Annotated in this window: 50 protein-coding genes and 1 pseudogene (1 of these 51 only partly in view); 28 read left to right on the top strand and 23 right to left on the bottom strand. The window is 60.0% G+C overall.

Translation table 11 applies throughout. The annotated features are described in order from the left end of the window. The 6 genes from G505_RS0101625 to G505_RS0101600 all read left to right on the top strand — a co-directional run. Positions 1-2,137: the 3' portion of a formate dehydrogenase subunit alpha gene (locus G505_RS0101625; RefSeq protein ID WP_028107997.1), read on the top strand. Its footprint begins 734 nt before the window's first position; the window shows 2,137 of its 2,871 coding nt (coding positions 735-2,871); its start codon lies beyond the left edge, outside the window; it ends in the stop codon at positions 2,135-2,137. Between the two features lie 23 nt (positions 2,138-2,160). Continuing rightward, positions 2,161-2,754: a formate dehydrogenase FDH3 subunit beta gene (fdh3B, locus tag G505_RS0101620; protein ID WP_028107996.1), complete on the top strand. Its 594-nt coding sequence runs from the start codon at positions 2,161-2,163 to the stop codon at positions 2,752-2,754. 67 nt (positions 2,755-2,821) lie between these two features. Further along, positions 2,822-3,811, top strand: a complete 990-nt coding sequence (locus G505_RS0101615; RefSeq protein WP_028107995.1) for a formate dehydrogenase subunit gamma — start codon at positions 2,822-2,824, stop codon at positions 3,809-3,811. Positions 3,812-3,980: 169 nt separating this feature from the next. Next, entirely contained in the window at positions 3,981-4,541 is a 561-nt protein-coding gene (locus G505_RS0101610; protein WP_028107994.1) for an ABC transporter ATP-binding protein, read from the top strand. A gap of 260 nt (positions 4,542-4,801) precedes the next feature. Further along, on the top strand, positions 4,802-5,602 hold the full coding sequence (locus G505_RS0101605) for a hypothetical protein (RefSeq protein ID WP_028107993.1): 801 nt from the start codon (positions 4,802-4,804) through the stop codon (positions 5,600-5,602). Positions 5,603-5,652: 50 nt separating this feature from the next. Continuing rightward, positions 5,653-6,126 (top strand): cupin domain-containing protein, encoded by a 474-nt coding sequence (locus tag G505_RS0101600; protein ID WP_035384980.1) that lies wholly within the window; start codon positions 5,653-5,655, stop codon positions 6,124-6,126. On the opposite strand, the gene G505_RS0101595 is transcribed toward G505_RS0101600, so the two are convergent. The 7 genes from G505_RS0101595 to G505_RS0101565 form a co-directional block, all read right to left on the bottom strand. Then, positions 6,127-6,762 (bottom strand): GntR family transcriptional regulator, encoded by a 636-nt coding sequence (locus G505_RS0101595; protein ID WP_157508961.1) that lies wholly within the window; start codon positions 6,760-6,762, stop codon positions 6,127-6,129. A gap of 168 nt (positions 6,763-6,930) precedes the next feature. After that, positions 6,931-9,258: an alkaline phosphatase D family protein gene (locus tag G505_RS20235; protein WP_051215788.1), complete on the bottom strand. Its 2,328-nt coding sequence runs from the start codon at positions 9,256-9,258 to the stop codon at positions 6,931-6,933. Positions 9,259-9,440: 182 nt separating this feature from the next. After that, positions 9,441-10,523 (bottom strand): hypothetical protein, encoded by a 1,083-nt coding sequence (locus tag G505_RS0101585; protein WP_035384949.1) that lies wholly within the window; start codon positions 10,521-10,523, stop codon positions 9,441-9,443. Positions 10,524-10,554: 31 nt separating this feature from the next. Beyond that, positions 10,555-11,025, bottom strand: coding sequence for a DUF3299 domain-containing protein (locus tag G505_RS0101580; protein ID WP_028107989.1), 471 nt, complete (start codon positions 11,023-11,025; stop codon positions 10,555-10,557). Positions 11,026-11,096: 71 nt separating this feature from the next. Continuing rightward, on the bottom strand, positions 11,097-11,834 hold the full coding sequence (locus tag G505_RS0101575; RefSeq protein ID WP_157508958.1) for a cupin domain-containing protein: 738 nt from the start codon (positions 11,832-11,834) through the stop codon (positions 11,097-11,099). 24 nt (positions 11,835-11,858) lie between these two features. After that, on the bottom strand, positions 11,859-12,209 hold the full coding sequence (locus G505_RS0101570) for a cytochrome c3 family protein (RefSeq protein ID WP_028107987.1): 351 nt from the start codon (positions 12,207-12,209) through the stop codon (positions 11,859-11,861). Positions 12,210-12,214: 5 nt separating this feature from the next. Further along, positions 12,215-13,720 (bottom strand): flavocytochrome c, encoded by a 1,506-nt coding sequence (locus tag G505_RS0101565; RefSeq protein WP_028107986.1) that lies wholly within the window; start codon positions 13,718-13,720, stop codon positions 12,215-12,217. Positions 13,721-13,948: 228 nt separating this feature from the next. Here G505_RS0101565 and G505_RS0101560 point away from each other — a divergent pair, with 228 nt between their 5' ends. Both G505_RS0101560 and G505_RS0101555 read left to right on the top strand, forming a co-directional pair. Beyond that, positions 13,949-14,719: a TetR/AcrR family transcriptional regulator gene (locus tag G505_RS0101560; protein WP_028107985.1), complete on the top strand. Its 771-nt coding sequence runs from the start codon at positions 13,949-13,951 to the stop codon at positions 14,717-14,719. A 208-nt stretch (positions 14,720-14,927) separates the two neighbouring features. Further along, on the top strand, positions 14,928-15,782 hold the full coding sequence (locus G505_RS0101555) for a 2OG-Fe(II) oxygenase family protein (protein WP_028107984.1): 855 nt from the start codon (positions 14,928-14,930) through the stop codon (positions 15,780-15,782). A 125-nt stretch (positions 15,783-15,907) separates the two neighbouring features. Here G505_RS0101555 and G505_RS23280 read toward each other — a convergent pair. Together G505_RS23280 and G505_RS0101540 are read right to left on the bottom strand one after the other, a co-directional pair. Then, positions 15,908-16,488 (bottom strand): annotated as a pseudogene (locus G505_RS23280) (SDR family NAD(P)-dependent oxidoreductase). Further along, complete coding sequence (locus G505_RS0101540) at positions 16,440-17,468, bottom strand: MBL fold metallo-hydrolase (protein WP_084643713.1); 1,029 nt, start codon at positions 17,466-17,468, stop codon at positions 16,440-16,442. The pseudogene G505_RS23280 and the gene G505_RS0101540 overlap by 49 nt, the downstream one beginning before the upstream one ends. A gap of 149 nt (positions 17,469-17,617) precedes the next feature. Here G505_RS0101540 and G505_RS0101535 point away from each other — a divergent pair, with 149 nt between their 5' ends. Both G505_RS0101535 and G505_RS20225 read left to right on the top strand, forming a co-directional pair. After that, a complete protein-coding gene (locus G505_RS0101535; RefSeq protein ID WP_028107980.1) occupies positions 17,618-18,229 on the top strand; it encodes a TetR/AcrR family transcriptional regulator in 612 nt (203 codons plus the stop codon). 212 nt (positions 18,230-18,441) lie between these two features. Then, positions 18,442-19,605 (top strand): glycerate kinase, encoded by a 1,164-nt coding sequence (locus tag G505_RS20225; protein ID WP_051215787.1) that lies wholly within the window; start codon positions 18,442-18,444, stop codon positions 19,603-19,605. Between the two features lie 56 nt (positions 19,606-19,661). On the opposite strand, the gene G505_RS0101525 is transcribed toward G505_RS20225, so the two are convergent. Then, positions 19,662-20,351, bottom strand: coding sequence for a pseudouridine synthase (locus G505_RS0101525; protein ID WP_051215786.1), 690 nt, complete (start codon positions 20,349-20,351; stop codon positions 19,662-19,664). Between the two features lie 122 nt (positions 20,352-20,473). On the opposite strand from G505_RS0101525, the gene G505_RS0101520 reads away from it, so the two are divergent. After that, complete coding sequence (locus tag G505_RS0101520) at positions 20,474-21,376, top strand: AraC family transcriptional regulator (protein ID WP_028107978.1); 903 nt, start codon at positions 20,474-20,476, stop codon at positions 21,374-21,376. Here G505_RS0101520 and G505_RS0101515 read toward each other — a convergent pair whose 3' ends face one another. After that, positions 21,377-22,354, bottom strand: coding sequence for a LysR family transcriptional regulator (locus tag G505_RS0101515; protein WP_028107977.1), 978 nt, complete (start codon positions 22,352-22,354; stop codon positions 21,377-21,379). It lies immediately after the preceding gene. Between the two features lie 471 nt (positions 22,355-22,825). On the opposite strand from G505_RS0101515, the gene G505_RS0101510 reads away from it, so the two are divergent. From G505_RS0101510 to G505_RS22230, 7 genes are all read left to right on the top strand, one after another. Further along, the gene (locus tag G505_RS0101510) at positions 22,826-23,788 is read left to right on the top strand and encodes a LysR family transcriptional regulator (protein WP_028107976.1); all 963 of its coding nucleotides are present in this window, start codon (positions 22,826-22,828) and stop codon (positions 23,786-23,788) included. Between the two features lie 656 nt (positions 23,789-24,444). Further along, positions 24,445-26,649 (top strand): molybdopterin-containing oxidoreductase family protein, encoded by a 2,205-nt coding sequence (locus tag G505_RS0101505; protein ID WP_028107975.1) that lies wholly within the window; start codon positions 24,445-24,447, stop codon positions 26,647-26,649. 10 nt (positions 26,650-26,659) lie between these two features. Further along, positions 26,660-27,208 (top strand): 4Fe-4S dicluster domain-containing protein, encoded by a 549-nt coding sequence (locus tag G505_RS0101500; RefSeq protein WP_028107974.1) that lies wholly within the window; start codon positions 26,660-26,662, stop codon positions 27,206-27,208. Beyond that, on the top strand, positions 27,205-27,798 hold the full coding sequence (locus tag G505_RS0101495) for a TorD/DmsD family molecular chaperone (protein ID WP_051215785.1): 594 nt from the start codon (positions 27,205-27,207) through the stop codon (positions 27,796-27,798). The genes G505_RS0101500 and G505_RS0101495 overlap by 4 nt, the downstream gene beginning before the upstream one ends. 58 nt (positions 27,799-27,856) lie before the next feature. Next, positions 27,857-28,819, top strand: a complete 963-nt coding sequence (locus G505_RS0101490; protein ID WP_028107972.1) for a formate dehydrogenase subunit gamma — start codon at positions 27,857-27,859, stop codon at positions 28,817-28,819. Positions 28,820-28,953: 134 nt separating this feature from the next. Continuing rightward, positions 28,954-30,012, top strand: a complete 1,059-nt coding sequence (locus G505_RS0101485; protein ID WP_028107971.1) for a porin — start codon at positions 28,954-28,956, stop codon at positions 30,010-30,012. A gap of 154 nt (positions 30,013-30,166) precedes the next feature. Next, positions 30,167-30,787: a cupin domain-containing protein gene (locus G505_RS22230; RefSeq protein ID WP_051215784.1), complete on the top strand. Its 621-nt coding sequence runs from the start codon at positions 30,167-30,169 to the stop codon at positions 30,785-30,787. Between the two features lie 182 nt (positions 30,788-30,969). On the opposite strand, the gene G505_RS22955 is transcribed toward G505_RS22230, so the two are convergent. From G505_RS22955 to G505_RS0101420, 10 genes are all read right to left on the bottom strand, one after another. Next, positions 30,970-31,239 (bottom strand): hypothetical protein, encoded by a 270-nt coding sequence (locus G505_RS22955; protein ID WP_157508955.1) that lies wholly within the window; start codon positions 31,237-31,239, stop codon positions 30,970-30,972. A gap of 60 nt (positions 31,240-31,299) precedes the next feature. Next, positions 31,300-31,992: a hypothetical protein gene (locus G505_RS0101460; RefSeq protein ID WP_028107970.1), complete on the bottom strand. Its 693-nt coding sequence runs from the start codon at positions 31,990-31,992 to the stop codon at positions 31,300-31,302. A gap of 55 nt (positions 31,993-32,047) precedes the next feature. Continuing rightward, positions 32,048-33,238 (bottom strand): 2-methylaconitate cis-trans isomerase PrpF, encoded by a 1,191-nt coding sequence (gene prpF / locus G505_RS0101455; RefSeq protein ID WP_028107969.1) that lies wholly within the window; start codon positions 33,236-33,238, stop codon positions 32,048-32,050. A 59-nt stretch (positions 33,239-33,297) separates the two neighbouring features. Next, complete coding sequence (gene acnD, locus G505_RS0101450; RefSeq protein ID WP_035384947.1) at positions 33,298-35,910, bottom strand: Fe/S-dependent 2-methylisocitrate dehydratase AcnD; 2,613 nt, start codon at positions 35,908-35,910, stop codon at positions 33,298-33,300. Between the two features lie 67 nt (positions 35,911-35,977). Then, a complete protein-coding gene (prpC, locus tag G505_RS0101445) occupies positions 35,978-37,102 on the bottom strand; it encodes a bifunctional 2-methylcitrate synthase/citrate synthase (protein ID WP_028107967.1) in 1,125 nt (374 codons plus the stop codon). 44 nt (positions 37,103-37,146) lie between these two features. Further along, entirely contained in the window at positions 37,147-38,031 is an 885-nt protein-coding gene (prpB, locus tag G505_RS0101440) for a methylisocitrate lyase (RefSeq protein ID WP_028107966.1), read from the bottom strand. Continuing rightward, positions 38,028-38,702: a GntR family transcriptional regulator gene (locus G505_RS0101435; protein WP_035384974.1), complete on the bottom strand. Its 675-nt coding sequence runs from the start codon at positions 38,700-38,702 to the stop codon at positions 38,028-38,030. Before G505_RS0101435 ends, prpB begins: the two co-directional genes overlap by 4 nt. A 284-nt stretch (positions 38,703-38,986) precedes the next feature. Beyond that, the gene (locus G505_RS0101430) at positions 38,987-39,925 is read right to left on the bottom strand and encodes an acyltransferase (RefSeq protein ID WP_028107964.1); all 939 of its coding nucleotides are present in this window, start codon (positions 39,923-39,925) and stop codon (positions 38,987-38,989) included. A 3-nt stretch (positions 39,926-39,928) separates the two neighbouring features. Next, positions 39,929-40,816: an acyltransferase gene (locus G505_RS0101425; protein ID WP_035384946.1), complete on the bottom strand. Its 888-nt coding sequence runs from the start codon at positions 40,814-40,816 to the stop codon at positions 39,929-39,931. 79 nt (positions 40,817-40,895) lie between these two features. After that, positions 40,896-42,416: a YifB family Mg chelatase-like AAA ATPase gene (locus G505_RS0101420; RefSeq protein ID WP_028107962.1), complete on the bottom strand. Its 1,521-nt coding sequence runs from the start codon at positions 42,414-42,416 to the stop codon at positions 40,896-40,898. Between the two features lie 407 nt (positions 42,417-42,823). Between G505_RS0101420 and ilvC the strand changes: the two genes are divergently transcribed. The 10 genes from ilvC (at position 42,824) to G505_RS0101360 (ending at position 56,259) form a co-directional block, all read left to right on the top strand. Next, entirely contained in the window at positions 42,824-43,822 is a 999-nt protein-coding gene (ilvC, locus tag G505_RS0101410; RefSeq protein WP_028107961.1) for a ketol-acid reductoisomerase, read from the top strand. 4 nt (positions 43,823-43,826) lie between these two features. Beyond that, positions 43,827-45,479: an acetolactate synthase 2 catalytic subunit gene (ilvG, locus tag G505_RS0101405; protein ID WP_028107960.1), complete on the top strand. Its 1,653-nt coding sequence runs from the start codon at positions 43,827-43,829 to the stop codon at positions 45,477-45,479. After that, a complete protein-coding gene (gene ilvM, locus G505_RS0101400; protein WP_028107959.1) occupies positions 45,476-45,727 on the top strand; it encodes an acetolactate synthase 2 small subunit in 252 nt (83 codons plus the stop codon). Before ilvG ends, ilvM begins: the two co-directional genes overlap by 4 nt. Before the next feature lie 11 nt (positions 45,728-45,738). Continuing rightward, positions 45,739-46,716, top strand: coding sequence for a branched-chain amino acid transaminase (locus tag G505_RS0101395; RefSeq protein WP_211219919.1), 978 nt, complete (start codon positions 45,739-45,741; stop codon positions 46,714-46,716). 15 nt (positions 46,717-46,731) lie between these two features. After that, entirely contained in the window at positions 46,732-48,567 is a 1,836-nt protein-coding gene (ilvD, locus tag G505_RS0101390; protein WP_028107957.1) for a dihydroxy-acid dehydratase, read from the top strand. Further along, the gene (gene ilvA, locus G505_RS0101385) at positions 48,567-50,105 is read left to right on the top strand and encodes a threonine ammonia-lyase, biosynthetic (RefSeq protein WP_028107956.1); all 1,539 of its coding nucleotides are present in this window, start codon (positions 48,567-48,569) and stop codon (positions 50,103-50,105) included. Before ilvD ends, ilvA begins: the two co-directional genes overlap by 1 nt. A gap of 239 nt (positions 50,106-50,344) precedes the next feature. Further along, positions 50,345-51,427, top strand: coding sequence for an efflux RND transporter periplasmic adaptor subunit (locus tag G505_RS0101380; RefSeq protein WP_028107955.1), 1,083 nt, complete (start codon positions 50,345-50,347; stop codon positions 51,425-51,427). Between the two features lie 9 nt (positions 51,428-51,436). Continuing rightward, positions 51,437-54,508, top strand: a complete 3,072-nt coding sequence (locus G505_RS0101375) for an efflux RND transporter permease subunit (RefSeq protein ID WP_028107954.1) — start codon at positions 51,437-51,439, stop codon at positions 54,506-54,508. Between the two features lie 171 nt (positions 54,509-54,679). Beyond that, positions 54,680-54,838 carry a hypothetical protein gene (locus G505_RS22950; RefSeq protein ID WP_157508953.1) on the top strand — a complete coding sequence of 53 codons (159 nt, stop codon included), beginning with the start codon at positions 54,680-54,682 and terminating at the stop codon, positions 54,836-54,838. 302 nt (positions 54,839-55,140) lie between these two features. Beyond that, entirely contained in the window at positions 55,141-56,259 is a 1,119-nt protein-coding gene (locus G505_RS0101360) for a pyridoxal-phosphate-dependent aminotransferase family protein (RefSeq protein ID WP_028107953.1), read from the top strand. 45 nt (positions 56,260-56,304) lie between these two features. On the opposite strand, the gene G505_RS0101355 is transcribed toward G505_RS0101360, so the two are convergent. Both G505_RS0101355 and G505_RS0101350 read right to left on the bottom strand, forming a co-directional pair. Next, positions 56,305-57,234 (bottom strand): alpha/beta fold hydrolase, encoded by a 930-nt coding sequence (locus tag G505_RS0101355; protein ID WP_028107952.1) that lies wholly within the window; start codon positions 57,232-57,234, stop codon positions 56,305-56,307. A 50-nt stretch (positions 57,235-57,284) separates the two neighbouring features. Next, the gene (locus G505_RS0101350; RefSeq protein WP_028107951.1) at positions 57,285-57,590 is read right to left on the bottom strand and encodes a DUF1244 domain-containing protein; all 306 of its coding nucleotides are present in this window, start codon (positions 57,588-57,590) and stop codon (positions 57,285-57,287) included. Positions 57,591-57,671: the final 81 nt, after the last annotated feature.

The following is a 57,671-nucleotide window of genomic DNA, read 5'->3' as shown; positions in this document are numbered from 1 at the left end:
TAAAGAGCGCGGCGCCAAGATGATCGTTGTCGACCCAAGATTCACCCGTACTGCGGCCCACGCCGACGAGTACGTGCACATCCGTCCTGGTACCGACATCCCCTTCATCTACGGCCTGCTGTGGCACATCTTCGAGAACGGTTGGGAAGATCCTGATTTCATCCGTCGCCGCGTATACGGCATGGAGATGATCCGTGACGAGGTGAAGAACTACCACCCTGCCGAAGTCGAGAACATCACCGGCGTAACCGGTGAGCAGATGAAGCGCGTAGCCAAGACTCTGGCTGAGCACCGTCCCGGCACCATCGTATGGTGTATGGGTGGTACCCAGCACACCGTAGGTAACGCTAACACCCGTGCTTACTGCATCCTGCAGCTGGCCCTGGGTAACATGGGTACCTCCGGCGGCGGCGCCAACATCTTCCGTGGTCACGACAACGTACAGGGCGCCACCGATATCGGCCTGCTGTTCGACACCCTGCCTGGCTACTACGGTCTGAAGACCGGCTCCTGGAAGCACTGGGCCAACGTTTGGGATCTGGACTACGACTGGGTGAAAGGCCAGTTCGACCAGGGTGAGTACCTGGGCAAGGTGCCCATGAACACCCCGGGCATCCCATGTTCACGCTGGCACGACGGCGTTCTGGAAGATGCCAAGAAGCTGGGTCAGAAAGACAACGTACGCATGGCCTTCTTCTGGGGTCAGTCGGTGAACACCGAGACCCGTGGTCGCGAAGTTCGTGAAGCCCTGAACAAGATGGACGCCGTTGTGGTTGTGGATCCCTATCCAACCATGGCCGGTGTGATGCACCAGCGTAAAGACGGTGTCTACCTGCTGCCTGCGGCGACTCAGTTCGAGACCTATGGTTCCGTAACTGCCTCCAACCGCTCCATCCAGTGGCGTACCCAGGTGGTTGAGCCTGCGTTCGAGTCCAAGCCTGACCACGAGATCATGTACCTGCTGGCCAAGAAGCTGGGCTTCGCGGAGCAGTACACCAAGCGCATCTCCGTTCAGAACGACCAGCCTAACGTGGAAGACATCACCCGCGAGTGGAACCGCGGCATGTGGACCATCGGCATGACCGGTCAGTCTCCTGAGCGTCTGAAGACCCACCAGGAAAACTGGGGCACCTTCTCTTGGGAAGACCTGGCTGCACCAGGTGGCCCAGCTAAGGGCGAAACCTACGGTCTGCCTTGGCCTTGCTGGGGTACTGCCGAAGTTAAGCACCCAGGCACCCACATCCTGTATGACACCTCCAAGCACATCATGAAGGGTGGCGGTAACTTCCGTGCGCGCTTCGGTGTTGAGCACAACGGTGTCAACATCCTGGCTGAAGACCCAGGCTCCAAGGGTAACGAGCTGGGTGACGGTCACCCAGAGTTCACCGCCGACATGCTCAAGCAGCTGGGTTGGTGGGATGAGCTGACCGCCGAAGAGAAGAAGCACGCCGACGGCAAGAACTGGAAGACCGACATCTCCGGTGGTATCCAGCGTGTTGCCATGAAGCACGGCTGTATCCCTTACGGTAACGCCAAGGCCCGTGTACGTGTGTGGACCTTCCCCGATGAGATTCCGGTACACCGCGAGCCTCTGTACACCCCGCGTCGTGACCTGATCGCCAAGTACCCCACGTACGACGATCGCCAGGTTCACCGTCTGCCGACCCTGTACAAGTCCATTCAGCAGAAGGTCATCAAAGAGGACCTGGATAAGAAGTTCCCGCTGGTGGTCACCACAGGTCGTTTGGTTGAGTACGAGGGTGGTGGTGAAGAGACCCGTTCCAACCCATGGCTGGCCGAGCTGCAGCAGGAGATGTTCGTTGAGATCAACCCTGCCGACGCTGCTGACCGCGGTATCCGTGATGGCGATAAGATCAAGCTCAAGTCTCCTGAAGGTGCAGTGCTGACCATGCAGGCGATGGTCACCGAGCGTGTGATCGAGGGTGAGTGCTTCATGCCTTACCACTTCGCCGGTGTCTTCGAAGGCGAAGAGCTGCAGTATCCGGAGAGCGGTGGCGTGAGCACCAAGCCCTATGTGGTAGGTGAGTCTGCCAACACCGCCATGACCTACGGTTATGACCCGGTGACTCAGATGCAGGAAACCAAAGTGTCCCTGTGTCAGATCGTTAAAGCTTAAGGCCGTTAGAGGAGATTAGCTCAATGGCAACCATGAAATTCATGTGTGACACCAAGCGCTGCATCGAATGTAACGGCTGCGTCACCGCTTGTAAGAACGAGAACGACAGTGCCCTGGAATGGGGCATCTCCCGCCGCCGCGTAGTGACCATCAACGATGGTCAGGTTGGCAAGGAGGCGTCCCTGTCCGTAGCCTGCATGCACTGTGCCGACGCGCCCTGTATGGCCGTTTGCCCTGTGAATGTGTTCTCCAAGACCGACGACGGCATCGTGCTGCACGACAAGGAGCGCTGCATCGGTTGTGGCTACTGCTTGTACGCCTGCCCATTCGGCGCCCCTCAGTTCCCGAAGCAGTCTACCTTCGGTTCCAAGGGCAAGATGGACAAGTGCACCTTCTGTGCCGGTGGCCCCGATGTCGAAGCGGGCAGTGCCAAGGAGCGCGAGCTCTACGGTGCCAACCGTCTGGCAGAGGGCAAACTGCCCATGTGCGCCGAGCTGTGCTCCACCAAAGCACTGCTGGCGGGTGATGCGGACACTGTGTCCTCCATCTTCCGTGAGCGTGTGGTGAGCCGCGGTGGCAACCAGGCCTTCGTGTTTAACACCAAGACGGGTGCCTAACTAGCATCGGCCCAAGGGGCGCTGGACGGGACGCCGCCAGTCGCCCCTTTTCTCCATGGAGAAACTTATGTCTAAAACTCTGTTACGACCTCTGCTGATGCTGGTGGCCCTGATGCTGCCGCTGATGGGGTTTGCGGCCGATGATCCCGGTACCGTAGCCCAACAGGCGGGCAACCAGACTGAGGTGGTATGGCAGGCGCTGCAACAGGGTCAGGAGGGGTACACCACCTCCCAGAGCCCGTTCCACGCCAAGCCCATCAACACTTATGACGAGCGCATCATCCCGGTGCGTGAGCAGTATCTGGCGCCCGGCATGATGCTGGCTCTGTTCGGCATGATCGGCGTGTTTGTGCTGTTCGTGCTGGTTAACGGCATCTCCAAGTTGCACGACGGTTACTCAGGCAAGATGGTGTTCCGCTGGTCCAAGGCGGACGTGGCCATTCACTGGCTGGGGGCCATCCCCTGTCTGCTGCTGATCATCACCGGTCTGCTGCTGATGGCCGGTCGTCACTTCTTTGAGCCAACCCTGGGTCAGGGCACCTTCGCCGCCATCATGGCAGCGGCCAAGCCTATTCACGACTACATGGCGATTCCGTTCATGTTGGGTTGGTTGCTGATGACCATCAAATGGGCCAAGAATCAGATCCCGGCCAAGTACGATCTGGATTGGTTCATGGTGGTGGGTGGCTACATCAACTTTGGCCCCTTCAAGGGCAAGCACCCGGACGCTGGCTTTGCCAACGCCGGTGAGAAGATGTGGTTCTGGACCTTCGTGCTGTTCGGTGCGGTGATTGTCGCTTCCGGCGCCATCTTGCTGTTCCCGAATGTCTTCGAGCCCAGCCGCACCCTGAGCCTGCTGGCGATCATCGCCCACGGCGCGTCGGCGATCATCATCTGTGCCTTCTCCATCGTGCACATCTTTATGGCCACCGTGATGTCCGAAGGTGGCATGGAGTGCATGAAGTCCGGTTACTGTGATGAGAACTGGGCCAAGCAGCACCACAATGTGTGGTACGACGAGATCAAAGCCGACGGCAGCCTGAAGTACAAGGCCTAATCGGTTTATACCGCTTTCCTCGGAAGGGAAAACCAAGCCCCGCACAGCCTAGGCTGGCGGGGCTTTCTTTATGGGTTTTTCAGTCAGAACTGGTTACATCTTCTCGCAGAAATCTCTATGGATTGAATGGTAATCTGCAATTATCTCAACTGGTTGATATAAGGATGCCATGCTGGAGTGTCATGCCCTCAGCAAGGGGTTTGGTGGTCGCCCGGTGCTGGACAACTTCAGTGCCCGGTTCGACAGCCGCCGTACCCTGCTCAGCGGCCCCAATGGCCGAGGTAAGACCCTGCTACTGAAGATCATCGCCGGTGCGGTGACACCCGACAGTGGCAAAGTGGTGTTTGTCCCAGGGGCAGGCAGAGAAGTGGCATTGGCATCAGACGGCCTGGCGCCACCCGGGCTGCTGACCCTGGCAGAGGTACTGGCGTTTGAGGCCAGGCACAACCCGGTAGATTCGGAGCTCCAACAGAGCCTGATCGCCGAACTGGGGCTGGAGCCTCATCTGCATAAGACCTACGCCAGCCTCTCCACCGGTACCGAGAAGAAGGCCTCTCTGCTTCGGGCATTGACCATGCAATCCCGCTGGCTGTTGTTGGATGAACCTTTTAACGGCCTGGATGCGGCCGCTCTTCCCGTGGTGGAGCGGGTGATACTGGCTGATCCCAGGCCGATGATCCTGGTGGACCATCAGCGGCGTCTGGCGGTGGATACCGAGGTGTGTCTTTAGGGGGTGTTGGTCTATGGCGATTGGGATTTGGCTGAGAGTGACGGCCACCAATCAAGGCGTTCGATCACAGGCATAGTGGTTCTACGTCAAGATCGAACAACGCAGAGTGGTGGTTGTCAGGCCAGCCCCATCGGGCGCCGCGCGTTACCCGGGTTCATCATCCTCTGACGCAATCACCAAGTGCTTTAAACCCATAACAGCCAAGTGTTGGCGCAAAAACAATCAACATAGGTCAACATCCCCTTATGAACTATGGTCAAATGCACCGTCGAAAAGTGGCCCTCTACCGGGCTTCCCATCCCTGGTTCAACTACCTGTTACTGGGGCTGGTCAACCTGGTGGTACCCCTGATGCTGCTGTTTGCGCCTCTCCCCGGTTACCTGATGTTCGACACCACCAAGGCGATGGCAAGGCCTCTTGGGGCGTCGCTGTTTCTGCTGATCGCCTTGCTGCCGTCGCTGTTTTATTGGCTCTGGTGGAACAGAGAGGAGTTGGGGTATCTGAGTTATGTGGATGGCCGTGCCCGCTCTTTGTTCAATCACCTGAGGGCAGCCTTGCCATACCAGCTGCCTTTTGTGGTGGTGGCGAGTGCAGCTTTCTTAAAATTGCCGGCTGAGTGGATTACCCCATGGTCCCTGTCACTGTATGGGATTACCCTGGTGCTGCTGGCGGTACTGGGTTTTCTGCTGCCCCTGTGGAGCCGCATCCGCTTTGACCGGCTGGCATTGCCCCGTCCGGGCATCTATGGCCGGCTGCTGCTGGCCGCCATGAGCTCTCAGGTGTGGTTCCGTCTGGGCAGTGCCATTGCCTTCAGTCTGTTTGCCCTGACTTGGTTAAACCGGGTGCAGTTTGATGCTTTGACTCTTGGCCTGGGGGCGATGTTCTCCCTCTCGGCGCTCTACTTCTGGATTACCGCCTATGCCAGTCATCGCAAGGGTCTGGCGCCCTGGATAGCCTATGGCAATTACGTCACCGGGCAGTTTGAAGGACAGCTTCTGGGGCGGTTGCGTCTGGGGTATCTATTGATGGGCCTCTGTTGCGCTCTTCTCGCTTTGATTTGACCGCCCCGATCGCTAAGCTGTGGCCTTTCCTGATTGTTCGACGAGATACCATGACCCACACTGCCGATGAGCTGATTCACTCCCTGAATCTTCAACCCCATGTGGAGGGCGGCTACTACGCCCCCAGCTTCGCCTCGGACACCGCCTTCGATGAGCAGCGCGCCCTGTGGACCAGCATCTACTTTTTGCTTAAGTGCGGCGAGGTGTCCCATTTTCACCGACTGACCGCCGATGAGATGTGGTATTTCCACGGTGGCCAGTCGATGACCATCAGCATGATTCACCCGGATGGGCGGCTTGAACAGGTGCAGTTGGGCATGGACTTGGCGGCGGGGGAGCGTCCTCAGACGCTGGTGCCCAAAGGGGCGATCTTTGGCTCGGCCATGAACAACCCGGGTTACTCCCTGGTGGGCTGCATGGTTTCCCCCGGCTTCACCTTCGGTGACTTTGAACTGTTTGAGCGCGAAGATCTGTTGGCCCGCTACCCTCAGCATCGGACCGTCATCGAGAAGCTGACCCGCTGATCAGCCGAGTCGGGCCAGGGCAAAGCGGTGCAGGTAGTCGATCACCTGGGTAGCGGCATCAGCCGCGGCCCTGGCATCCCCTGAGGCCACCGTTTTCATCACCTCTGCATGCAGGGTGGCGGGGTGCTCGCTGTCCGGCCCCTTGTGGATAAACCAGAAACGGCGGGAGAGCCCCTGCAGCGGCAACATTGTCTGGCGGATATACTCGTTGCGGGATCCCTCCACCAGCAGTTCATGTGCCCGGCGTAGCAGGGTGAAGAAGGTCTGGTCGTCGTGGCGTTGGGCACACTCGAGGATGGCGTCCGCCAGCTCCAGCATCTGACGCTTCTGTTCCGGGGTGCTGCGCTGGGCCGCCAGTTCGGCGCACAAGGACTCCAGTGCCCGGCGGATCTCCAGCAGTTTCAACTGACTCTCCACCGTCACTTCAGGGATCTGAATGCCCCGGCGCGGATGGATGATCACCATCTGCTCCCATGCCAGTTTCTGCAGCGCTTCCCGCACCGGCGTGCGGCCTGCGTCCACCATTTCGGCCAGCTGTTTCTCCGAATACATGGCGCCCGGTTTCAGGGATTGAAAGATGATCATCCTCTCCAGTTCGGAGTAGGCGACTTCCGTTAGTGAGACCTCTTTTTCCATCATCTGTCCCAGTGAGTCATGTTGAAGGGTCTTTGGTGGCAGTGTCACCATGAAGACCGGCAGGGAGGAAATAAATTGATATGATAATCAATATATCAGAAGAATATCATAGTCATTCCAACAAAAAAGCCGACTCCTGGGAGTCGGCCTGAACTCAGAGCGCCCGGGTTAGGCGGGCAGCATCTGCAGATCGCTGCCGTCCCAGTGGAATCTGTGGGTACGCACCTTAGCCAGGAAGGCGGCCCGGTTGTCGTAGAAGGAGGTCTTGGTCATGTTGACCCCGTCCCACACCGTGGGGACGTTGAAGTACTCCACCGCGAAACCACTGGCGGAGGCGGTGGCCACACTGACCCCATGCTCCCACATGCGGGAGAAGACCAACTTGGAGCTGACGTCGTCACGCTTGCTGGCGGTCAGGGCGATGGTGTCGAAGAAGTACTTCAGCTGGCTCACCTCGGGCGGAACGTCCCCCAACTGGGCCAGCAATCCGTTGAGACCATCGTCCAGGAAACTGCCGAAGGTGCCGGAGCTGACCGAGGAGGTGGTGAAGTCCACCGAGGCCAGGCCGGTATTGGGGTTGGCCGGGTGTTGGGTGACGAAGCTGGCGTGGATGTCCCCGGACACCGTCAGGGTGCCGGTGGCGCTGAGCAGGTCATTGACCAGGCTGCCCTTGAACTGAGGGAATCCGTCCCAGTGGTCCACGTTCAGGTAGAACCGCTGCTTCAGGGCGGCAGGCACCAGGTCAGAGTCCAGCACCGCTTCCAGATCCGCCACACCGCTGTCGGCGCGGTTGGGTGAGAGATCCGCCAACAGCGGCGCGAAGGAGACTGAGCTGGCCATCACCTTGTGGGTGGCGTCAGACTGAGTCACCACGCCCTGAAGCCAGCTGAATTGGGCCTGGTCATAGGGGGTCTGGACGCTGCTGCCCTGCTGCTGGGCCATGAACTCCAGGTAGCCGGCGTAGAGGTCGAAGGTTTCGCGGATCACCAGATAGCGGGCGCCCAGATCGGAGAACAATGTGGTCTTGCCCAGGGTGTAGTAGGCCAGACCGGTGTCCACGCCGGTTTCCGGAAGCGGGGGCAGTGCCTTGAGCGGATGGCCGTCGGGCAGGGCGGCCTGAGCCTGAACCAGCACCAGGTTAAGGTAACTGGAGGTCAGCTTGCCGGTGACGGCGGCAGTGGCTTTGGCGGCGGCCTCGGCGACGGCGGTCTCTTGGTCCAGTCCCAGCCGGGTCATCAGCTCCTGGGTATAGAGGCCGGTGAAGATCTCCGCGAAGGCGGTTTTGTAGGGAGCCAGGGCATCGGTGTCGATGTCCACCACCGGACTCATTTGGGCCAGGGTGGCGTCGATGGCTGCCTGAGGCATCCCCTGGGCTCCGAGGAAGGCGGTCAGGGTGTCACTGTCCATCACCACGGTGGCCGGGAAGGCATCCTCAGGGATCAGGTGATCCGGGCGGAAGGTGCGGTAGTCGGTCATCGCCAGGTGTAGGTGCTGTCCGAATCTCAGGTCGCGATAGATCTTGGTGTTGGGGAACAACTGATCTTCGCTGACCTCCAGGGCGCCACTGCCGCTGTCGCCATGGGGGGCGGTGTGGTCGATGGGCATAAACTCGAAGTAGACCTGTTCGGCATTGCGCTTGCGGCTGGTTTGCTCCTCGTTGCCGGCACCACCGAGGTAGGTGGCGTTGGTCTGCCAGCTGTCATCGGAGAACTCGTGGTCATCCCAAATCGCCACCAGGGGGTAGCGTTCATGCAGCTCCTGCAAAACCGGGTCGGCCCGGTAGACCTCATACAGCTGGCGGTAGTTGTCCACGCTGGCGGCGGCCTGGAAGGCGCTGTCGCCTGTGCCTATGGTCAGTGCACCGCCGCCGTCGCGAAACTCGAACTGGCGCTCGCCGTCGGTGGCCTGGAAACTGGCGTCACCGCTGGTCTCATAGATGTAATCCCCCAGATGCATCATGAAGTCCAGGTCATCCCGGGCCAGCAGTGACAGGTAGGTGTTGTAGTAACGGCCCAGGTAGTCCTGGCAGCAGGCAAATCCGAACTTGACCTCCACGTCGGCATCGGTGGCCGGTGCGGTCTTGGTGCGGCCGATGCGGGAGCTGATCAGCTTGCCCTCTTTCTCATAGAGGAAACGGTAGTAGTAGTGGCTGTAGGGGGACAGGTCGGTTACCCGTACCTTCAGGCAGTGGCCGTTGGCCGCGGCGGCGGTAAAGGCCTCCTCCACCATCACCTCCTGGAAACTGGGGTCGGTGGAGAGCTGCAGGGTCAGGGACAGGTCCCCGTCGCCGTCCACGGCCCGGGTCCAGAGAATCACCGAATCGGGACGGGGATCGCCGGACATCACCGACTGGGGGAAGTACTCCGGCATGATCTCCGGCAGCACTGTGGCCTTGTCTTCCGGGTTGTCGTTGGAACAGCCGGTGAGGCTGGGGAGGGTCATGGCCCCGGCGGAAACCACCAGGGTGTGCAGAAAGCGGCGGCGGGTAAAGCTCATCGAGTCATCCTTGCTTTGTTGTCGTTATCTTTGCCTCATCAACCCAATGGGTTGTACATCCTGTAAGGCTGCGGGCTCAGGGGTGAGCACCCTATGTTGATAACAGATTATTGCAGAAGTGTGAACAGGTATGACCACAAAAGAGCGGGCGACCAAAAGAGAGGCGTCGCCCGCTGCGGGGGTTAGAAGTAGTAGCCGACGTTGATGTTGATGCGGCTGTCGGTGGGGGAGTCCGGATTGGACAGGCCAACGCCAGGGCCGCCGGCAAAGGTCATGTTGTCGCCGACAATGTAGTCGAAGTAGGCCCAGATGGGACCGCGGTTCACCGACACACCGAAGACGTTCTGCATGGAGTCGTCCTGCCCCTTGCCGTCCGGAGAGACCAGACCATAGTCGTTGTAGAGGGTGAACCCACCCCAGCTGGTGTCAAAGTGACGGGCCAGGTTGAGGTTATAACCGGTCGCTTCGGTGGCGATGTCGTAGCGGGCACCCACTACGCCGACGGTGACGGTGTCCGCCTTGTCGGCACTGTCGATGTGGTAGTCGGTGACCTGGGCCTGCAGGTTCCAGGGGCCCAGCTGCAGATCGGCGTGCACCGCGTAGGCCTGGCGATCGCCATTGTCCGACAGTTCGGCGTGATACAGCTGGCCTATTTCAACGGAGGCACCCAGCTTCAGGTGACCCTGGTCCAGAGGCAGGGTGTACACCAGGCGGGCATTGACCTGATTGCTTTCCTCGTTGTCGCCGATGATGTCGGCGGCGTAGCGATCGGCGGTGCCCGGGCCATACTCGGCGCTGGCGAAATAAGCCAGATCCAGGTGCCACTGATCACGGTCGTACACCAGCTTCACACCGGCATCGTAGTCGTCTTCGAAGCCCAGATAGTAGTTGGTGCTGAACCAGTAGGAGTTGGAGACAAAGCCCTGTTTGCCGAAGGGCACCTTGACGATGCCCACCTGAACCTGGGTGGTGTCACCGAAGTTCATGTAACCGTAGGCACGCTTGACGTAGTTGAGGCCGTTGGCGATGCGATAATCGGCGCTCAGGCCCACGCCGTCGATCATCCCGTCGTAGGTGAGGGAGAGGGCGTCGAAGGCGAAATCACCCCCCTTGTCCTTGGAGGCGTCGCTGTAATCTTTCCAGCCATAGTTGGCTCGCAGGAAGCCGCCGAAGTTCATGCCATCATCGGCGGGCGCAGCGTGCACCAGCGGGGTGAGGGTAAACTGGGTCAATGCCAGCAGGCTGACCAATTTCATCTTATTCATTTTATTCAATTCCTGACGTGGAAAATCCAGGCTAGGGCACCGGATAGGGCTCCACCGCAGAGACCCACAGGGTGTAGGCGGTACTGAACAGGCCCGAGAGGTGCTTGTCCACCTGCAGTTCACCGATGAGGTAGACCGGCCTGCCCTGTTCGGCGTCGAGCTTGACGTCCGGCTTGAGTTTCACCTGGATCAACTGGTTGGCGGGTGGTGGCGGCTTGTGCAGACAGATCTCCGGCTGAGGGCTGAGAACGGTGATGGTGGGCGCCGAGGAGGCCAGGGCGTCCACGTGATCGTGACCGGGCAGGGCGGCGGCCACACTGTTCTCGATAATAAAGCCGGGGATCACGACCAGTTTGCCGTCCAGGGCCGGATTGATGCGATCAAACACCGATTGGGCCTCGGTGTTGCTGCCAGCCAGCTCGGGCCATAGCAGGGACTGGGGTTGTGCCTGAGTTGGCAGGGCGAGCAGGGCGGCCAGCAGTAGCAGTGGAGTCAGTTTCATGGTGCTTACCTGGAAAAGATGGCCGGCTTGCGCCGGCCATAAACCTGGAGATAACTAAACGAGGCGTTTATTTACTGAGGACGAACCGCATCGAAGCCGTAGCCACCACGGCCTTCACGGACGGCGTGAGACTGGGTATAGGGGATGAAGTCGAACATCAGGGTTTCACCTGGGCCAACATCCTGAGGCCACTGGTACTTGAAGGTGGAGAACTTGCCATCCTGAGGGAACCAGTACATGTAGATCAGATCCTGATCGTCATAGGTGTTGGGGGTGTAGTGCATCGCCTTGGAGGGGATCTCGATGTAATCACCAGGCTGGAAGTGCTGCATGCGACCCTGGGACCAGGTCAGGCCCTCGCCGCTGAGGCCGTAGTAGCACTCCATTTCCCGGTGGTAGTGGGGGATGGCGGTACCGGGAGCCACGCGCACCAGACCGATCACGGTAGGCTCGTCGTTCAGCTCTTTCCAGCACATGCCCACTTCGGTGGCAGACGCGCCGCCTTTGGGGCAGGGGATCAGCTTGTCTGGGTTGTCGATGGTCCAGGTCAGCCAGCCGGAGTCGTTGGCACCCTTACCGCCGTGGTCGTTGGACTTAACGGTGTAGATGTCCTTCTTGCCGGATTTCAGCTCCTCCAGGTAGGCCAGGGCCTGCTCCTGCTTACACACCTGAGGCATCAGCTTGGTGGGGGCATATGGGGTGTAAGGCAGAGGCTTCTCGTTGTGCCAGGGTTGATCCGCTGGTTTGTCGGCGGCGCAGACGGCGCCGCTGACCATCAGAGCAGCAAGAGTGAGTGCGAGTTTTTTCATCATCGTTTCCTCGGAAGGTTGTTGTTATTTGAACTTCGGGTAGTCGAAGTTGTGGCATTCCTGGCACAGCGCTTTCTTGGCGGCATGCTCGCCGTGGCACTCCTGACAAGGGGCCTCCTTGCCGTAGTGCATGCTGTCGTGGGGGTTCTGGCGAGCCTCTTCACCATGGCGTTCGGTCTGTTTGGCCACCTCATCCATGCTGTGGCACTGCAGGCAGGCCTCATCGGAGGGGAAGCGCTTCATGCCCTGGTCGTGACAGGTTTTACAGCCGGCGTCGTAGACGTCCATGTGGTAGTCGCGCTTGTTCTGGGCGGCGGCGCCAAAGCTCAGGGTCAGGGCCAGGGTGGCGGCAAACAGGGTTACAGTGGATTTCATGGCGATTAGGCCTCCATGATTGAGCGGGCAGCGGTCACGCCGAACGCCATACATTCTGGGGTAGAGCAGCCACCGAGTCGGCTTACTCCGTGGATGCCACCGGTGACCTCACCAGCGGCGTACAGGCCTGGAATCGGCTTGCCGGTCTTGGCGGCCAGCACTTCAGCCTTGGTGTTGATCTGGATGCCACCCTGGCAGTAGTGCACCTTGGGCCACAGACGCTGAACGATGAAGGGGGGTGTCAGCTTGATGCCGCGGCCGGCGTCCATACGCTTGCCAAATTGGGTGTCCTCGCCGCTTGCTACGAAACCGTTCCAGTCGGCAATCTGCTGCTTCAGCGGCGCCAGGGGCACGTTGAAGTGCTTGGCAATGGCTTCGACAGAGTCAAATTCCCAGGCGACGTTGTACTTGAGGACGTTGTGCATGGAGGGGTCTTTCTGAGCCTCATGCTTGGGAGCAATCAGCAGGGCAGGGTTGGGGTTGCCATCCTTGTCGCGACGCTGAAGTTCCAGATCGGCACGGGTCTTACGGTCGGCAATTTCGTTCATGAAACGCTGGCCGGTGTTGCGGTCGATGGCAATGGAGTGGGGGAAGTTGTACAGGGAGAAGCCTGCACCGTAACCGAAGCCACCCTCGTCTGGGGATGCCCAGGGGCCGGACTGGATGTGGGCCAGGTGAACCGGGGTCGCGCCGGCGGCCAGCATCTCGATGAGGCCGTCGCCGGTGGCGCCCTTGGCGTTGGTGCAGCCCACTTCGGCGGTCAGGGTCGGATCCTGCGCCTGACGGAAGTTGATGTTGTAACCAAAGCCACCGGTGGCAATGATCACCCCGCGGTTGGCCTTAACATTGACGATTTCGCCGCTGTCTTCGTGGCCGAAGTGGTAACCCTTACGAATCTGGATGCCGATGACACGACCCTTTGCGTCGCGGATCAGGTGCTCGAACTTGTGACGGATGTGAGTCTTCACGCCCATTTCACGAGCGGTTTTCAGCATGGGGCGGATGAAGCCGGAGCCGGAACGCTCAATAACCTGGTGGCTGCGGGTGGCGCTGGTGCCGCCGGTGGTGATGATGTGGTCGCGGTAGACACAGCCGCAATCCTTGGTCATCTGGTAGATGTAGGGGCCCAGTTCGGCGCTGTGGCGCAGCAGAGTTTCGCTGGCGATACCGCGGCCGGACTTCAGCTGGTCTTTCACCATCAGCTCGGCGCTGTCGTTGATGCCCAGTTTTTTCTGCAGCTCGGTGCCGGCGAAGCAGGCCTGGCCGGCGTTCAGGGTGCTGTTGCCGCCATAGACCCCCATCTTTTCGAAGACCACCACATCCTTGGCGCCTTTGCGCATCGCCTCAACGGCGGCGGCCAGTCCGGCAAAACCGGAGCCGATGATGATGATCTCGTGCTCAGAGTCCCATTGGGTCGGTTCATCGCCGCACTTGGCGGATGCCACCATGGGCATCATGGCGCCGGCGGCCATGCCGGCTCCCAGTTTCATAAACGAACGTCTGTCATGCATAGTGTTTATCTCGCGCAGTGAATGTGGAATTACTTTATCGCTGGCGGGAGAGGCAAAAATAAGCGCGAGATCACAGTGGTATTTCGGTGAAAAAAGTTTTCGTGAGTGTTTCGCAGAAAAAATTTCTTGCGCTGTAATTGAAATAAAAACTGTGGTCTGGGTAGCGAAAATAACTCGCACATTGTGACAAAGTAACGGCGCCTGAAATTAATCAGTGATGAGGTGACCATGCACTGCCCCAAAACCAATCTGGATATCATGCGCTGTAATGAGCTGTTGAACGTGGCCGAAAGCCTGGTTGACGAGCATGGTGTGGTCTCGTTTCGTTTTGCCCAGATGGCCAAGGAGGCCTCCTGTTCCAACCACACCCTGTATAAGTTCTTCCAGTCCAAGGAGGATGTGCTGGTGTGCCTGTTCCTGCGCAACTGTACCTCCAACTACATGCCGCTGTTTCTTGAACAGCACCCCGAGCTGACCGAGCTTGAGCGGGCGGCGGTGCCGGCGGTGTTCTCCCTGATCTCGGTGTCTCGCAGCCAGACCTTTAACATTTTGAGGGTGGTGTCTATCAACTCCATGTTCTGGCAGATGGCCAGCGACGAGAAGATTGCCCTGCTCAGGGAGCGGGTGAACTTGTTCTGGAGCCGGGTGCATCTGCACATAGAGCAGGCTCAGCAGAGTGGCGCTTTGCAGGCGACCGAAGCCCAGGTGATGGAATTAACTCAGGCAATCTATTTCTTTATGGCGGGCAGTCTTTCCTCTTACGAAAGTCAACTTATGGAAAGCAAATATTTAACCGAAAAGAACCCAACTTATTATCGACACTTGGCTGAGATGATGAATCGATATAAGTGGAATGAGGTGGCTACTGAAACCAAGTTTGAGAATTTGGCCAATAAGATAGAGCTATTTTTTGATAAACATTACAAGCCGAATAAAAACTGTGAGCGTTGCCTGAAATTTCATGGCTATAACGATGTCCGCCAGCTTCCCAAACTCTGACCGCCGCAGTTTGGCTTGTGGTTCTATTGCAGGTCACAAATATCCCTATTAACCAAAGGGTTACCCCTCTTTCCGTGCGTTGCTCACCTTTTCTGAGACATTTTGCGCTGGATCACGCTTTTCCCCAAGGCTACAATGGCGCCGCGCCAAAGCGCATCAACGGAAGATGATAAAAAACGCACCTGCCAAGCAGGGCAAAGGGGTCAATATGGATACACAGGTAACGCGCCTGGAAGCCGTGGACTTTCACAGCGAGGACGCCGCCGAGCGTTTTGTGAAGTCTCTGCGGGATACCGGGTTTGGGGTGCTGAAGAACCATCCGCTGTCGCAGCAGAGGGTTCAAGGCATCTACGACAACTGGCTGACCTTTTTTGGTACCGAGGAGAAGCACCAGTTTGCTTTCAACCCGGAAGCCCAGGATGGGTTCTTTGCTGCGGAGGTAGCGGAGAGTGCCAAGGGATCAGATAAACGGGACATCAAGGAGTACTACCACTACTACCCTTGGGGTCAATGTCCCACCCAGTTGAAGAGGGAACTGCAGGAGTACTACGACACCACGCTGGCGTTTGCCACCACCCTGTTGGAGTGGATTGAGCGGCATACACCTGCCGACGTGGCCGAGCACTACCGCGAACCCCTGCCCAATATGATCAAGGGCAGTGAGCAGTCCCTTCTGCGCGTGTTGCACTATCCGCCCATGACCGGCGAGGAGGAGCCCGGCGCCATTCGTGCCGCCGCCCACGAGGACATCAACCTGATCACCATCTTGCCTGCGGCCAATGAGCCCGGGCTTCAGGTGCAGGGAAAAGATGGCCAGTGGCTGGATGTACCCTGTGACTTCGGCAACCTGATCATCAACATAGGTGACATGTTGCAGGAAGCCTCCCAGGGGTATTTCCCCTCCACCACCCACAGGGTGATCAACCCTGAGGGGATGGACTTCAACCGGTCGCGGGTGTCATTGCCGCTCTTTATCCACCCCAGATCTGAGGTGGTGTTGTCGGAGCGTCATACGGCTCACAGCTACCTGATGGAACGACTGCGTGAGCTTGGCGTCATCTAGCCAAAATTCATGATGATGGTTTAAGCCGCTGACCCAGATCAGCGGCTTTTTTATTGGTTACTCAGGGTAACGGACGCCGGCCAGTTGCCCAGATAGGGCCCACAGCCGCTGGCTGACCTCCCTGTTCAGGATCTCAGCCTTGAGACGGTCGTAGGGACGTTGGTGCCAGTCTGGATCGTCGAAGTCGATCCCCCCTCCCACTTGTAGCCGCCGCTGCTGACGGTGACCACCCGCGCCTGTTCTGAAGCGAGCAGTTGGGGCATCAGCCTGCCGGTCAGGGCAAAGTGACCCAGGTGATTGGTGGCCATGTGCATCTCGCGGCCGGTGTCGGTGTGATGCAAGGTCTCCAGATTGACCACGCTGGCGTTATTGAGCAGCAGGTCCAGCTTGGGGTGGCGGGCAGCAAAGGCCTGGCTGAACCGGTCGATGGACTCAGGTCCAGGGGCAGGATCTCAATTTGTGCCTGGGGGGGCTCTAGCCGGATTCTGCGCTTGGCACACTCACCCTTGTCGGTATCGCGGCAGGCGATCACCACCTGGGCGCCAGCTTGAGCCAGCTGCAGGCTGGATTCAAATCCAAGGCCGATGTTGCCGCCGGTGACGACGGCGATCTTGCCCAATTGGTCAGGCAGCAAAGTGGGATTCAAGGTGCTTTGTCCTACTCGGTTGCCTGGGCCAGTATCGTCTGGGTTCGGGGAGAGGGCCACCAGCTCTGGCTGGTGAAGCTCTCTGTCAGGGCGACCGCCTCCCCGAAGATGGGGGTCACCAGATTAACCTGGTGCTGGCGGGCCAGTTGATGAATGCGTTCCAGGGGTTCGTACCATTCGTGCAGCGCCAGATCAAAGGTGCCGTTGTGAATCGGCAGCATCGCCTTGCCTCTGAGATCCAGGTGAGCCTGCAGGCTTTCCTCTGGCAGCATGTGCACCTCGCTCCAGAGATCGTGGTAGGCACCGGTTTCCATCAGGGTCAGATCGAAGGGGCCCAGCCGCTCGCCAATCTCTTTGAAGCCACTGAAGTAGCCGGAGTCACCACTGAAGTAGACCCGGGCTTCGACACCGGCCAGCACCCAACTGGCCCACAGAGAGCGGTCCCGGTCCAGCAGTCCGCGTCCGGAGAAGTGCTGGGTGGGGGTGGCAGTCAGGATCAGGCCATCCAGATTGACCTCCTGCCACCACGCCAGCTCGATGATCTTGTCGGGGCTGATCCCCCAGTTACGCAGGTGGCTGCCCACCCGCAGGGGAGTCACGAACCATTCGACCTTGCTGTCCAGGGCCAGGACGGAGGCCTTATCAAGATGGTCATAGTGATCGTGGCTGATCACCACCGCCTTGATATGGGGCAGATCCTCCATGGCCAGCGGGCTGGGATGAAACCGCGTGGGGCCGGCCCATTGCACCGGGGAGGCGCGGTCACTGAAGACCGGGTCGGTGAGCAGCCAGTGGCCATCCAACTGCATCAGGACGGTGGAGTGACCCAGGCGATAGACTCGGGGGCTGGGCTGATCCAGCTCATCCAGGGGGATGGGGCGCAGGGGAATGGGCTGCTTGGGGGTGGCAGCTTCACGCTGATCGCGGAAGTAGGCCTTGGTGATCTCCCAGATTTGACCCGCGCTGTAGCGGATGTCGACATCGGTGTTGGTGAACTTCGGTTGACGCCAGGCGTCACGGTTCAGAGCACAACTGGTCATTACTAGAGCTCCTATCAATAGGGTGAACACGACCTTCATTGGGACACCAAATAAGTAAACTGTTCGGTGTAGTTTACTTTCTGTGCTTTAAAAGTAAACCGACAAGTGTAAAATTCTGTGTGTCATCCAGCCACAGGCGACCGCAGGTCATGAGTGAAGTAAAGCGAACCCGTAGCGAAATCAAAAGAGAAGCGATCATCGATGCCGCCAGGCATGCCTTTGCCGAGCAGGGAGTTCAGGGCACCAGCATGGACAGGGTGGCGGCACTGGCTCAGGTGTCCAAGCGAACCGTCTACAACCACTTTCCCAGTAAGGAAGCCTTGGTGATGCATCTGCTCAGGGAGTTGTGGCAGCAGGCCCTGACTCAGAGCAAGATCCAGTATCAGGGAGATGAACCTCTGGCGCCTCAGCTGCAGGCATTGCTGGAGGAGGAGCTGGCGATGATGAGCGATCCGGTCAACCTGGATATGATGCGGGTGGCCTTTGGCCATTTTCTGTTCCATCCGGAACAGATGCAGGCGGAGATGGAAAAGTATGGTGAGTTGGAAACTGGACTGCAGCGCTGGCTGGCGGCGGCGGTGGCCGATGGCCGGCTCAAGTCCCTGGAGATTCCGTTTGCCGTCGAACAGCTGCATGGCCTGATCAAGGGCTGCGGGTTCTGGCCTCAGGTACTGATGTCGATGCCCCCCCTGGGGGAATCGGAGCGCCAGCATCTGGCGGCGGAGTCCGCCGCCATGTTCCTCAGCCACTACCGCCTGTAGGGGGCGCATTCAGACTGGGTTGCGAAGGCCGGCAGCCTGGTCTGTTCATCTACCTGCTGTCAGAAAAGTCAGTACTCGCTTACTGACAGAAGCGCACTTAGATTGAATTTTTTATGAAACGGATACTGGGCCTCACTGTGAGGATTCAGCGCTGGCCCGCAGCTGCGTGGCGATCTATGCTGACCACTTTGTCCCAGCTCGAGTAGACAGTGATGAAGATAGTGATCGCCCCCGATTCCTTCAAAGAGAGCCTCACCGCCATGGAGGTCGCCAACGCCATCGAAGCGGGTTGGCACCAGATAGATGCTGAAGCTCAGACGATCAAACTGCCCATGGCCGATGGCGGCGAGGGTACGGTGCAAGCTCTGTTGGATGCCACCGCAGGGGATTGGTTGGGAGTCGAGGTCTCTGCGCCTCTGGGCAACAGAAGGGATGCGGGCTTCGGGCTGCTGGGCGATGGCAGTACGGCTGTGGTGGAGATGGCCCAGGCCTCCGGCCTGCACCTGGTACCCCGAGATCAGCGAAACCCCATGCTGACGTCCACCTTCGGCACCGGTGAACTGATCCTGGCGGCCCTGGAACGGGGCGTTGACAAGATCATCATCGGCATCGGTGGCAGCGCCACCAACGACGGCGGGGCCGGCATGATGCAGGCTTTGGGGGCCAGACTGCTGGATGAAGAGGGCGTTGAACTGCCCCCGGGAGGAGGTGCCCTGGGCAGGCTGGCCAATCTGGATCTTTGCGGACTGGACCCTCGCCTCAGTCAGGTGTCGCTGGAGGTGGCCTGTGATGTGGATAATCCTCTGTGTGGTGCCAAGGGGGCGTCGGCGGTGTTTGGCCCGCAGAAAGGGGCAACACCAGCGATGGTGGCTCAGCTGGATGCCAACCTGGAGCACTATGCCCGGGTGATTGAGCAGCAACATGGGGTCGCCGTGGCCGAGATTCCTGGAGCCGGAGCCGCTGGTGGCCTGGGCGCCGCCCTGGCGGGTCTGTTGAAGGCTCAATTGAAACCGGGTGTTGAGATTGTCATGGACGCCGTGGGGCTGGAGCAGGCGCTGCAGGGGGCCGATCTGGTGATCACCGGGGAAGGCTGCATCGACGGTCAGTCTGTTCACGGCAAGACCCCGGTTGGCGTATCGCGAATGGCGAAGAAAGCCGGGGTGCCTGTCGTCGCTCTGGCGGGATCCCTGGGGCCGGGAGCTGAATTGGTCCATCAGGAGGGGATTGCTGCCCTGTTCAGTGTGGTGCCGGGCGTGACCAATTTAGACGATGCCCTGGCCAGAGGGGCGGAGAACCTGACCCTGACCGCACGCAACCTGGCGGCGGTGTGGCAGATGGCCGGATATACCAGGCCAGGAACAGTGACCAACCAGTGATGTTCGCATAAGACGAGGGCGCCCATGGGGCGCCCTTGTTGTCTCTGTGGCTGTCTCTACTGGAACTGAGCAATCTCCTCTGGAGTGAGTGCTCGCCACTCTCCGGGGGCCAGCTCTGAGTCCAGAGTCAGGTCGCCGATGCTGTGGCGGTGCAGGCCCACCACCTTATTGCCCATGGCGGCACACATCCGCTTCACCTGGTGGTACTTTCCCTCCCCTATGGTCAGCCACAGGTTGTGGCTGTCGATTTGCTCGGCCTGCCCGGAGACAGGCTCGGACTCGCCATGAAGCAGCACGCCGGTGTTCAGCGAATCCAGCTGGTTCTGGTCGATGGGGTCGGCCAGAGTGACCCGGTAGCGCTTAGGGCAACGGCTGTTGGGGGAGGTGATGCGGTGGGACCATTTCCCGTCGGTGGTCAGCAGCAGCAACCCTGTGGTGTCCGCGTCCAGCCGACCGACGATCTTGAGCTCCTCCCGGCGGAGCTGATCGATGTAGATCAGCACCGATGGATAGCCGTCGTCCGTATGGGAGCTGACGCACTCTGGCGGCTTGTGCAGCATCAGGTAGCGCTCTCCCAACGGGGTGACCGGTTCGCCGTCTATGCAGATAATGTGTTGATCTGTAACTTTAAACCCTGGGTCCTTGATCACCTCGCCATCGCAGGTGACCTCGCCGCGGTGCAGCAGCTTTTTGGCCAGAGAGCGCGTCAGCTCGGTGGCGCTGCAGAGGTATTTATCCAGTCTCATTGGGGGCCTTGGTAAAATAACGTGACCCATTATCCCTCTTTGCGGACGCCTAACGCCAGAGCCTTGCACCCGCAGTCCGCTTTAGGCAGGCTGGTGGCCTGAGTATCTGGAAGCTTCCTTAGATGAGCGTTGACTACCCAACCCGACTGATTCCGGTGATCCGGTATCTTGAAAACAACCTGGCCGAGCCGATGAACCTGGCAGAGGTGGCGGCCAGGGCTCACCTGTCTCCCTATCATTTTCATCGCATCTTTAAGGCGGTCACCGGCGAAACCCTGGATGACTTTAGGCGGCGCCTGCGTCTGCAAAGCGCCGCTTGTGCCCTGTTCTATGACAAGGGGACGGTCACCCAGGTGGCGTTGGAGCACGGATTTTCCAGCTCCCAGAGCCTCTCCAAAGCGTTTCGCCGCCACTTCGGGCTCACCCCCAGCGAGGTCAGCGGGTGTGCCGGCATGGAACAGCTGTCGGAGCTGCTGCAAAACAGCAAGATAGGACACCGGTTGCGCAAGCGGGGACACGCGGCCAACGGGGAGGGGGATTACCATGCAGACTCAACCCCAAAATGGAGCTGCAACATGGAAATGAAACACTTCGAGCCGGCCTCCCTGGCGGCCATCCGCGTCACCGGTCCCTATGGTGAAAACTATGAGGAGCCCTGTGGCCGCCTGTTCCAATGGGCGAAGATGCAGGGTCTGACCGAGGCGCCCTGCCTGTTCATCTATCACGACAACCCCGAGCTTACTCCGGCGGAGCGCTGCCGAACCGACATCTGCCTGATGGTGCCGGAGGAGACAGCTCTGCCCCAGTGGCTGGAGCGAAAGCCCTTTCCCGGCGGGCGCTATGCGACATTGAGGCGGGAGATCACCGATAAGGCCCAATACCCCCTGGCCTGGGAAGAGTTGATCAGCCAGGTGGTGCAATCCGGTATCGAGGTGGATGAGGGCCCCTGCTTCGAGTGGTACCACAGTGTCGATGTGGACACTCACCAGGCCGATGTCAGCTTCTGCAGTGCAGTCATCGCCTGACTACAGGGGCTTAGGCCCCTTTTCCAGTGCCTCGTACCACTGGTTTCTCAGCGAATTCAGCAGTTGCTGTTTGACCCAGTCATGACAGACGGACTGATTGATGCTGGAGTAGACCAGATAGTTGCCTACGGTGCGGCCTACATCGATCTGGCCGATCAGCATGTCGGTGACCTCATCGGGAAGCTTGCAGGTGCGCATCCGTTTGACCAGTTTCAGATAGTCTCGGGTAAAGGCATTGCAGCTCATGGCGATGGCACTGCTGTCCAGCAGGTGGCGGGTCAATGCAGCCAGATTGTCGGTATAGCCAGCCACCTTGACTGACAGTCCCTGCTTGGAGGCCACCTGGGCCAGCAGTGGACAGGGGATGTCGTCATAGTTATCCAGCTCGAAATAGGGGAAGCGGCACAGGCTCTCCAGGGTGATCTCTTCATGAAATACCGGGTGTCCCTCCCGGGCTGCCAGATACATCTCTTCGGTGGGGGAGATCAGGTCCGCCACCAGTTTGTTGCCGGCAAAATTTTCATACACTACGGCAAAGTCGATGTCGCCATTCTCAATGGCACGGCTGCAGTCGGAGGAGAGGGTGCGCACCTCGAAGCTGAGTTGTGGTGCCTGGGGCAGGATCACCTCGTGTACCGCCCTGTTGGTGGCGTAGGTGAACTCGTTGTAGGCGTAGATGGTGAAGTGTTCCTTGGCGGTGCGGGGATCGAACCGGGTGTGTGACTGCCTCAATTCTCCATAACTCTTTATGAGGTGTTGCACTGTAGGCAGAATCTCCATCGCCTTATCCGTCGGAATGAACCCCTGGCTTCGCCGGATGAACAGCACATCCTCGAACACCTCCCTCAGGTTGCCCATGTGGCGGCTGACGGTGGAGCTGCTCATGCCCAGCTCATTGGCGGCCAATCCCGCATTGAGGTGGCGGGCCACGGACTCAAAGACGATCAGGGAACGGTAGTCGAGACGCTCTATATCCACGGGGGGTCTCCCAAGGTTGTTTTCCTCGATTGTGATGGCCTGGAAGCCGGGGCACTATGCCCAAGATCACAGGGTGAAAAGCTCTATTTCGAAAACTGTTAACCGACGCCGAATTTGCATATCCGTAAAAATGAATTTTTACTAATACAAGAAAGACTCATGTGTGGATATGTTGCCGGAATGTGTATCTTTTGAGTATTTGCTTTATATTCCGCCCGTCTGAATTAACCAAAACTAAAGCTGTCATTTAGCTCCCTTCAATACTTAAAGCACAAAATAGCATCGATTTCGAGTGAGCTTCATCACATCTGGATTGCCGATGTAAAAATTAGGAAATATCGAATTTTAAAAGTTAGGTGAGAACTCAAGTTCTTCAAATTTGGCCCCCCGGTAATGTGATCTGTGTAATAGTCAACCAGCACCGAAAGGGGGACCATCAGCGCACACCCACTTTTCGCGAAACTGAGTGTTATGAAACTGGATCAACTGAACTACAACCAACTCAAGGTCCTGCTGGCGGTGTATAAGCACGGTCAGGGTCACCAGGCAGCCAACGAGTTGGGCATGACGGCGTCGGCAGTGAGCCGGACGCTCAAGGGCTTAAGGGACATCTTCAAGGACTCCCTGTTTGTCCGTCGCTCCTGTGGCCTGATCCCCACGGAGAAGACAAATCAGCTGATCCCCCTGGCAAAGAAGCTGGTGGACCAGTACCAGCAGATTGAGCAGCACTACTCGGTGTTTACCCCTGAGGAGTCCGGCGGTCAGTTCACCATTCTGGCCTACGATGAGTTCGTTTATGCGGTGCAGAAGGTGGTCAACGACCACATTCTTACCGAAGCGCCCAATCTGAAGTTTGAGATTCGTACCCTTAGCCACGACTGCACCGTGGAAGTGGCCAATGGCGATATCGACTTTATGGTTGTGTATGAGGGCTTTGAAGGCAAAAACCTGAATTGGGATATGTTTGCGGAAACCGGCGATCTCTATATTCTCGCCAATCACCGCCACCCTATTCTGGCCAAAGAGCCCAACCTGGCAGATATTGCCCGTTATCCTCTGCTTGAGCTGGATAATTACAATGATCTGACTTGTCCGTTGCTGGTGAATTTGTGCCGGGAAGTGGGTCATGAGATGGAAGTGGCTGGATACACTGACAGTGTGGCGACGGCGATGAGAATGCTGGCGGACTCCAACAGCATTACATTAAGTTGCAATCAGTTTACCCGGCAATTTGTGGATATGGTGCCTCACGTGGACTACGTGAAACTTCCGGATGAATTGGCAAGACGAGTACGGGAACGGCGTCGAACTGAAAGAGATATTGGTAACTATATCCTCTATGGCGACATTAATAACTCCGCGTCATTTAACTGGGTTAAATCCAAGTTAATCTACGGGCTTGAAAAAGAGTGGCGAAAAGCCTCTGAGCGATAATGTTAGGCAAAATCAATAATTTGCTTGCCATTGGTGACCTCTGCAATCGAGGTCTCCCGGGGAGACTTTGCCCAAAATTTTCGCTCAACCAAAATTTGAATGGTTCTCAATTTTGATTGCAGAATATTGAGGGCCTGGATCTTAGCCTTATCAAATATTGGGCTTTGACCGAGAAAGAACCCGATAACTGACAGTGTTTTTGTTGGTTATCAACTCCGTGAGGCGTCAGCAGGATGGTGGCTCAGGGGGTGGTTTCAGGGCGCTGAGTCTGGTGGTTACTCTATGTCGGGGTGACGTGCCGGAGGCCTGGCCCTGACGTACTGGTAAGGAGTGGAGATCTGGAAGAGGTGTGTGGGGATTGCTTTGATGTACTCACCGGCTCGGAAAGGGATTTAACTTGATTTTCCAGTACAACATTTAAATCGTTTACCTGTTGTCTGTTTGATATTTAGTTGCAATTAAAAAGTTGGTGCAAATAAGGCCTGGCGGTGAGACTCATCTCTCTCATTCCCTGCTAAAGCATGACCCTCAGTTGTCCTAAAGCAATGTTGTTTTGCCCCGGGCCGTCTTTTTAATCAGCTTTTATCAAGTGTTAAATAACAAGTTGACGATGATTTGACCTTGCATAAAAAGTTAAAAAGGTTGGTAGTAAGATGATGAAACTCGATAGACGTAAGTTCCTGAAAGGAGTCGGTGCTACATCGGTTTTTACCTCCTTGTCTGGACTGGCCCCTGGCGTGGCCAATGCGAAACAGCCTGGCTCCCATAACGGCCTGCTGGACAAGCGTAATGGTGAAGTGAAGTACCACACCTGTGCCCGTAACTGTGCAGACCGCTGTCTGCTCAAGTTCCGTGTGCAGAACGGTCGCATGACCTACGTAAGTGGTGCGGAAGAGCAGGAAAAGACCGGTACTTCTCCCTGTGTGAAGGGCCACACCTACGTACAGTACACCTATGCCGCAGACCGTATTCTGCACCCCATGAAGCGCGTGGGTAAGAAAGGCGAAGGAAAGTGGAAGCGTATTACCTGGGATGAGGCCTACGCCGAAATCTCCACCCGCCTGAAGCAGGTGATCGCCGAGCACGGCCCTGAAGCGGTCCTGCCCTACTCCTATTCCGGTCACGAAGGCATGATCGGCAAGTACGGCGGTCCATGTCGCTTCTTCCACAAGCTGGGTTCCTCTCAGCTGGATCGTCTGGTGTGTGTATTCGCGGCCTACGAGGGCCTGAAGTCCGTCACCGGCACCTGGCGTGGTCCGGACCCAGAGGACAACCCTCTGACCGACTGTTACATCGCCTGGGGTCAGAACGAGACCGCCACTAACGTACACGGCATCAAGTACATCCACCGTGCCATGGACAATGGTGCCAAGCTGCTGGTGGTTAACCCCATCCGTACCCCAATCGCGTCTCAGGCGGACATCTGGCTGCAGCCCAGACCGTCTACCGATACCCACCTGGCGGCCGGTATCATGAAGTATCTGGTGGAGAAGGATCTGGTTGATCACGACTTCATCAAGAAGAGCACCCTGGGTTACGACGAGCTGGTGGCTCGCCTCAACGAGATCAGCTATGACGAAGTCGAGCAGATCACCGGTGTGCCTCGCGAGAAGATGTTCGAGTTTGCCAAGGTGTACGGCGAGTCACCCAAGTCCGTTCTGCGCCTGGGTTACGGCATGCAGCGTAACTTCAACGGTGCCCGTATGTCCCGTGCCATCGCCATGATGCACGCCATCACCGGTAACTTCGGTGAGATCGGTAACGGCTTCGTTTACGACAACGTTCAGGCCGATGACGGCATGAACTACGCCAAGGGCACTGCGTCCCACCTGCGGACCAACTATAAGACCGCTCAGCACATCAACATGACTGAGATCGCCAAGGCGATTCACCCCACCAACCCCACCGCGTACGGCAAGCCCAGCAAGCCTATCCATGCGCTGATCAACTACAACGGTAACTTCGTTGCGGTTGCCCCGGATTCCAACGCCTGCCGCCTCGGCGCCATGCGTGAGGATCTGTTCCTGGTGGTGCACGACTTCATCATGACCGACACCGCTGAGCTGGCCGACATCATCGTGCCTGCCGCCACTCAGTTCGAGTCTGATGACTACTGCCCTGACTACAACTGCTACTACCAGCAGATCTGTGAGAAGGTGATTGAGCCTGTTGGCGAGTCCAAGGACAACTGGACCTTCTTCAAAGAGCTGGCTCAGCACATGGGCTACGACGATCCTGAGTTCAAGGTGGATCACGAGCAGATCCTGCGCGACTTCCTGGACACCGATGATTACGCCTATGAAGGCATCACCTACGAAAAGATCGCCAAAGAGAAGTTCGTGAAGGTGAACGTGCCTAAGCCATTCTTCGGCGACGGCAAGTACTTCACCGAGTCCGGCAAGATTGAACTCTACTCCGACTACATGAAGAAGGCTGGCTTCAACCCTGTGATCGACCTGGGTCTGCCAGAGGATGAGATGATTCCTGAAGAGCGGGATCTGCCTTTCCGTCTGCTGTCCCCTGCGATCCCGCAGCGTGCCAACAGCTCCTTCTACAACGTGAAGTACATCCGTAACTTCCCGGCTTACTTTGCCAAGATCAGCCCGGCCGATGCCGAGAAATACGGCATCAAGAACAACGACCGGATCCGCTTGAACAACCATCGTGGTGAGGCCTACTTCGTGGCCCAGGTGACCAGTCAGGTTATCCCCGGAACCATCATGGCGCCCAAGAACAACTGGCGTCGTATGGACCCACAGGGCCTCAACAGCTGTACCAACAACCTGACCACCGACAAGTTGACCGATATGGGCGGTTGCTCTGCCTATCACTCAACCCGTGTAGGCCTGAGCAAGGCGTAAGGAGTAATCGATGGAAAACAAACATCAACGTGGATTTGTCTTCAGACAAGAGAACTGTGTGGGTTGTGGCGCCTGTACCATTGCGTGCCAGATTCACAACGAACTGCCTGAAAACGTGCGTTTCCGTAAAGTGGACCGCTACGAAGTGCAGAAGGGCGACGGCATCGTCGACGTATGGCTGAGCCACTCCTGCATGCACTGCGGCAACCCCGCCTGTCTGATGGTCTGCCCCGCCAAGGCCTACACCGTGCGTCACGACGGCCTGGTGGTGCTGGATCGCGAGAAGTGCACCGGCTGTGGCCTGTGTGTCTCTGCCTGCCCCTATGACGCGGTGGCCATGGTGGACACCGACGGCAAAGCGGCCAAGTGCAACATGTGCATCGAGCTGATCGATCAGGGCAAGAACCCCGCCTGTGTCGACGGTTGCCCGGTGCAGTGCCTGAAGTCTGACAACGTCAATCAGGTACTGGATCAGAAAGCCTCTGCCAGCAAGCAGGGGGTGGGCTACGGTGACTGCGTAACCAAGCCAAACATGGTGATTATTAAGGAGCGGGCATGATGAACGGCGAGTTTGGTCCCATTGCTTCGGCGTATCACGCCTTCAAGGGCATGGTGTTTGACCCCTCCAGCAAGGAGTCGCTCGAGCGCCTGATTTCCTACCTCGAAGCCGGTGAGAGCAACGACGCGTTGTTGTCCGAGGCGCGCCGCCATCTGCAGGCGCCCATGGAGTTGGAGTGTGACTTCAACCGGATGTGTATCGGACCGACTCGCCTGCTGGTGCCGCCCTATGAGTCCGTTCACCGCGCCAGCGGTCGGCAGATCAACACCGACGAGACCGTGGCCGTGGCTGATTTCTATCAGCACATCGGCCTGGTGATCGACGAGAAGTTGAGTGAGCCGGCGGATTACATCGGCAATGAGCTGGAGTTCCTCTACTGCCTGGAGGCTCTGGCCCACGAGCACCAAAAACAGGGTAACGACGACACCGTCGCCGAGCTTAAGGCGCTGGCCGGGGAGTTCCTCGACAAGCACCTGGGCACCTGGTACCAGGCCTTCACCGACGGCATGTGTGAGCATGCCGAGCTGGAGTTCTGGCGCCTGTACGCGACGGCTCTGAGTGAGTTCCTGTCATCCCGAATAACTCATTAATTTCCGGGGACGGATGTCCCCGCCTGTAAGGCGCCGGTTTGGCTCCTAAGGATATGAGATGAAACGTTTTATTGCTTTACTTCAGATGGTGCTGGTGGCGGCGTTTGCCGGCCAGGCCGTGGCCGCAGAGAAGGCCCAGCTGCAACCTCAGCAGTGGCAACCCATTCAGGAAATCACCATCGCCGGTGACATTCCTGAGCTGCGCGGCATGCCTGTGTCTCCCGAGCTGCCGGTGGTGAATACCGCCGTCAACGAAGGTTACCTGCAGACCCTGTCCCCAGCCACCTACTGGGCCGACATTCTGACCTACTCCTTCTTCGGCATGATCGCCCTGCTGACTCTGTTCGTGATGATCAACGGCAAGTCCAAGCTGCACGGCGGTTTCTCCGGCAACAAGGTGGATCGTTGGAGCGGCATGGACATCTTCGTCCACTGGCTGGGCGGCATCGCCTGCCTGTTCCTGATCATCACCGGCCTGATCATGGGCGCCGGTCGCTTCCTGCTGGAGCCCAACATGGGCGTCAGCCACTGGGTCGGCGTGATCAACACCTCCGTGTCCCTGCACGACATGATGGCCTGGCCCTTCATCATCGGTTGGGCGGTGATGGTCCTGAAGTGGCTGCCCAAGCAGCTGCCAGAGTCCTGCGACGCTGCCTGGTTTGCCAAGGCCGGTGGTTACCTGAACTTCGGTCCCTTCAAGGGCCAGCATCCTGACGCGGGCTTCGCCAACGCCGGTGAGAAGCTGTGGTTCTGGACCTTCGCCATCTGCGGCGCCCTGATTGTGGGTTCCGGTCTGGTGATGATGTTCCCCAGCCTGGTTGAGACCAAAGACGGTGCCAACCTGAGCCTGGTGCTGCACCTGGTGAGCGCGGCCATCATCGGCGCCTTCGCCGTGGTGCACATCTTCATGGCCACCGTTATGTCCGAAGGTGGTATGGAGTGCATGGTTACCGGTAAGTGTGATGAGAACTGGGCCAAGCAACACCACAACCTGTGGTTCAAGCAGGTAAGCAAGTCCTAACTTGAAGCCGGGGACGCCAGCGTCCCCGGTCTCTCCCGGCCCCACCCGGGGCCGATTCATTGAATCCGAGCCGTTCACCTCTCCCCGCGAGCAGGTGCGGCCCCGTAGTACCTAACGGAATGAGAATTACGACAATGAACACCAAGATGACTCTGATTGCCGGCGCCGTTGCCGCCCTGTCCTTCAATGCCCTGGCCGCCGATTCCCTGGAAGAGCAGGTGCGCGTCCTGTCCGAGCGTGTCCAGCAGCTGGAGCAGCAGGGCCCCCAGGTCGCCGAAGGCACCACCTTCAACCTGTACGGCAGCCTGCGCCCCACCTTCAACTACCTGGACTCCGGTGATGACTCCAAGTGGGACGTGCGTGACGCCCTCTCCCGTGTTGGCATCAAGGCCACCACCGAACTGAGCAATGGCTGGGTGGCCATCGCCCAGGGTGAGTGGAGCGTCGACATCTCCAACAACGGTGACTTTGGCAAGGCGCGCCAGGCCTACGTGGCTCTGGCGACTCCCTACGGTCAGCTGGGCGTGGGTAAGCAGCGTCCTGCCCAGTACACCCTGGTGGCTGAGTACGTGGACATCTTCAACCACGCCAACAGCCCCTACGCCTACGACGCGGAGAGCCCCTTCTTCGTCGATAACTTCGTGACCTACAAGCTGCAGCATCAGGGTTTCACCCTGATGGCTGGCGCTCAGATCAGCGGTGACAAGGGTGACGACAACGCCGATCTGGTGAACCTGGGTCTGGGTTATGACCTGGATGGCCTGCACCTGGGCCTGGGCTACGTTGCCGCAGACCGTCTGGATGACAGCAACCAGGTGATCGGTGACGACAAGACTCTGGGCGGTGTGGTGGCGTACAGCTTCGACAACGGCCTCTACCTGGCGGCCGCTTACCAGGACAAGGAGTACAACCTGGACGGCGGTGCCGACCGCAGTGGCAGCACCATCGATACGGCCCTGGCCTACCCCTTTGCCGACGATTACAAGGTGAAGCTGGGCTACTTCAAGTTTGAAGACGGCAAGACAGTGGCCAGCGGCGACTACGATGGCTACAACACCACCCTGGAGTGGCAGCCTGCCGGCAACCTGCGTCTGCATGTCGAGTACCTGGTGAAGGACTTCGACAACGCCGACAAGGACACCTCCGTCGCCGTCGGCATGCGTTACGACTTCGACCTCGGTTGGAATTTCTGAGCCCATCAGCTCACCCTTGGGAGGGCCTGCTGCCCCTGCTGGCTCTCCCCTTTTTAACATCCTTGCGTTTCAGGCAGCCCTTGGGCTGCCTTTTTTGATCCCTGGGCGACTCGGGACGATACTTAGGGGATCGGCCTTTGCTAAGGAGAGAGGGATGCAGCCGTTGAACATGGCCTTCGACAAGCCTCTGGTGATCGATACCCATACCCTGGCCTGGCAGGCCTCCCCTGCCCCCGGTGTGTGGCGAAAACGCCTGGAGTGTGTAGCGGAAGAGCGGGGCCATGTCACCAGCCTGGTGCGTTATGATCCGGGCAGTGCCTTTCCCAACCATGCTCATCCGGCGGGCGAGGAGCTGCTGGTGCTGGAAGGGGTGTTCAGTGATGAAAGCGGCCATTTCGGCGCTGGCAGTTACCTGAGGAATCCCCCGGGCAGCGGTCATGCCCCGGCCAGTGAGCCAGGCTGTGTGCTGCTGGTAAAACTCTGCCAGTTTGCCGAAGATGACGGTCAGTCCCTGGTGATTCCCGGCCTGTTGGGGGCGCCGTCACGTGAGCTTCACCGCCATGGTTCAGAAAGGGTCAGCTGGTTCAGGTTGAATCCCGGTGAAGGGCTTCCGGCCCAGCCGTTCTCTTGTGAATTTTTCCTGGTGGAGGGTCTGCTGGAGGCACCAGGCCATCGTCTTTCCAGCGGCCACTGGTGCCGCTTCCCCGCCGGGTTGTGTCCGCCCCTGCGCGCCGAACAACCCAGCCTGGTGTGGCTGAAGGCGGGGCACTTCTAGTTGCGGTCCTTGCAAGATCCGCCGGCTTGAAAGTTCAGATGAACAGATACACCAAGGCACCAAACAGGGTGCCGGCAATGAACATCATTGTCTTGGTGTTTTTCATGCGTTTTCCCTTCACTTCGATCCTAGTCATCCATGTGTAAAATCTAGTTAAATTAGATAGATGAGTCAATGCCGCCTCAGGCCCGGCTCATCGCTGCCGTCACCCTCCACATCGGTGAGGTCGCCACGGCCGGACACGGCACGAACCCGATAGCTGGGCAATCTGGAGAGCAGGTGGCTTGAGAGTTGGCCCCGCGAACCGCGGACTGAAACTGAGCCAGCGCCGTCGCTTTGGCGTCACTGCTCAGGTCGATGAAGCGGGGAACCGCCGCAGCCGCCAGCACAGCCAGAAGCACCAAGGTCAGTTCCATCAGGGTAAAGCCCTGAGGTAAGGGGCTGGAGGTCACCGGTTTGACTTCGTAAATAATTGAATTAGTTGTTTGTTTTGAGTCGGTCCGCGAATGGCTTCAAGGGTGTGCCTCGTCAGCCTGAGATCCAGATCGGCCCGTGGGTTCATCGGCGGCCAGGTATCGATACACACAGAGCAAGATCACCTTGGTCAGTGCACTGGTGAAGGCCAGCACCGCCAGTGGCCAACCGTTTTGCCAGCCCATGGCGGTCACCAGCAGCAGGGTGGAGAGGTCCATGGCCAGGATCCACTGGCTCATGCGTACATTGATGGCACCGGTTCTCTTTTTCCGCCACATCAACAGGATCTGATGGCCGTACCCTTGGGCCAGCATCAGGCTGATTCCCAGGATCAATACTGTGGCCAGCCAGCGGCCGCTGTCCTGAAGCTGGGGGCCCAGGGTGGCCACAGCCAGGCCGAGTCCCAGAGACAGCAGTGCCAGGGTACAGACCCCTTTGGCCGCCCGCCCCCGCTCCCTGGCCATCTGCAGCAGTATTCCCAGTACCAGCAGGGCGGCTGCCAGCCTGGGCCACACCAGGTAGTGGTTGATGGGGGTGACTGACAGGCCGTAGAGGAAGAAAGACCAATAGGCGAAGTAGCTGACGCTGAACTGATTCAAAGAGAGCAGGTCGGTGGCGGTTTCGCCCCTGGCCCGGCGTTGCAGTACGGTACGCAGCTGGGCCCAGATGCCGTAAAGGCTGGCGACGATCATCAGGCTGTTGAGGCCACCGGCCATATCGAGAAAGGTCATTGAGGCTCCAAAAAAAGGCCCGGCGGTTGCCGGGCTGAAGTTGGGAAGGAAAAGGTTACAGGGCGTCGCCGGGAACTCTGACCCAGCCCTCCATCAGCACCCGGGCGCTGCGGCTCATGATGGCGGAGTCCACCCGCCACTGACCGTTCTGCTGGCTGGCCTGGGCGCCCACCTTGAGGGTGCCTGAGGGGTGGCCGAAGCGAACAGAGCTGCGTTCACCCCCGCCTGCGGCCAGATTCACCAGGGTGCCAGGGATGGCGGCGGCGGTGCCAATGGCCACGGCGGCAGTCCCCATCATGGCGTGGTGCAGCTTGCCCATGGACAGCGCCCGCACATTGAGGTCGATGCTGTCGGCGTCGACCCCCTTGCCGCTGGAGGCGGTGTAGCTTTTCGGCGGGGCAACGAAGGCAATTTTCGGGGTGTGCTGGCGGCCGGCCGCTTCGCTCACCTCCTTGATCAGTCCCATCTTCACCGCGCCGATGGCCCGCAGCGCCTCGAATCGTTCCAGGGCAGCGGGATCGGTGTTGATCGCCTCCTGCAGTTCGCTGCCGTCGTAACCCAGGGCCTCGGCATTGAGGAACAGGGTGGGGATGCCGGCGTTGATCAGGGTGGCTTCCAACTTGCCCCCGGTGACCAGGGCCTCGGGCACCTCCAGGGTATCCACCAGGTTGCCGGTGGGGAACATCGCCCCGTCGCCGTCGGCGGGATCCAGGAAGCTGACCTCCACTTCGGCGGCAGGGAAGGTGACCCCGTCCAGCTCGAAGTCACCGGTTTCCTGCACCTGACCGTCGGTGATGGGCACCTTGGCGACGATGGTCTTGTGGATGTTGGCCTGCCATATCCGTACCGTGGCGATGCCGTTGTTAGGGATGCGGCCTGGGTCTACCAGACCATTGCTGATGGCGAAGGCGCCCACGGCGGCGGTGAGGTTGCCGCAGTTGCCGCTCCAGTCGATGAAGGCCTTGTCGATGGCCACCTGGCCAAACAGGTAGTCCACGTCATGGTTCGCCTGGCTGCTCCTGGCCAGGATCACCGTCTTACTGGTGCTGGAGGTGGCGCCGCCCATGCCGTCGGTGTGCTTGCCGTAGGGGTCCGGGCTGCCGATTACCCTCAGCAGCAGGGCGTCCCGGGCCGGTCCCGGCTGCTGGGCGGCTTCCGGCAGGTCGGTGAGGCTGAAGAACACCCCCTTGCTGGTGCCGCCGCGCATGTAGGTGGCGGGGATTCTGATTTGCGGTGGAAACGCCATGGTTTCTCCTTTAACCGGGGCGTGGGCCTGCCACACCCCCTAGTTTGCTCTGGTTGGGTCTAGCCAGCCACTTCCGAAGCCAGGAAGTCCTTGGCGAAACGCTGCAGTACGCCGCCGGCCTCATAGACGGAGACCTCTTCGGCGGTGTCCAGACGACAGGTCACCGGCACCTCCAGGGTGTCGCCGTTTGCGCGGTGGATCAGCAGGGCCAGGGTGGTGCCCGGGGTGCGCTGGCCGATGACGTCATAGGTCTCGCTGCCATCCAGCCCCAGGGTCAGTCGGGTGGTGCCCGGCTTGAACTCCAGGGGCAGCACGCCCATCCCCACCAGATTGGTGCGATGGATGCGCTCGAACCCTTCGGCGACGATCGCCTCGACCCCTGCCAGCCGCACTCCCTTGGCGGCCCAGTCACGGCTGGAGCCCTGACCGTAGTCGGCGCCGGCAACGATGATCAGCGGCTGCTTGCGATCCATGTAGGTCTCTATCGCCTCCCACATGCGGGTGACCTTGCCCTCGGGCTCGATGCGTGCCAGAGAACCCTGTCGAATCTCACCCTGCTCATCCCGCACCATTTCGTTGAGCAGTTTGGGGTTGGCAAAGGTGGCCCGCTGGGCGGTGAGGTGATCGCCCCTGTGGGTGGCGTAAGAGTTGAAGTCCTCCTCCGGCAGGCCCATCTTCGCCAGGTACTCGCCGGCGGCGGAGCTGGCCAGGATGGCGTTGGAGGGGGAGAGGTGGTCGGTGGTGATGTTGTCACCCAGCACCGCCAGGGGGCGCATCCCTTTCAGGCTGCGCTCGCCCGCCAGGGCACCCTCCCAGTATGGGGGACGGCGGATGTAGGTGCTCATGGGGCGCCAGTCGTACAGGGGATCGTTGTCCTCGCCGTAATCGACGCTCAAGTCGAACATCGGCTCGTACACGCTGCGGAACTGTTCCGGTTTCACATGCTCACCGACGATGGCGTCGATCTCCTGGTCCGAGGGCCAGAGATCCTTGAGGGTCACCGGGTTGCCCTGGGCGTCGTGGCCCAGTACATCCTGCTCGATGTCGAAGCGCACCGTGCCGGCGATGGCGTAGGCCACCACCAGCGGAGGCGACGCCAGGAACGCCTGCTTGGCATAGGGGTGGATGCGGCCATCGAAGTTGCGGTTGCCGGAGAGCACCGCGGTGGAATACAGGTCGCGGTCGATAATTTCCTGCTGGATCGCCGGGTCCAGGGCGCCGCTCATGCCGTTGCAGGTGGTGCAGGCGAAGGCGACGATACCAAAACCCAGCTTCTCCAGCTCAGGCAGCAGCCCCGCCTCCTCCAGGTAGAGCTGAGCCACCTTGGAGCCCGGAGCGAAGGAGGATTTCACCCAGGGTTTGCGTACCAGGCCCAGTTCGTTGGCCTTCTTGGCCAGCAGGCCGGCGGCCACCACGTTCCTGGGGTTGGAGGTGTTGGTGCAACTGGTGATGGCGGCGATGATCACCGCGCCGTCGGGCATCTTGCCTTCGGCCTCCTGGGCCTGGGCCGCAGCCAGGTCGGCGGCGATGCCGCGCTCGGCCAGGTCGGCGGTGGGCAGGCGGCGATGGGGGTTGGAGGGGCCGGCCATGTTGCGGCAGACGCTGGAGAGATCGAACTCCAGCACCCGTTCATATTCTGCGTCGCGCAGGTCGTCGGCCCACAGCCCGGTGGTCTTGGCGTACTGCTCCACCAGCTTCACCTGCTCGGGTTCCCGGCCGGTGAGGGTCAGGTAGTCCAGGGTCTGCTGGTCGATGTAGAACATGCCGGCGGTGGCACCGAACTCTGGCGTCATGTTGGAGATGGTGGCGCGGTCGCCGATGGTGAGATCCGCGGCGCCGTCGCCGAAGAACTCCAGATAGGCGGAGACCACCCGCTGCTGGCGCAGGAACTCGGTGATCGCCAGCACGATGTCGGTGGCGGTGATCCCCGGTTGGCGTTTGCCGGTCAGGCGCACGCCGACGATCTCCGGCAGGCGCATCATGGAGGCGCGGCCCAGCATGACGTTTTCCGCTTCCAAGCCGCCGACGCCGATGGCGATCACCCCAAGGGCGTCCACGTGGGGGGTGTGGCTGTCGGTGCCGACACAGGTGTCCGGGAAGGCGACCCCTTCTCTGGACTGAATCACCGGGGACATCTTTTCCAGGTTGATCTGGTGCATGATGCCGTTGCCTGCGGGGATCACGTCCACGTTCTTGAAGGCGGTCTTGGTCCACTCGATGAAGTGGAATCTGTCCTCGTTGCGGCGATCCTCGATGGCGCGGTTCTTCTCAAATGCGTCCGGATCGAAGCCGGCGTGCTCCACCGCCAGTGAGTGGTCGACGATCAACTGGGTGGGCACCACAGGGTTGACCTTGGCGGGGTCGCCCCCCTGATCGGCAATGGCGTCGCGCAGGCCGGCCAGGTCCACCAGGGCGGTCTGGCCGAGAATGTCGTGGCACACGACCCGGGCCGGGTACCAGGGGAAGTCCAGATCGCGCTTACGGTTGATGATCTGACCCAGGGCGTCATTCAGGGCGGTGGGGTCACAGCGGCGAACCAATTGCTCGGCCAGCACCCTGGAGGTGTAGGGCAGGGTGGCATAACTGCCCGGAGTGATCGCCTCCACCGCGGCTTTGGTGTCGAAGTAATCGAGGCCGGTGCCGGGCAGGGGTTTACGGAATTCTGTGTTCATAGTTTCTAACCCAAAGAGTGAAATCCGGGCCGCCGAGTGGCGGCCCATCGGGCTGGCTTGGAGCGGCTTAGCGCTGGCTCAGCTCGGGGACACTGCGAGGCTCTTCACCTGTGTAGTCCGCGCTTGGGCGGATGATGCGGTTGTTGGCCCGTTGCTCCATCACGTGGGCGGCCCAGCCGGTCAGGCGGGAGCAGACGAAGATCGGGGTGAACAGCTTGGTGGGGATCCCCATGAAGTAATAGGCGGAGGCGTGGAAGAAGTCGGCGTTGCAGAACAGCTTCTTCTCCTGCCACATCAGATCTTCACAGGCCACGGAGACCCGGTAGAGACGGTCGTCGCCGAACTCTTCCGCCAGTTTGGCAGACCAGCCCTTGATGATGGCGTTGCGGGGGTCAGACTCGCGGTAGATGGCGTGGCCGAAGCCCATGATCTTCTCTTTATTGACCAGCTTCTGCTTGAGGATAGCGATGGCGTCCTGTTCATCCTTCATATCCTGAATCAGCTCCATGGCCGCCTCGTTGGCACCGCCATGCAGGGGGCCACGCAGGGAGCCGATGGCTCCGGTGACGCAGGAGTGCATGTCGGACAGGGTTGAGGCGCACACCCGGGCGGTGAAGGTGGAGGCGTTGAACTCGTGCTCGGCGTAGAGGATCAGCGAGACGTCCATCACCTTGGCGTGCAGCTCGCTGGGGGCCTTGCCGTGCAGCAGCCGCAGGAAGTGGGCGCCGATCTGCTCATCCTCGGTCTCGGTGATGATGCGCACGCCGTCGTGACTGTAGCGGTACCAGTAGCAGATGATGGAGGGGAAGGCCGCCAGCAGACGGTCGGCCATCTCGCCCTGCTGCTCGAAACTCTCCTCGGTTTCCAGGTTGCCCAGCATGGAGCAGCCGGTGCGCATCACGTCCATCGGGTGGGCGTCGGCGGGGATCTGCTCCAGCACCGTCTTCAGGGGCTGGGGCAGACCACGCAGGTTCTTCAGCTTCTGGCGGTATGCGGTGAGTTCCTCTGCGTTGGGCAGGTGCCCCTTGAGCAGCAGGTGGGCCACCTCTTCGAAGCTGACCTTGTCTGCCAGCTCGGCGATGTCGTAGCCGCGGTAGGTGAGTCCGGTGCCGGACTTGCCAACGGTACAGAGGGCGGTTTCACCGGCGCTTTGGCCGCGGAGGCCGGCGCCTCCAAGTGCTTTATCTACCATGATTCTTTCCTTCTCTCCTGAAGTTGCTCTTTGGACTGGATGGATTACGCCTTGCTGTCGGCGAACAGCTGATCCAGTTTCTGTTCGTAGTCGTGATAGCCGAGGAATTTGTACAGATCCATGCGGGTCTGCATCTTCTCCACCTGACTGCGCTGATGGCCGTCAGTTTTGAGGGCCTCATAGACGTTGAGGGCGGCGGCGTTGGCGGCGCGGAAGGCAGACAGGGGGTAGAGCACCATGTCGGCTCCCGCCTCAAACAGCTCCTCCTTGCCGAACAGTTCGGTCTTACCAAACTCGGTCATGTTGGCCAGGATCGGCGCCTTCACCTGAGCCTTGAATTGACGGTAGTGGTCCAGTTCGGTCAGGGCTTCGGCGAAGATCATGTCGGCGCCGGCTTCCAGGTAGGCCTGGGCGCGCTCGATGCCGCTCTCCAGTCCTTCGACCGCCACCGCGTCGGTGCGGGCCATGATGACGAAGCTGTCGTCACGGCGGGCGTCGACGGCGGCCTTGATGCGATCGCACATCTCCTCCACGCTCACTACCGCCTTGTTGGGCCGGTGCCCACAGCGCTTCTGGGCCACCTGATCCTCCATGTGTACTGCGGCCACGCCGGCACGCTCGAACTCGCGGATGGTGCGGGCGATGTTGAAGGCACCGCCCCAGCCGGTATCGATGTCCACCAGCAGGGGCAGGTCGGTGGCGGCGGTGATGCGGCTGGCATCGATGACCACGTCGTTCATTGAGGTCATGCCCAGATCCGGCAGGCCGAAGGAGGCGTTGGCGACCCCGGCACCGGAGAGGTAAAGGGCCTGGTGGCCGCTCTGTTCGGCCATCAGGGCCATGTAGGCGTTGATGGTGCCGACGATCTGCAGCGGCTTGGCGTTGGCTACGGCGTCGCGAAAACGCTGGCCCGGTGTTGGGATGGTCATCCTGAAATCTCCTCCATTTGGTTTCTCAGTACCCGCTCGGTGTTGGCACGGCCAGACTCAATGTGGCGGCGCATCAGCAGGGCGGCAAGCTCACCATCGCCGTCGGCGATGGCGTCCAGAATTCGTCGGTGTTGGGCCAGGGCCTCCATGGGACGGCGACCGCTGCTGCACTGGTTTCGGTACATCTGCAACAGATGATAGAGGTCGTCGGTCAGGGTGTGGATCAGGGTCTGATTGCCACTGGCGTGAATGATGCCCAGGTGAAAATCGATGTCGTCGAACAGGGCGTAGTCGCCGCTCTGGCCGGCGAACACCTTCTCCTGGCGTTTGAGCAGCAGTTGTAACTGGGCCAGTTGGCTGGCGCTGATGCGGCTGGCGGCCAGTCGACAGGCCATCGCTTCCAGTTCGGCCCGGACCTGGTAGAGATCCCCCAGCTCCTCTGGGGTCAACTGGGCAACCCGGGCGCCAATGTGGGGGGCCTTAACCACCAGGCGGCGTCGTTCCAGCTTCTGCAGGGCTTCCCGCAGCGGGCCCCGGCTGACGCCATAGCGGGCGGCCAGTTCCTGTTCATTGATCTTGCTGCCGGCGGAGATCTCGCCCTGGACAATGGCCACTTGCAGCTTGTGAGCCAGCTGGTCTGCCAGGGTCAGTTGACGTTGGGATTCGCTCATGATCAAAAAAGCACCAAGTGAGACATGGGTCACAGCTTGGGTGCATTTCGATCGATTGTCAACAATGTGTTAACTTAGACGTTAGTGTAATCTGAGTGGGGTTCAGGGTGTATTAATGATCTAAATGATTGATTTGAAATGACTTTGTGATCATGTGAATCAAGGTGAGAATCAAGCTGAGAAATATTTATTTGCGCTTTATTGTCGACAACCCGTGGTGTTGTCGACAATGGCCCAGGATCAAAAAAAGCCCCCTGGGGAGCCTTTTTTCTGTTGGTTTAGAGTCACTTTGACGCAAGTGTCCGGTAGAAACCCGGGGCAGAAGAATGTTCCTGCAGCAACTGTTCTATCTTGTGGTCTTTCTCCTGCCACAGAACATTCAGCCATCGTTGAAACTCCACCCGGTACTCCTTATCCCGGTCGTAGTCGCCTTGAGGCACCTCGGACATGGGCAGCACCCGAACATCGACGGCGATGGTCTCCAGCTCACCACCGAGCAGCGAAGCCATGATCTTATTCCGGGCGCCAGGGTAGACGATGGTCAGGTCCACCACATGGCGGAACTGGTCACCCAATGTGGCCATGGCGAAGGCGATGCCTCCCGCCTTGGGCTTTAGCAGATAGCGGTAGGGGCTGCGCTGGCGTTTGTGTTTTTCCGGGGTCAGTCGGGAGCCTTCGATGAAGTTGATCACCGATGTGGGTGTGTCCCGGAATTTGGCACACGCCTTGCGGGTGGTCTCGATATCCTTTCCCTTGAGCTTGGGGTTCTTGGCCACCTGGGACTTGGAGTAGCGCCGCATAAACGGCATGTCCAGGGCCCAGCAGGCCATCCCCATCAGGGGAATGTAGACCAACTGATGCTTGAGGAAGAACTTCAGCATGGGGATCTTGTCCCGCAGTACAATGGAGACCACAAAGATGTCGGCCCAACTCATGTGGTTTGAGAGCACCAGGTACCAGCCCCGGGTGCTGAGTCGATCGTCCAGGCCGGTGATATTCCAGCGAGTGCGGGTGGTCAAGCCGAAGGTGGCGTGGTTGAGGATCACCCAGTATCTCATGCAACCATTGGCCATGGCGGTCAGTTTGAGGCGCACCGCCGGGATGGGCAGCACCAGCTTGAGCAGGGCCAGCATCAGGATCAGGCTGCTCCAGAGCGCTATATTCAACGCCGCAAGGGTGGCGTTGATCAGAAACAGCACGGGGCTGGGAAGAAAATTCAACATAGTCTATCGGTGTTCATCGTTGCTGCAGTCGGACAGTTGCCGCTGCTTCTCATGCCACAGGCCATTGAGCCACTGTTGGAACTCGGCCTTCTGTTCCGGGGAGTCGTAGCCGATGGCGTGCAGCTCCTCCAGAGAGCGCTGATCCACGGTGATCCGGATCTCCGGTACCCGGCCACAGAGGTAATCCCAGAAACTGGGGGCGCCATCCGGGTAGTAGATGGTGACATCCAGCATCCGCTGTAATTTGGGTCCCATGGCGTCTAGGGTAAAGGCTAAACCCCCGGCCTTTGGTCTGAGCAGTTGCGAAAACGGGGAATTCTGCCGGTCGCGCTTGTCCTCTGTAAAGCGGGTTCCCTCGACGAAGTTCATGATGGTGACCGGTGAGGTTTTGTACTTTTCGCAGGCTTTTTTTGTCGTTTCAATGTCTTTTCCCTTCATATGCGGGTTCTTCTTCAGGTACTGGGCAGAGAACCTGCGCATAAAGGGAAAATCCAATGCCCACCAGCACAGGCCGATGACCGGCACGAAGATCAGCTCCCATTTGAGGAAAAATTTGATAAAGGGGATGCGGCGATTGAACAATCGCTGAAGTATCAGGATGTCTACCCAGGACTGATGATTGGAGATCACCATATACCACTGCCTGGGGGAGAGCTCCGGCAGGGAGTCCACCACCATGCGACTGCCGCTGAGAACCGCCTGATTCAGGTTATTGATGCTGATCCAGGCGGTAGCGCATTGATCGGCGGCCCAGCTGCAGGCGCGTTTCAGCGGGTCTATGGGCAGCAGTTTGAGCAGCCCGAGACCAAAGACCACGGGAAACCAGAACAGGGTATTGATGACGTAGCCGGAGAAGGCCAACAGGCCGCGAAAAGTGTTCAACAGATCCATCCGTGACGCAGGCTAAACTTGAGGACATGTTAAACAGCTCTGACCAGTGTCTCAAGGCGGATCTGCCTTTGTCTTTATGCTACTCCAGCCTCAGTTGCGCCATCAGCTTGTCCATGGCCCTGAAGCCGAAGGCTTTGGCCACGTGGGATCGGTTGACCCACTCCTGCTGCTGAAGATCCGCCAGGGTACGGCTGACCCGCAAAATACGGTGGAATGCGCGGACGGAAAGCCCCAGCCGATTGAGCCCCTGCTCGGCGAAGGCGGCGGCATCCGGCTCTATCTTCGCCTCGCTGCCCAATGCCGACGGGGAAAGCCGGGCGTTGAGGGTCCCCTGTCGATTCAGCGCCTGCTCCCGGGCGGCCATGACCTGGGCTCTGGCCTGCTCTGTGGTCAGCCCCTGAGGCTGGTGTTGGCGGGTTAACTCCCCCGGTGCGAGCCTGGCTACCTCCACCGTCAGATCGAATCGGTCCAGGAAGGGACCGGAGAGTCGCCCCAGGTAGCGGCGGATCTGTTCAGGGGTGGAGCGGCTTTGATGGCCGGTTTCGCCGCAGGGGCTGGGGTTCATCGCCGCCACCAGTTGAAACTGGGCTGGGTAGCGCAGTTTGGCGGCGGCTCGGGAGATCACCACCTCGCCGGATTCCAGGGGTTCCCTGAGGCTGTCCAGTACGGTGCGGGGAAATTCGGGCAGTTCATCGAGAAACAGCACCCCGTGATGAGCCAGGGAGATCTCTCCGGGCTTGGGCAGGCTGCCGCCTCCCACCAGGGAGACTGCCGAGCTGGAGTGGTGGGGGGTGCGAAACGGCCTTTGCAGCAACTGTGCCGGTGATCGGGGCAGCCCGGCCACCGAGTGGATGGCCGCCACCTCCAGGGCCCCGCCCACCTGCAGAGAGGGAAGCAGATCGCACAGTCGGCTGGCCAGCATGGTCTTGCCGGTGCCGGGAGGCCCCATCAGCAGAAGATTGTGACCCCCGCTGGCGGCGATCATCAGCGCCAGTTTCCCCTGTTGCTGGCCGATCACTTCACTGAGATCCCGCCCCCGGGGTGGGGCGTCTGTCTGGGACGGATCCTGTTCTATGGGAGTCAGCGGTCCCTGGCCGGTCAGGGCGGCAACCAATAGCGGCAGGCTGGGCGCTTTCAGGGCATCCAGCTCCGGCACCAGTGACAGCTCGTCGCTGCCTTCGGCGGGGACCACCATCTGCCGCCGCTGTGTTTTGGCCGCCAGGGCCGCGGGCAGCAGCCCGGAGCAGCGCCTTATCTCGCCAGATAGAGACAGTTCGCCGAAAAATTCCCGATTTTTGACACATGATTTCGGAAGTTGGTCTGTGGCGCACAGGATCCCCAGGGCGATGGCCAGATCGAAGCGCCCCCCCTGCTTGGGCAGCTCCGCCGGGGCCAGGTTGACGGTGACCCGCCGGGCGGGAAACTGAAAGCCGCAACTGTTGAGGGCCGCACGCACCCGCTCTCTGGATTCCCTTACCGAAGCCTCAGGTAACCCCACCAGGGTGACGCTGGGCAGGCCGCCGCTGATGTGAACCTCCACCCGGATCAGCGGGGCGTCCATCCCCAACTCGGCACGGGTAAAAACTTGAGCCAACGCCATAAATTGCCTCCCTGCAACTGCGTGGTTATCCCCTATTTTAGCGCCTTCTCAGAGAACACTGTGTTTGTAATATTTGGTTACATTTCTCTTTTTCTCACAAATGGAAAATTTTCTTTGCATCGTTAATTTGGGTGTGCTAATTCTAAATAAGCTTAAATTTCGACCTCTCCGCAAAACGCCTTTGCGGGGGTCACCAACAAGAGAAAAGACGTAGGAATCGAACCGATGATGCCTGTAACCCTGAACCTAGTCCTAGTCGTGGTCCTGACCGTGGTGATTATTATCACCGGCGGGGGAACGCGTTTGGTTCAGGCACAATCAGCCTAGACGTCAACCAAACAGCCACCCCCCGCACCGAAAGGTCCGGGGGGTTTTTTTTACCCTGAAGTCCACGGAGAGAAGCAACCATGACCCAGATGTATCACCAAGCTGACGCCAACCCGAGTCTGTTACAAGGCAAGACCGTCGCCGTCCTCGGCTATGGCAGCCAGGGCCGAGGCCAGTCCCTGAACCTGCGCGACAGCGGAGTGAATGTAGTCATCGGCCTGCGCCCCGGCGGTGCCAGCTGGAAGCAGGCGGAGGAGGAGGGCTGGCAGCCGGTTCCCTTCGCCGAAGCGGTACGTGACGCCGACGTAGTGATGGTGCTGATTCCCGACATGGCCCAGGCAGACTGCTACAAGGAGCACATCGAGCCCAACATCAAAGAGGGCGCCATGCTGATGTTCAGCCACGGCCTGAACGTTCATTACGGCATGATCGAGCCCGCCGCCAACATCGATGTGACCATGGTGGCCCCCAAGGGACCGGGTTACCTGGTGCGTACCGAGTATGAGAAGGGCGCCGGTGTTCCCTGCCTGATGGCGGTTCACCAGGACGCGACCGGTTATGCCCACGCCAGGGCCCTGGCCTACGCCGATGCCATCGGTGGCACTCGAGGCGGCGTACTGACCACCAACTTCAAGGAGGAGACCGAGACCGATCTCTTCGGTGAGCAGGCGGTACTGTGTGGTGGCGCGGTGGCCATGGTGCGTAAGGGGTGGGAGACCCTGGTTGAGGCGGGCTATCAGCCTGAGCTGGCCTACTTCGAATGTCTGCACGAGCTGAAGCTGATTGTCGACCTGCTGTACGAGGGCGGCATCTCCCGCATGCACGAGTTCGTTTCCGACACGGCCGCTTACGGTGCCCTGACTCGTGGTGATCGCATCGTCGATGATCGCGCCAAGGAGACCATGAAGCAGGTGTTGGCGGAGATTCAGTCCGGTGAATTCACCCGTCAGTGGGTTGAAGAGTACAAAGCCGGCAGCACCAACTACCGAGCCGCCCAAAAGGCGGAGTGTGAGCACCCAATCGAAAAGGTTGGTGCCGAACTGCGCAGCCGCATGAGCTGGTTGAACCGAGGGGAGTAAGCCGATGATCAGCGGAGCGGAAGCAGTCATTCGTACATTGGAAGGATTCGGGGTGGATACCGTGTTTGGCTATCCCGGCGGTGCCATCATGCCCGTTTACGATGCCATGCTCGACTCGTCCGTCAACCACACCCTGACTCGCCATGAGCAGGGGGCGGCCTTCGCCGCCATTGGTTACGCCCGTGCCTCAGGCAAGACCGGGGTGTGCATTGCCACCTCGGGTCCGGGCGCCACCAACCTGTTGACGGCTCTGGCGGACGCCTACATGGATTCCATTCCGCTGGTCGCCATCACCGGCCAGGTGCCCAATGCGGCCATAGGCACCGACGCCTTCCAGGAGATCGACGTGCTGGGGCTGTCTCTGGCCTGCACCAAGCACAGCTTCCTGGTGCGTACCGCCGATGAGCTGTGTGACACCCTGCAGCAGGCGTTTGCCCTGGCGGCAGAGGGGCGTCCTGGTCCGGTACTGGTGGACATTCCCAAGGACATTCAGCAGGGGATGGTGGAGTACCACCCGCCCCTGACGGCCCACACCAATGGCACCGCCGGCATCGGTGACTTCCCTCTGGAGCAGGCTCACCAGATGTTGAAATCGGCCAAGCGCCCGGTCCTCTATGTGGGCGGTGGTGTTGGCATGGCGGACGCCGTTGCCGAGCTGCGTCAGTTTATCGCCACCACCGGCATGCCGTCGGTGGCCACCCTCAAGGGGATCGGCGCCGTGGCACCCGGCACCCCAGGCTACATGGGGATGCTGGGGATGCACGGCACCAAGGCGGCCAACATGGCGGTTCAGGAGTGTGACCTGCTGATCGCCGTCGGTGCCCGCTTCGACGACCGGGTGACCGGTCGACTGGACACCTTCGCCCCGGACGCCCAGGTGATTCACCTGGACATCGACCCGGCGGAGTTCTCCAAGAGAAAGGCGGCCCACCTGAGCCACAGCGCCGACCTCAAGCAGGTGCTGCCGGCGATGGCGATGGCGCTGGAGTGTGGTCAGTGGCGTGACCTCTGTGACCAGCGTTCCCGAGAGTGGGCCTTCAGCTACGACGCGCCCTTCGAGGGGATCTTTGCCCCCAGGCTGCTCAAGACCATCTCTGACCGCCTGCCCAAGGGCAGCACCGTGGCCTGTGATGTGGGCCAGCATCAAATGTGGGTGGCCCAGCATATGGAGTTTGATGGCCCGGAGACTCATCTCTCCAGCGCCGGCCTGGGCACCATGGGTTTCGGCCTGCCGGTTGGCATCGGCGCCCAGTTTGCCCACCCGGATAAGCCGGTGCTGGTGGTCTCCGGAGACGGCTCTTTCATGATGAACTGTCAGGAGTTGACCACCATCAAGCGGGCCAAGCTGCCGGTGAAGATTCTGCTGCTGGACAACCAGCGCCTGGGCATGGTGAAGCAGTGGCAGGAGCTGTTCTTCGAGGAGCGCTACAGCGAAACCAACCTGTCCGACAACCCGGAGTTCGTGGCCATGGCGGCGGCCTTCGACATCCCCGGGGCCCACATCTGGCGTGAAGACCAGGTGGAGGAGGCTCTGGAACAACTGATAAACAGCGATGGACCCTTCCTGTTACACGTGTCCATCTCCGAGAAAGAAAACGTCTGGCCTCTGGTACCACCCGGGGCATCCAATAGCGATATGATGGAGAAGCAGTCATGAGTCAGCACACTTTGTATATCGAGATGAATCCGGCGCCAGAGGTTTTGGAGCGTGTCCTGCGGGTGACCCGCCACCGTGGCTTTACCGTGTGCCATATGCACATGAGCAGCATGGATCGTAAGGCCAACATTGCGGTGACCGTGGCCAGCGAACGCCCCATTGAGCACCTGACCCGTCAGCTGGACAAGCTGTACGACGTAAAGAATTGTCGCCTGGAGATCTCCCAGGCGCGCATCGCCAACGGCTAATTAAGGAGCACATTGTGAGCCAAGCGGATTTTATCTGGTTTAACGGCAAGATGATGCCCTGGCAGGATGCCCAGGTGCATGTTCTTAGCCATGCCCTGCATTACGGCTCCTCGGTGTTCGAGGGGATCCGTGCTTACCATACTCCCAGGGGACCGGCGGTATTCCGCTTGCAGGAGCACATTCAGCGCCTGTACGACTCCGCCAAGATCTACCGGATGCCTATCCCCTATACCCCGGCGGAGCTGGAACAGGCCTGCCGTGACACCATTGTCGACAACGGCCTGGACAGCGCTTACATCCGTCCTCTGGCGTTCTACGGTAACGTCGGCCTGGGGCTGAACGTGCCTCCAGGCAGTCAGGCCGAGGTGATTGTGGCCTCCTTCCCCTGGCATTCCTACCTGGGTGAAGAGAGCACCAAGCAGGGAGTGGATGTCTGCGTCTCCTCCTGGAACCGTTTGGCGGCCAATACCATGCCCACCGGCGCCAAGGCCGGGGGTAACTACCTCTCCTCCCAGCTGATCTCCGGTGAAGCCAAGCGCCACGGGTACACCGAGGGGATCGCCCTGGACACCAATGGCCAGATCTCCGAAGGCGCAGGTGAGAACCTGTTCCTGGTGAAAAACGGCGTGCTGATCACCCCGCCGGTGACCGCCGCCATTCTGCCCGGCATCACCCGGGACACCATCATCACCCTGGCCCGCGATGCGGGGTATGAGGTGAAGGAGGAGGCGCTGGCTCGTGAGGCGCTCTATCTGGCCGACGAGATCTTCATGACCGGCACCGCCGCCGAGATCGTGCCTGTCCGCTCGGTGGACGGCATCCAGGTTGGTGAAGGTGAGCGCGGCCCCGTTACCGCCGACATGCAGGCGGCCTTCTTTGGCTTGTTCAGTGGCGTCACAGAAGACAAGTGGGGCTGGCTGGATTACGTCAGCGAAGAGCAGGAAAACAAGCAGGAGTTTGCCGCCTGTACCACGGCAAAAGTGTTGTAATAAAAGGGTAGAACAATGCCGAAACTGAGATCAGCGACCTCCACATCGGGTCGGAATATGGCGGGGGCCCGAGCCCTCTGGCGTGCCACAGGTATGACGGATCAGGACTTCGGCAAACCCATTATTGCGGTGGCCAACTCCTTTACCCAGTTTGTCCCCGGCCATGTGCATCTCAAGGATATGGGCCAGCTGGTGGCCGGTGCCATTGAGGAAGCCGGTGGGGTTGCCAAGGAGTTCAACACCATCGCCGTGGATGACGGCATCGCCATGGGCCATGGCGGTATGCTCTACTCCCTGCCCAGCAGGGAACTGATTGCTGACTCGGTAGAGTATATGGTCAACGCCCACTGCGCCGATGCCCTGGTGTGCATCTCCAACTGCGATAAGATCACCCCCGGCATGCTGATGGCGTCTCTGCGTCTCAATATTCCGGTGATCTTCGTCTCCGGCGGTCCCATGGAGGCGGGCAAGACCCGACTCTCTGAGCAGTTGATCAAACTGGACCTGGTGGATGCCATGGTCCAGGCCGCCGATCCCAATGTCTCCGATGAACAGGCGGAACAGGTGGAGCGCAGTGCCTGCCCCACCTGCGGCTCCTGCTCCGGGATGTTTACCGCCAACTCCATGAACTGTCTGACCGAAGCCCTGGGACTGTCGTTGCCGGGCAACGGCTCCATGCTGGCCACCCACAGCGATCGCCAGCAGCTGTTTCTGGAGGCGGGCAAACGCATCGTCGACCTGTGTCGCCGCTGGTACCAGGAGGAGGACGAGACCGCCCTGCCTCGGGGCATCGCCACCCGCGCCGCCTTCGGCAACGCCATGGCGTTGGACATCGCCATGGGCGGCTCCACCAATACGGTGCTGCACCTGCTGGCCGCCGCTCAGGAGGCGGAGGTGGCGTTCACCATGGCGGACATGGATGCCCTGTCCCGTAAGGTGCCCCAATTGTGCAAGGTGGCCCCCTCTACCCCGGATTACCATATGGAAGATGTGCACCGTGCCGGTGGCGTCATCGGCCTGCTGGCGGAGCTGGCCCGTGGCGGCCTGCTGGACACCAGTGTGCCTCACGTGGCTGGCGGTACCCTGGGACAGGTGCTGGAGCGTTACGACATTAAAGGGACCTCAGAGGAGAGCGTGCTGGAGTTTTATCGCGCCGGTCCCGCCGGGGTGCGCACCACCCAGGCCTTTTCCCAGTCCTGCCGCTGGCCTGAGCTGGACGACGATCGTGAGAACGGTTGCATCCGCAGCTTTGAGCATGCCTACTCCTCAGAGGGGGGATTGGCGGTGCTCTCCGGCAATCTGGCACCCAATGGCAGCATAGTGAAGACCGCCGGGGTGCCGGACGATTGCCTCACCTTCATCGGGCCTGCCCGGGTCTATGAAAGCCAGGAGGCGGCGGTGGCCGGCATCCTCGACGGCGAGGTCCAGGCCGGAGAAGTGGTGGTGATCCGTTATGAGGGACCCAAAGGGGGCCCAGGCATGCAGGAGATGCTCTATCCCACCAGCTATCTGAAATCCATGGGGCTGGGGCAGAAGTGTGCCCTGATCACCGATGGCCGATTCTCCGGTGGCACCTCAGGTCTCTCCATAGGCCACGTCTCTCCCGAGGCGGCCAGTGGCGGGGTGATTGCCCTGGTGGAGAACGGCGACACCATCAGCATCAACATTCCTCAGCGCACCATCGCCCTTCAGGTGGATGAGCAAACCCTGACACAGCGTGCCGCCAACTGCAGCTTCAAGCCGCAGAGCCGTCAGCGTCAGGTGAGCCCGGCGCTGAAGGCGTACGCCATGCTGGCCACCAGCGCCGACAAGGGCGCCGTGCGGGATCTGACCAAGCTGGAGGAGTCCTGATGGTGGCCCTGGCCAAGTCGCAGAGCCAGGATCTGGCCCAGGAGTATCTGCGCCGTATCCTGATGGCACCGGTGTATGACGTGGCCAGGCTGACCAGCCTGGATCCCATGGCCAAACTCAGCGCCCGTCTGGGGGCGCAGGTGTGGCTGAAGCGGGAGGATCAGCAGCCGGTTCACTCCTTCAAGCTTCGAGGCGCCTACAATTGCATTCATCAGTTGTCGGAGCCCAAGCGTGCCTGTGGTGTGGTGGCGGCGTCCGCCGGCAACCACGCCCAGGGAGTGGCCCTCTCCGCCAGTCGCCTGGGGATCCGGGCGGTGATCGTGATGCCGGCCACCACCCCAGACATTAAGGTGGATGCGGTGCGGGGCCATGGTGGCGAGGTGGTGCTGTTCGGCGATAACTTCGACGCCGCCTATGGCCATGCCCGTGAGCTGGCGGAGAATCAGGGGCTGACCCTGATCCCCCCCTTCGACGATCCGGCGGTGATCGCCGGCCAGGGCACCATAGGCCAGGAGCTGTTGCAGCAGCAGCGTCAGCTGGATGCGGTGTTTGTGCCCGTAGGCGGCGGTGGCCTGGTGGCGGGCGTGGCCGCCTACATCAAGGCACTGGCCCCCCACATCAAGGTGATTGGCGTCGAACCCGAAGACGCGGCCTGTCTCAAGGCTGCCCTGGAGGCCGGATTTCCGGTGACCCTGGATCGGGTGGGCCTGTTCGCCGACGGGGTGGCGGTGAAGCGCATCGGAGAGGAGCCGTTTCGGGTGGCCCAACAGTGCGTGGACCAGGTGATCACCGTCAGCACCGATGAGATCTGTGCGGCGGTGAAGGACATCTTCGAGGATACCCGTGCCATCGCCGAGCCTGCCGGTGCCCTGGCTCTGGCCGGACTGAAACGCTATCGCGAAGGCCGGGAAGGCGATGAGAGACTGGCGGCGATCCTGTCTGGGGCCAATGTCAACTTCCACAGCCTGCGCTATGTCTCCGAGCGTTGTGAGCTGGGTGAGGGCAAGGAAGCGGTTCTGGCGGTGACCATCCCGGAGAAGAAGGGCAGTTTCCTGCGCTTCTGCCAGCTGCTGGGACAGCGCTCCATCACCGAGTTCAACTACCGGCTGGCAGGCAGGGACAGTGCCAACATCTTTGTCGGCCTGCGCATCGCCGACGCTCTGGAGCTGGCCAGAATCAGTGAGAAACTGTCCCGGGAGGGCTACCCTCATGAGGACCTGTCACAGGATGAGACCGCCAAGCTGCACGTGCGCTACATGGTGGGCGGCCAGCCCCCGCAGCCGGTGCGCGAGCGCCTGTTCCATGTGACGTTTCCCGAACATCCCGGGGCGCTGTTGCAGTTCCTGCTGCGCCTGGGGCAGCGCTGGAACATCTCCCTGTTCCACTATCGCAATCACGGTGCCGCCTACGGCCGGGTGCTGATGGGACTGGAGTGCGCTGAGGAAGGGGATGAGGAGCTGAGCAGCTTCCTGGCGACCCTGCCTCTGGAGTGCCGGGAAGTGACCGGGTCTGCCGCCTACCGTTATTTCCTGCGCTGACCCGCCAAACCGATTGTCCATACTTTGTTGATCAACAGGCCCCATACTCATGGGGCCTGATTGTTTTTTGGTGTGATCCAGATCACCTTTATTACACTTAGTTACATTGGCCCATTAGACATACATACGTGCATGTCTGTAAACTGCGCTCAGTCAAATTTGGGGCAGTGGGATCCGATCCCTGAATCCCTCTCAGTATCTCGGGCCGGATTGAGTTACCGGTCACAAGGAGTTCGGTAATGTTCAAGCGTTTTGCCTTGGTTGTGGGTGGTCTGCTGGTGATTCTGGCGATCATCGGCGGCATCAAGTTCAAACAGATTCAAGAGGGCATGGCCAAGTTTGCGGCCTATGCCCCGCCCCCCGAGACCATCTCCGTGGTGGAAGCCAGGACCGAAAGCTGGCGCCCCCAGGTGGCCAGCGTGGGCACCCTGAACGCCATCGAGGGGATCGAACTGGCGGCTGAGGTCTCCGGTACCGTCGACGGTATCCTGTTCAAGAGTGGCCAGCAGGTGGAAGCGGGTCAGCTGCTGATCACCCTCAACGACGATGTGGAGCAGGCTAACCTGCTGAGCTATCAGGCCCAGGCAGAACTGGCGGCGATCAAGTTCAAGCGTAACGAAGGCCTGTTCCGTAAGAACAACATCTCCGAAACCGACTTCGATCAGTCCAGCGCCGACCTCAAGGTGGCCAACGCCAATGTGGAGCAGACCCGGGCCACCATCGCCAAGAAAAACATTCGTGCCCCCTTTACCGGGGTACTGGGTATTCGCAAGTTTTCCATGGGTGAGTACATCAAAAATGGCGACGCCCTGGTGACCCTGCAGGATATCCGCTCTCTCTACGCCGACTTCTCCGTGCCCGAGCAGTACCTGCCCAGCCTCTACACCGGCCAGGAGGTGGTGTTCCACGTCAGTGCCGCCCCCGAGAAGGAGTTCCGTGGCCAGGTGATCGCCGTGGAAGCCAAGGTGGACGAGAAGACCCGTAACATCGCCATCCGTGCCAAGGTGCCCAACCAGACCGGTGAGCTGCACCCGGGCATGTACGCCGACATCCGGTTGCTGATGCGCGACACCCTGACCCCCATTGTGGTCCCCAGCACCGCCGTGGCCTACAGTCCCTTCGGCGATGCGGTGTTCGTGGTGGAGAAAGACGACAAGGGCCAACAGGTGGCGCGTCGCATCTACGTTCAGGTAGGCGAACAGCGGGGCGATCTGGTCTCCATCCTCAGTGGCCTGGAGCCCGGGATGCAGGTGGTCAATGCAGGTACCTCCAAGCTGGAGAACGGCACCCCGGTGACCATCTCCAACGCCGTGGAACTCTAAGGGGTACCCATGAAGTTTACCGATATCTTTATTCGCCGTCCGGTCCTGGCCATTGTTCTCAACCTGCTGCTGCTGGTGTTTGGTGCCCGGGCCCTGATGGACATGCAGGTGCGCCAGTATCCGGACATGGAGATTGGCCAGATCGACGTCACCACTGTTTACCCCGGCGCCAACGCCGAGCTGGTGCAGGGGTTCGTGACCCAGCCCATCCAGGAGGCGATCTCCTCAGCCGAGGGGATCGACTATGTGACCGCCAGCTCCAAGGCCGGCGTGTCCACCATCTCGGTGTTCCTCAACCTGGGCTATGACGCCAACACCGCCATGGCGGAGATGCTGACCAAGCTCAATGAGGTTCAGGGTCGTTTGCCCCAGAGCATCGACGATCCGGTGATCGCCAAGAGTGTGGCCGGTGGCGGAGCCATCATGTACCTGGCCTACTTCAGTGACACCATGAGTGGGGTGGAGATCACCGACTACCTGAAACGGGTGGTGCAGCCCAAGTTCACCGAGGTCGAGGGGGTGGCGGAAGCCCAGCTCTATGGTGAGAAGGAGTTCTCCATGCGCATCTGGCTGGATCCGGTGCGGATGCAGGCCAATGGGGTGACCGCCGATCAGATCAATCAGGTGCTGACCCAGAACAACTTCCAGTCTGCCGCCGGTGAGGTACGAGACAGCTACACCGTGACCTCGGTGCGGGCGTCTACCTCTTTGCAGGATGAGGCCTCCTTCGGCAACATCAGCGTCAAGAGCGACGGCAACACCGTGGTGCGGCTGCGCGACGTGGCTCGTATCGAGCTGGCAGCCAAGTCTGAGAAGGTGCAGGGCCTGTTTAAGGGCACGCCCGCCATCTTCGTGGGCATCACCACCACCCCGGAAGCCAACCCCCTGGATGTGGCCAAGGGCGTGTATGAGGTGCTGCCGGAGATCGAGCGTAACCTGCCTGATGGCCTGAATCAGGTGATGAACCACGACTCCACCGAGTTCATCCAGGAGTCCATCGACGAGGTACTCAGTACCCTGGGCGAAGCCGTGGTGATCGTGGTGATCGTGGTGTTCCTGTTCCTGGGCTCCCTCCGCAGTGTGATGATCCCCATCGTCACCGTACCCCTCTCCCTGGTGGGTGTGGGTCTGGTGATGCTGGGTCTGGACTTCTCCATTAATCTGCTGACTTTGCTAGCGCTGGTCATGGCCATCTCCCTGGTGGTGGATGACGCCATCGTAGTCGTGGAGAACGTTCACCGTCACATTGAGGAGGGGCTCTCCCCGGTACGGGCCGCCGTCGTCGGCGCCCGTGAGATCGCCATGCCGGTGATCGCCATGACCATCACCCTGGCGGCGGTGTACGCGCCCATCGGCTTTATGGGCGGCCTGACCGGCTCCCTGTTTACCGAGTTTGCCTTTACCCTGGCCGGCGCGGTGCTGATCTCCGGCTTCATCGCCCTGACTCTGTCGCCGATGATGGCCAGCAAGCTGTTGAACAAGGAAGATCTGCACAAGCCTTTCCCCCAGTTCCTGGATCGCTTGTTTGACCGGGTGAAGGATGGCTATCAGCGCATTCTGGAGCAGGTAGTGGGCTACTACAAGGCGGCCATGGTGACCGCGGCCATACTGCTGTTTGCCGCCATCGGCGCCATGTTCATGATGACCCAGTCTGAGCTGGCCCCGGACGAGGATCAGGGTTACCTGTTCAACATCGCCAGCGGCCCGGACAACGCCAACGTCAATTACGCCGTGGCCTATGGCCACGAGTTCATCAACATGGCCTCCCAGTACCCCGAGTACAACATGGCCCTGGTGTTTGCCGGTTATCCCAGTGAGAGTGGCTTCTTCTCGGTACTGGGTCTTAAGCCCTGGAGCCAGCGGGAGCGCAGCCAGATGGAGATTCAGCCCCAGGTGCAGCGCGATGCCAAAGGGATCGCCGGCCTGGAGATCTTCAGTGTGAACCCGCCCGCCCTGCCCGGGGTGGCCTCCGGTTTGCCGGTGAACTTCGTGGTGACCACCACCGCGGATCACGCCACCCTCAACGAGGTGATGACCAAACTCAAGCGCGAAGCGCTGCAGAGCGGCCTGTTTATGGTGGTGAACAGCACCCTGAAGATGAACAAGCCCCAGGTTCACATCGAGATCGACCGGGAGAAGGCGGGTCAGCTGGGGATCTCCATGCAGACCATCGGCAGCGTGCTCTCCACCCAACTGGGGGACTTCCGCACCAACTACTTCGACATCCAGGGACGCAGCTATGAGGTGATTCCTCAGGCGGATGCGCCGTTCCGCTCCACCGCGGATCGCATCGCCGACCTCTATGTCAGCAGTGACACCGGCGCCTCCATTCCCCTCTCCACCGTGGTGACGGTGAAAGAGGAGGTGATCCCCAACGCCCTGACCCAGTTCCAGCAGCTGAACTCGGCCACCCTGGAGGCGATGCCCATGCCCGGTGCCGCCACCATTGCCGATGCTCACACCTTCCTCAAGGCCAAGCTGCAGGAGATTGCGCCCAAAGGGTACGCCTACGACTTCGGTGGCCAGAGCCGGCAGTTTGAGACCGAGGGTGGCGCCCTGTACGTTACCTTTGCCCTGGCCCTGGTGGTGATCTTCCTGGTGCTGGCGGCCCAGTTTGAAAGCTGGCGGGATCCCGTGGTGGTGCTGGTGACCGTCCCCCTGTCCATTTTCGGGGCGATGATTCCCCTGTTCCTGGGCGCGGCCACCCTGAACATCTACACCCAGGTGGGCCTGATCACCCTGGTGGGACTGATCTCCAAGCACGGCATCCTGATCGTGGAGTTTGCCAACCAACTGCAGCGCACTGGTAAGGACAAGGCGGAAGCGGTGATTGAGGCGGCGGCCCTGCGTCTTCGCCCCATCCTGATGACCACTGCGGCCATGGTGCTCGGGGTGATGCCTCTGGTGCTGGCCTCCGGTGCCGGTGCAGTCTCCCGATACAACATCGGTCTGGTGATCACCGTGGGGCTGTCGGTGGGCACCCTGTTCACCCTGTTTGTGGTGCCGGTGATGTACACCCTGTTGGCCAAGACCATCAGCGTGGAGGAGGAGCAGGCAATGCTCCAGGAGACCCGCGCTTAGGTCCTGGTGTCCAGAAAGAAACGAACCTGACTTTGACGAGTCCAGGCCACCCTTCGGGGTGGCCGTTTTGTAAAGGGCGCCAAATAAATTTGCAGAAGACCTGGTCAAATCCAAACTATCATCATCCGCACTCAAATAAATGGGTGAGCTCAATTATTGGGACCGGATAGCATGTTCACGCCGTCACCCACAGCAGTGGCCATCCTGGTCACCCTCGCGGCTCCCCATGCCCTGGCCGAGGAGGTGCCGGCGGCCAGGGTGGTGGTGGATTCCCAGCAGATCGACGATCGCCAGATGAACGACATCGCCGAGTTGGTGAAGCATTGGTGATTCGTGGAGGGGTGTTCAACCTGTTGGACAACAGGTATGTCCGCTGGGACGACGTGTCCGGCATCGAGGATGGCTGAACCAATATGGACAGGTTTACCCAGCCCGGTACCCAAGTGGGGATCAACGCCACCGACAGTTTCTAATCGCCCCCCCTCCCGACGCAATGGGCTGCCTCCGGGCAGCCTTTTTTATGGATAAGCGTTTAAAACGGTCAATTACTTTCGTCCTATACCCAGGCCGAGTTAAACCGTGCTAACTTGGGATATTCTATGTTACTCAGGCCAATTTGCAGGAAGGTCGCCATGTCGTTCAAGCCGTTCAACCCGCCATCCCGGACCCTGATGGGCCCCGGCCCCTCCGATGTTCATCCTCAGGTGCTGCAGGCCCTGGGTAAGCCCACCGTGGGCCACCTGGATCCCAGCTTCATCGCCATGATGGACGAGGTCAAGGCGCTGCTGCAGTACGCCTTCCAGACCGAGAATCCCTTCACCATCGCCGTGTCGGCGCCAGGCAGTGCCGGTATGGAGACCTGCTTCGTCAACCTGATGGAGCCCGGTGAGAAGGTGATCGTCTGCCGCAACGGGGTGTTTGGTGAGCGGATGCGTCAGAACGTTGAGCGCCTGGGCGGCGAAGCGGTGGTGGTGGACGATGCCTGGGGCACCCCGGTGAGCCTCGACAAGGTGGAGGCGGCCCTCAAGGCCCACCCCGACGCCAGGTTCCTCGCCTTCGTCCATGCCGAGACCTCCACCGGCGCCCTCTCCGACGCCAAGGCGCTGTGTGCCCTGGCCCAGGCGCACGATTGCCTCTCCATCGTCGATGCGGTGACCTCCCTGGGAGGGGTGGAGCTGCGCGTGGACGAGTGGGGCATCGACGCCATCTACTCAGGCAGCCAGAAGTGCCTCTCCTGTGTCCCCGGCATCTCACCGGTCTCCTTCTCGCCCAGGGCGGTGGCCAAGCTGGAGGCCCGCAAGACTCCGGTGCCCAGCTGGTTCCTGGACCAGACCCTGGTGATGGGGTATTGGAGCGGCACCGGCAAGCGCAGCTACCACCACACCGCCCCGGTGAACAGCCTCTATGCCCTGCATGAGTCCCTGCGCCTGCTGCACGAAGAGGGGTTGGAGAACGCCTGGGCCCGCCACGCCAGCATGCACCAGAAACTGAAGGCCGGTCTGGAGAAGCTGGGCCTGAGCTTTGTGGTGGAGGAGGCCCATCGCCTGCCGCAGCTGAATGCCGTCTACATCCCGCAAGGGGTGAACGATGCCGAGGTGCGCAGCCAGCTGCTCAACCGCTTCAACCTGGAGATCGGCGCCGGCCTGGGGGATCTGGCGGGCAAGGCGTGGCGCATCGGCCTGATGGGTTACGCCGCCCGGGAGGAGAACGTCACCCTGTGCCTCGGCGCCCTGGAAGAGGTGCTGAGCTAGGGCTCTGGGAGAGCAACAAAAAGGCGCCATCGGCGCCTTTTTTGATCAGTGCTTGTCGAGCCACTGGGTGATGGCGCTCAACACCCGGTCTCGGATGCTGGGGATCTCCACCAACAACTCATGTCGCGCGTCACTCAGGGCGATCAGCTGCATGTTTTTGCCCAGGGCGACCACCTGCTCCATCGCCTGATTGTCGACGATGACATCCTGGCCGGCCTGCATCACCAGGGTAGGCGTGCTCAGTTTGTGCGCCTGCTGCTTGATCCTGTCCATGGCGTCGAAGGATTCCATCATCCAGTGATTGGAGGGGGAGCCCAGCTGCAACTGAGGGACCTGCTGGTAGAGCGCCTGGAATGCCTGGTATCGCTCAGGATCCTGAGTCAGGGCATTCTCTTCGAAGGGGATGGGCTGGTAGTCCGTCCCTCCGGGGATGTAGCCAGGCTTGCCCTGCCAACGATTCCAGCTTGCCAGCATCGACAACACCGGCTGCAGAACCCACCTGGGCCCGGGAAGCTGGATGCCGTACATGGGGGCAGAGAACACCGCGGCGTCAAAGACCCCTGGATGCGCCAGGATATAGAGGGTGCCGATGGCGCCGCCCATGGAGTGACCCACCAGATAGAGTTTCTTCGGGTTGCTGGGCTGCACCACCTGAGTCATAAAGGTGTGCATATCCTCCACGTAGTGTTCAAAGCGCTGAACATGGCCGAGGAAGCGATTGCTGCTGAGTCGATCGGACAGTCCCTGGCCGCGGTGATCCCAGATAAAGACCTCGAGACCACTTTTGTGCAAGTCTTCGGCCAAGCCATCGTATTTCAAATAGCCTTCCGAGCGCCCGCTGGCGATCACAACCGTGCCACGAGCAAACGGGTTGGGCAGGTGGGCATACCTCAGGGTTACCCCATCGACACCGGTAAACTCCCCCTGAACTGCCTGTTGCCAGAGAGAGGGGATGGCCACAGCGGCTTGAGTCATAACGAGTCCCAAAAGAAACAGAAGGCTGCGTAGCATAGTGAGATCAATGGTTATTGGGAAGCCTTGGCCTTCTGCCTGGCTTCAAAGGCGGCCATCTGCTCGGCAGTGGCGGGTTTCTGATACTTGGTCTTCCAGCTGTCGTAGGACTCGCCATAGACCACTTCTCTGGCCTGATCGTAATCCACCTCTTCACCGCGCGCCTTGGCTTCCGCCATGTACCATTTGGCCAGGCAATTGCGGCAGAAATCCGCCAGGATCATCAGGTCGATGTTCTGCACCTCCTTGTGGTTGTCCAGGTGGCTGAGCAGGCGGCGGAAGGTGGCGGCTTCAATCTCGGTCTGGGTGTGTTTATCCATAATCTCTTGCATCTCCTTGTGGGGTAAACGCCAGTGTACCCCCATCTGAGTCACTATAGTATCCAACAAGGCATGTTGATA

This window comes from Ferrimonas futtsuensis DSM 18154 (assembly GCF_000422645.1).
In the GTDB taxonomy this organism is placed as follows: domain Bacteria; phylum Pseudomonadota; class Gammaproteobacteria; order Enterobacterales; family Shewanellaceae; genus Ferrimonas; species Ferrimonas futtsuensis.
Note: the sequence above shows the minus strand (reverse complement) of the source record. Positions and strands in the feature narration are given on the sequence as shown.

Excerpts from the sequence above, each read along its gene's own strand:
- fdh3B (WP_028107996.1), top strand. The coding sequence starts at position 2,161 with ATGGCAACCATGAAATTCATGTGTGACACCAAGCGCTGCATCGAATGT.
- G505_RS0101615 (WP_028107995.1), top strand. The coding sequence starts at position 2,822 with ATGTCTAAAACTCTGTTACGACCTCTGCTGATGCTGGTGGCCCTGATG.
- G505_RS0101610 (WP_028107994.1), top strand. The coding sequence starts at position 3,981 with ATGCTGGAGTGTCATGCCCTCAGCAAGGGGTTTGGTGGTCGCCCGGTG.
- G505_RS0101605 (WP_028107993.1), top strand. The coding sequence starts at position 4,802 with ATGCACCGTCGAAAAGTGGCCCTCTACCGGGCTTCCCATCCCTGGTTC.
- G505_RS0101600 (WP_035384980.1), top strand. The coding sequence starts at position 5,653 with ATGACCCACACTGCCGATGAGCTGATTCACTCCCTGAATCTTCAACCC.
- G505_RS0101595 (WP_157508961.1), bottom strand. The coding sequence starts at position 6,762 with ATGGAAAAAGAGGTCTCACTAACGGAAGTCGCCTACTCCGAACTGGAG.
- G505_RS20235 (WP_051215788.1), bottom strand. The coding sequence starts at position 9,258 with ATGAGCTTTACCCGCCGCCGCTTTCTGCACACCCTGGTGGTTTCCGCC.
- G505_RS0101585 (WP_035384949.1), bottom strand. The coding sequence starts at position 10,523 with ATGAATAAGATGAAATTGGTCAGCCTGCTGGCATTGACCCAGTTTACC.
- G505_RS0101580 (WP_028107989.1), bottom strand. The coding sequence starts at position 11,025 with ATGAAACTGACTCCACTGCTACTGCTGGCCGCCCTGCTCGCCCTGCCA.
- G505_RS0101575 (WP_157508958.1), bottom strand. The coding sequence starts at position 11,834 with ATGAAAAAACTCGCACTCACTCTTGCTGCTCTGATGGTCAGCGGCGCC.
- G505_RS0101570 (WP_028107987.1), bottom strand. The coding sequence starts at position 12,209 with ATGAAATCCACTGTAACCCTGTTTGCCGCCACCCTGGCCCTGACCCTG.
- G505_RS0101565 (WP_028107986.1), bottom strand. The coding sequence starts at position 13,720 with ATGCATGACAGACGTTCGTTTATGAAACTGGGAGCCGGCATGGCCGCC.
- G505_RS0101560 (WP_028107985.1), top strand. The coding sequence starts at position 13,949 with ATGCACTGCCCCAAAACCAATCTGGATATCATGCGCTGTAATGAGCTG.
- G505_RS0101555 (WP_028107984.1), top strand. The coding sequence starts at position 14,928 with ATGGATACACAGGTAACGCGCCTGGAAGCCGTGGACTTTCACAGCGAG.
- G505_RS0101540 (WP_084643713.1), bottom strand. The coding sequence starts at position 17,468 with ATGACCAGTTGTGCTCTGAACCGTGACGCCTGGCGTCAACCGAAGTTC.
- G505_RS0101535 (WP_028107980.1), top strand. The coding sequence starts at position 17,618 with ATGAGTGAAGTAAAGCGAACCCGTAGCGAAATCAAAAGAGAAGCGATC.
- G505_RS20225 (WP_051215787.1), top strand. The coding sequence starts at position 18,442 with ATGAAGATAGTGATCGCCCCCGATTCCTTCAAAGAGAGCCTCACCGCC.
- G505_RS0101525 (WP_051215786.1), bottom strand. The coding sequence starts at position 20,351 with ATGAGACTGGATAAATACCTCTGCAGCGCCACCGAGCTGACGCGCTCT.
- G505_RS0101520 (WP_028107978.1), top strand. The coding sequence starts at position 20,474 with ATGAGCGTTGACTACCCAACCCGACTGATTCCGGTGATCCGGTATCTT.
- G505_RS0101510 (WP_028107976.1), top strand. The coding sequence starts at position 22,826 with ATGAAACTGGATCAACTGAACTACAACCAACTCAAGGTCCTGCTGGCG.
- G505_RS0101505 (WP_028107975.1), top strand. The coding sequence starts at position 24,445 with ATGAAACTCGATAGACGTAAGTTCCTGAAAGGAGTCGGTGCTACATCG.
- G505_RS0101500 (WP_028107974.1), top strand. The coding sequence starts at position 26,660 with ATGGAAAACAAACATCAACGTGGATTTGTCTTCAGACAAGAGAACTGT.
- G505_RS0101495 (WP_051215785.1), top strand. The coding sequence starts at position 27,205 with ATGATGAACGGCGAGTTTGGTCCCATTGCTTCGGCGTATCACGCCTTC.
- G505_RS0101490 (WP_028107972.1), top strand. The coding sequence starts at position 27,857 with ATGAAACGTTTTATTGCTTTACTTCAGATGGTGCTGGTGGCGGCGTTT.
- G505_RS0101485 (WP_028107971.1), top strand. The coding sequence starts at position 28,954 with ATGAACACCAAGATGACTCTGATTGCCGGCGCCGTTGCCGCCCTGTCC.
- G505_RS22230 (WP_051215784.1), top strand. The coding sequence starts at position 30,167 with ATGCAGCCGTTGAACATGGCCTTCGACAAGCCTCTGGTGATCGATACC.
- G505_RS0101460 (WP_028107970.1), bottom strand. The coding sequence starts at position 31,992 with ATGACCTTTCTCGATATGGCCGGTGGCCTCAACAGCCTGATGATCGTC.
- prpF (WP_028107969.1), bottom strand. The coding sequence starts at position 33,238 with ATGGCGTTTCCACCGCAAATCAGAATCCCCGCCACCTACATGCGCGGC.
- acnD (WP_035384947.1), bottom strand. The coding sequence starts at position 35,910 with ATGAACACAGAATTCCGTAAACCCCTGCCCGGCACCGGCCTCGATTAC.
- prpC (WP_028107967.1), bottom strand. The coding sequence starts at position 37,102 with ATGGTAGATAAAGCACTTGGAGGCGCCGGCCTCCGCGGCCAAAGCGCC.
- prpB (WP_028107966.1), bottom strand. The coding sequence starts at position 38,031 with ATGACCATCCCAACACCGGGCCAGCGTTTTCGCGACGCCGTAGCCAAC.
- G505_RS0101435 (WP_035384974.1), bottom strand. The coding sequence starts at position 38,702 with ATGAGCGAATCCCAACGTCAACTGACCCTGGCAGACCAGCTGGCTCAC.
- G505_RS0101430 (WP_028107964.1), bottom strand. The coding sequence starts at position 39,925 with ATGTTGAATTTTCTTCCCAGCCCCGTGCTGTTTCTGATCAACGCCACC.
- G505_RS0101425 (WP_035384946.1), bottom strand. The coding sequence starts at position 40,816 with ATGGATCTGTTGAACACTTTTCGCGGCCTGTTGGCCTTCTCCGGCTAC.
- G505_RS0101420 (WP_028107962.1), bottom strand. The coding sequence starts at position 42,416 with ATGGCGTTGGCTCAAGTTTTTACCCGTGCCGAGTTGGGGATGGACGCC.
- ilvC (WP_028107961.1), top strand. The coding sequence starts at position 42,824 with ATGACCCAGATGTATCACCAAGCTGACGCCAACCCGAGTCTGTTACAA.
- ilvG (WP_028107960.1), top strand. The coding sequence starts at position 43,827 with ATGATCAGCGGAGCGGAAGCAGTCATTCGTACATTGGAAGGATTCGGG.
- ilvM (WP_028107959.1), top strand. The coding sequence starts at position 45,476 with ATGAGTCAGCACACTTTGTATATCGAGATGAATCCGGCGCCAGAGGTT.
- ilvD (WP_028107957.1), top strand. The coding sequence starts at position 46,732 with ATGCCGAAACTGAGATCAGCGACCTCCACATCGGGTCGGAATATGGCG.
- ilvA (WP_028107956.1), top strand. The coding sequence starts at position 48,567 with ATGGTGGCCCTGGCCAAGTCGCAGAGCCAGGATCTGGCCCAGGAGTAT.
- G505_RS0101380 (WP_028107955.1), top strand. The coding sequence starts at position 50,345 with ATGTTCAAGCGTTTTGCCTTGGTTGTGGGTGGTCTGCTGGTGATTCTG.
- G505_RS0101375 (WP_028107954.1), top strand. The coding sequence starts at position 51,437 with ATGAAGTTTACCGATATCTTTATTCGCCGTCCGGTCCTGGCCATTGTT.
- G505_RS22950 (WP_157508953.1), top strand. The coding sequence starts at position 54,680 with ATGTTCACGCCGTCACCCACAGCAGTGGCCATCCTGGTCACCCTCGCG.
- G505_RS0101360 (WP_028107953.1), top strand. The coding sequence starts at position 55,141 with ATGTCGTTCAAGCCGTTCAACCCGCCATCCCGGACCCTGATGGGCCCC.
- G505_RS0101355 (WP_028107952.1), bottom strand. The coding sequence starts at position 57,234 with ATGACTCAAGCCGCTGTGGCCATCCCCTCTCTCTGGCAACAGGCAGTT.
- G505_RS0101350 (WP_028107951.1), bottom strand. The coding sequence starts at position 57,590 with ATGGATAAACACACCCAGACCGAGATTGAAGCCGCCACCTTCCGCCGC.